General features: G+C 67.3%; 52 protein-coding genes (2 of these 52 only partly in view). 34 read left to right on the top strand and 18 right to left on the bottom strand.

Translation table 11 applies throughout. The annotated features are described in order from the left end of the window. On the top strand, window positions 1–219 hold the end of the coding sequence (locus tag AC5RVZ_RS25570; protein WP_494068435.1) for an ABC transporter substrate-binding protein. 1,056 nt of this gene lie to the left of the window's left edge; 219 of the gene's 1,275 nt are visible here — the last part of the coding sequence; its start codon lies beyond the left edge, outside the window; it ends in the stop codon at window positions 217–219. Window positions 220–311: 92 nt separating this feature from the next. On the opposite strand, the gene AC5RVZ_RS25565 is transcribed toward AC5RVZ_RS25570, so the two are convergent. Further along, a complete protein-coding gene (locus AC5RVZ_RS25565) occupies window positions 312–701 on the bottom strand; it encodes a hypothetical protein (protein ID WP_494068434.1) in 390 nt (129 codons plus the stop codon). A gap of 660 nt (window positions 702–1,361) precedes the next feature. Between AC5RVZ_RS25565 and AC5RVZ_RS25560 the strand changes: the two genes are divergently transcribed. Next, complete coding sequence (locus tag AC5RVZ_RS25560; protein ID WP_494068433.1) at window positions 1,362–2,138, top strand: VOC family protein; 777 nt, start codon at window positions 1,362–1,364, stop codon at window positions 2,136–2,138. A 57-nt stretch (window positions 2,139–2,195) separates the two neighbouring features. Here AC5RVZ_RS25560 and AC5RVZ_RS25555 read toward each other — a convergent pair whose 3' ends face one another. Both AC5RVZ_RS25555 and AC5RVZ_RS25550 read right to left on the bottom strand, forming a co-directional pair. Then, window positions 2,196–3,914 (bottom strand): amidase, encoded by a 1,719-nt coding sequence (locus AC5RVZ_RS25555; RefSeq protein ID WP_494068432.1) that lies wholly within the window; start codon window positions 3,912–3,914, stop codon window positions 2,196–2,198. Next, complete coding sequence (locus AC5RVZ_RS25550) at window positions 3,911–4,957, bottom strand: agmatine deiminase family protein (protein ID WP_494068431.1); 1,047 nt, start codon at window positions 4,955–4,957, stop codon at window positions 3,911–3,913. Before AC5RVZ_RS25550 ends, AC5RVZ_RS25555 begins: the two co-directional genes overlap by 4 nt. Before the next feature lie 98 nt (window positions 4,958–5,055). Between AC5RVZ_RS25550 and AC5RVZ_RS25545 the strand changes: the two genes are divergently transcribed. Beyond that, on the top strand, window positions 5,056–5,700 hold the full coding sequence (locus AC5RVZ_RS25545) for a TetR/AcrR family transcriptional regulator (protein WP_494068430.1): 645 nt from the start codon (window positions 5,056–5,058) through the stop codon (window positions 5,698–5,700). Window positions 5,701–5,786: 86 nt separating this feature from the next. Here AC5RVZ_RS25545 and AC5RVZ_RS25540 read toward each other — a convergent pair whose 3' ends face one another. Further along, window positions 5,787–6,191: a VOC family protein gene (locus AC5RVZ_RS25540; RefSeq protein ID WP_494068429.1), complete on the bottom strand. Its 405-nt coding sequence runs from the start codon at window positions 6,189–6,191 to the stop codon at window positions 5,787–5,789. Window positions 6,192–6,200: 9 nt separating this feature from the next. Further along, the gene (locus AC5RVZ_RS25535; protein WP_494068428.1) at window positions 6,201–6,641 is read right to left on the bottom strand and encodes a helix-turn-helix transcriptional regulator; all 441 of its coding nucleotides are present in this window, start codon (window positions 6,639–6,641) and stop codon (window positions 6,201–6,203) included. Window positions 6,642–6,938: 297 nt separating this feature from the next. On the opposite strand from AC5RVZ_RS25535, the gene AC5RVZ_RS25530 reads away from it, so the two are divergent. Together AC5RVZ_RS25530 and AC5RVZ_RS25525 are read left to right on the top strand one after the other, a co-directional pair. After that, window positions 6,939–8,135 (top strand): M14 family zinc carboxypeptidase, encoded by a 1,197-nt coding sequence (locus AC5RVZ_RS25530; protein ID WP_494068427.1) that lies wholly within the window; start codon window positions 6,939–6,941, stop codon window positions 8,133–8,135. Between the two features lie 251 nt (window positions 8,136–8,386). Beyond that, entirely contained in the window at window positions 8,387–9,043 is a 657-nt protein-coding gene (locus AC5RVZ_RS25525) for a TMEM175 family protein (RefSeq protein ID WP_494068426.1), read from the top strand. Window positions 9,044–9,189: 146 nt separating this feature from the next. On the opposite strand, the gene AC5RVZ_RS25520 is transcribed toward AC5RVZ_RS25525, so the two are convergent. Next, complete coding sequence (locus AC5RVZ_RS25520; protein ID WP_494068425.1) at window positions 9,190–10,863, bottom strand: ribonuclease J; 1,674 nt, start codon at window positions 10,861–10,863, stop codon at window positions 9,190–9,192. Window positions 10,864–11,248: 385 nt separating this feature from the next. Here AC5RVZ_RS25520 and AC5RVZ_RS25515 point away from each other — a divergent pair, with 385 nt between their 5' ends. From AC5RVZ_RS25515 to AC5RVZ_RS25485, 7 genes are all read left to right on the top strand, one after another. Beyond that, window positions 11,249–12,439: an MFS transporter gene (locus tag AC5RVZ_RS25515; RefSeq protein WP_494068424.1), complete on the top strand. Its 1,191-nt coding sequence runs from the start codon at window positions 11,249–11,251 to the stop codon at window positions 12,437–12,439. 336 nt (window positions 12,440–12,775) lie between these two features. After that, complete coding sequence (locus AC5RVZ_RS25510; protein WP_494068423.1) at window positions 12,776–13,591, top strand: matrixin family metalloprotease; 816 nt, start codon at window positions 12,776–12,778, stop codon at window positions 13,589–13,591. A gap of 84 nt (window positions 13,592–13,675) precedes the next feature. After that, on the top strand, window positions 13,676–14,893 hold the full coding sequence (locus AC5RVZ_RS25505) for an MFS transporter (protein ID WP_494068422.1): 1,218 nt from the start codon (window positions 13,676–13,678) through the stop codon (window positions 14,891–14,893). Window positions 14,894–15,030: 137 nt separating this feature from the next. Beyond that, window positions 15,031–15,315: a DUF1540 domain-containing protein gene (locus tag AC5RVZ_RS25500; RefSeq protein WP_493977268.1), complete on the top strand. Its 285-nt coding sequence runs from the start codon at window positions 15,031–15,033 to the stop codon at window positions 15,313–15,315. A 289-nt stretch (window positions 15,316–15,604) separates the two neighbouring features. After that, entirely contained in the window at window positions 15,605–16,387 is a 783-nt protein-coding gene (locus AC5RVZ_RS25495; RefSeq protein ID WP_494068421.1) for a glucose 1-dehydrogenase, read from the top strand. Between the two features lie 309 nt (window positions 16,388–16,696). Continuing rightward, window positions 16,697–18,595: an FAD-binding monooxygenase gene (locus AC5RVZ_RS25490; RefSeq protein ID WP_494068420.1), complete on the top strand. Its 1,899-nt coding sequence runs from the start codon at window positions 16,697–16,699 to the stop codon at window positions 18,593–18,595. Between the two features lie 124 nt (window positions 18,596–18,719). Then, window positions 18,720–19,292 carry a CueP family metal-binding protein gene (locus tag AC5RVZ_RS25485; protein WP_494068419.1) on the top strand — a complete coding sequence of 191 codons (573 nt, stop codon included), beginning with the start codon at window positions 18,720–18,722 and terminating at the stop codon, window positions 19,290–19,292. A 65-nt stretch (window positions 19,293–19,357) separates the two neighbouring features. On the opposite strand, the gene AC5RVZ_RS25480 is transcribed toward AC5RVZ_RS25485, so the two are convergent. Further along, a complete protein-coding gene (locus AC5RVZ_RS25480) occupies window positions 19,358–20,263 on the bottom strand; it encodes a LysR family transcriptional regulator (RefSeq protein ID WP_494068418.1) in 906 nt (301 codons plus the stop codon). A gap of 117 nt (window positions 20,264–20,380) precedes the next feature. Here AC5RVZ_RS25480 and AC5RVZ_RS25475 point away from each other — a divergent pair, with 117 nt between their 5' ends. The 4 genes from AC5RVZ_RS25475 to AC5RVZ_RS25460 all read left to right on the top strand — a co-directional run bounded on the left by AC5RVZ_RS25475 (window position 20,381) and on the right by AC5RVZ_RS25460 (window position 24,976). Continuing rightward, window positions 20,381–22,051 (top strand): amidohydrolase, encoded by a 1,671-nt coding sequence (locus tag AC5RVZ_RS25475; protein WP_494068417.1) that lies wholly within the window; start codon window positions 20,381–20,383, stop codon window positions 22,049–22,051. A 79-nt stretch (window positions 22,052–22,130) separates the two neighbouring features. Continuing rightward, the gene (locus AC5RVZ_RS25470) at window positions 22,131–23,108 is read left to right on the top strand and encodes an ABC transporter substrate-binding protein (RefSeq protein WP_494068416.1); all 978 of its coding nucleotides are present in this window, start codon (window positions 22,131–22,133) and stop codon (window positions 23,106–23,108) included. Between the two features lie 9 nt (window positions 23,109–23,117). Further along, window positions 23,118–24,104: an amino acid ABC transporter permease gene (locus tag AC5RVZ_RS25465; protein WP_494068415.1), complete on the top strand. Its 987-nt coding sequence runs from the start codon at window positions 23,118–23,120 to the stop codon at window positions 24,102–24,104. After that, a complete protein-coding gene (locus AC5RVZ_RS25460; RefSeq protein WP_494068414.1) occupies window positions 24,101–24,976 on the top strand; it encodes an amino acid ABC transporter ATP-binding protein in 876 nt (291 codons plus the stop codon). Before AC5RVZ_RS25465 ends, AC5RVZ_RS25460 begins: the two co-directional genes overlap by 4 nt. Window positions 24,977–25,074: 98 nt before the next feature. On the opposite strand, the gene AC5RVZ_RS25455 is transcribed toward AC5RVZ_RS25460, so the two are convergent. Then, window positions 25,075–25,746 carry a DNA alkylation repair protein gene (locus AC5RVZ_RS25455; RefSeq protein WP_494068413.1) on the bottom strand — a complete coding sequence of 224 codons (672 nt, stop codon included), beginning with the start codon at window positions 25,744–25,746 and terminating at the stop codon, window positions 25,075–25,077. Between the two features lie 437 nt (window positions 25,747–26,183). Here AC5RVZ_RS25455 and AC5RVZ_RS25450 point away from each other — a divergent pair, with 437 nt between their 5' ends. The 3 genes from AC5RVZ_RS25450 (at window position 26,184) to AC5RVZ_RS25440 (ending at window position 28,280) form a co-directional block, all read left to right on the top strand. Beyond that, window positions 26,184–26,318: a hypothetical protein gene (locus AC5RVZ_RS25450; protein WP_493988910.1), complete on the top strand. Its 135-nt coding sequence runs from the start codon at window positions 26,184–26,186 to the stop codon at window positions 26,316–26,318. Between the two features lie 5 nt (window positions 26,319–26,323). Then, the gene (locus AC5RVZ_RS25445; protein ID WP_494068412.1) at window positions 26,324–27,469 is read left to right on the top strand and encodes a N(5)-(carboxyethyl)ornithine synthase; all 1,146 of its coding nucleotides are present in this window, start codon (window positions 26,324–26,326) and stop codon (window positions 27,467–27,469) included. Between the two features lie 169 nt (window positions 27,470–27,638). After that, the gene (locus AC5RVZ_RS25440; RefSeq protein ID WP_494068411.1) at window positions 27,639–28,280 is read left to right on the top strand and encodes an NAD(P)-dependent oxidoreductase; all 642 of its coding nucleotides are present in this window, start codon (window positions 27,639–27,641) and stop codon (window positions 28,278–28,280) included. A gap of 133 nt (window positions 28,281–28,413) precedes the next feature. Here AC5RVZ_RS25440 and AC5RVZ_RS25435 read toward each other — a convergent pair whose 3' ends face one another. Next, complete coding sequence (locus AC5RVZ_RS25435) at window positions 28,414–29,313, bottom strand: nuclease-related domain-containing protein (RefSeq protein WP_494068410.1); 900 nt, start codon at window positions 29,311–29,313, stop codon at window positions 28,414–28,416. A gap of 293 nt (window positions 29,314–29,606) precedes the next feature. On the opposite strand from AC5RVZ_RS25435, the gene AC5RVZ_RS25430 reads away from it, so the two are divergent. From AC5RVZ_RS25430 to AC5RVZ_RS25405, 6 genes are all read left to right on the top strand, one after another. After that, window positions 29,607–29,939, top strand: a complete 333-nt coding sequence (locus AC5RVZ_RS25430) for a hypothetical protein (RefSeq protein ID WP_494068409.1) — start codon at window positions 29,607–29,609, stop codon at window positions 29,937–29,939. Then, window positions 29,936–31,918: an alpha/beta hydrolase gene (locus tag AC5RVZ_RS25425; RefSeq protein ID WP_494068408.1), complete on the top strand. Its 1,983-nt coding sequence runs from the start codon at window positions 29,936–29,938 to the stop codon at window positions 31,916–31,918. Before AC5RVZ_RS25430 ends, AC5RVZ_RS25425 begins: the two co-directional genes overlap by 4 nt. A gap of 131 nt (window positions 31,919–32,049) precedes the next feature. Further along, window positions 32,050–32,553 (top strand): hypothetical protein, encoded by a 504-nt coding sequence (locus AC5RVZ_RS25420; protein ID WP_494068407.1) that lies wholly within the window; start codon window positions 32,050–32,052, stop codon window positions 32,551–32,553. Between the two features lie 229 nt (window positions 32,554–32,782). Next, the gene (gene betT, locus AC5RVZ_RS25415; protein WP_494068406.1) at window positions 32,783–35,011 is read left to right on the top strand and encodes a choline BCCT transporter BetT; all 2,229 of its coding nucleotides are present in this window, start codon (window positions 32,783–32,785) and stop codon (window positions 35,009–35,011) included. Then, entirely contained in the window at window positions 35,008–36,504 is a 1,497-nt protein-coding gene (locus tag AC5RVZ_RS25410) for an aldehyde dehydrogenase family protein (RefSeq protein WP_494068405.1), read from the top strand. Before betT ends, AC5RVZ_RS25410 begins: the two co-directional genes overlap by 4 nt. Next, window positions 36,504–38,144, top strand: coding sequence for a GMC family oxidoreductase (locus AC5RVZ_RS25405; RefSeq protein ID WP_494068404.1), 1,641 nt, complete (start codon window positions 36,504–36,506; stop codon window positions 38,142–38,144). Before AC5RVZ_RS25410 ends, AC5RVZ_RS25405 begins: the two co-directional genes overlap by 1 nt. 112 nt (window positions 38,145–38,256) lie before the next feature. On the opposite strand, the gene AC5RVZ_RS25400 is transcribed toward AC5RVZ_RS25405, so the two are convergent. Beyond that, window positions 38,257–39,141 (bottom strand): DNA-formamidopyrimidine glycosylase family protein, encoded by an 885-nt coding sequence (locus AC5RVZ_RS25400; RefSeq protein ID WP_494068403.1) that lies wholly within the window; start codon window positions 39,139–39,141, stop codon window positions 38,257–38,259. Window positions 39,142–39,167: 26 nt separating this feature from the next. Beyond that, window positions 39,168–39,770 (bottom strand): TetR/AcrR family transcriptional regulator, encoded by a 603-nt coding sequence (locus tag AC5RVZ_RS25395; protein WP_494068402.1) that lies wholly within the window; start codon window positions 39,768–39,770, stop codon window positions 39,168–39,170. A gap of 57 nt (window positions 39,771–39,827) precedes the next feature. Between AC5RVZ_RS25395 and AC5RVZ_RS25390 the strand changes: the two genes are divergently transcribed. After that, on the top strand, window positions 39,828–41,012 hold the full coding sequence (locus tag AC5RVZ_RS25390) for an MFS transporter (protein WP_494068401.1): 1,185 nt from the start codon (window positions 39,828–39,830) through the stop codon (window positions 41,010–41,012). A 127-nt stretch (window positions 41,013–41,139) separates the two neighbouring features. Here the strand turns inward: AC5RVZ_RS25390 and AC5RVZ_RS25385 are convergent, their stop codons facing one another. Then, on the bottom strand, window positions 41,140–41,433 hold the full coding sequence (locus tag AC5RVZ_RS25385) for an antibiotic biosynthesis monooxygenase family protein (RefSeq protein WP_494068400.1): 294 nt from the start codon (window positions 41,431–41,433) through the stop codon (window positions 41,140–41,142). A 245-nt stretch (window positions 41,434–41,678) separates the two neighbouring features. Here AC5RVZ_RS25385 and mdlC point away from each other — a divergent pair, with 245 nt between their 5' ends. Continuing rightward, complete coding sequence (gene mdlC / locus AC5RVZ_RS25380; protein ID WP_494068399.1) at window positions 41,679–43,289, top strand: benzoylformate decarboxylase; 1,611 nt, start codon at window positions 41,679–41,681, stop codon at window positions 43,287–43,289. A 30-nt stretch (window positions 43,290–43,319) separates the two neighbouring features. Here mdlC and AC5RVZ_RS25375 read toward each other — a convergent pair whose 3' ends face one another. Further along, on the bottom strand, window positions 43,320–43,649 hold the full coding sequence (locus AC5RVZ_RS25375; RefSeq protein WP_494068398.1) for a cupin domain-containing protein: 330 nt from the start codon (window positions 43,647–43,649) through the stop codon (window positions 43,320–43,322). A gap of 325 nt (window positions 43,650–43,974) precedes the next feature. Between AC5RVZ_RS25375 and AC5RVZ_RS25370 the strand changes: the two genes are divergently transcribed. The 7 genes from AC5RVZ_RS25370 to AC5RVZ_RS25340 all read left to right on the top strand — a co-directional run bounded on the left by AC5RVZ_RS25370 (window position 43,975) and on the right by AC5RVZ_RS25340 (window position 52,574). Then, window positions 43,975–45,999, top strand: a complete 2,025-nt coding sequence (locus AC5RVZ_RS25370) for a transglycosylase domain-containing protein (RefSeq protein WP_494068397.1) — start codon at window positions 43,975–43,977, stop codon at window positions 45,997–45,999. A 240-nt stretch (window positions 46,000–46,239) separates the two neighbouring features. After that, window positions 46,240–47,307, top strand: coding sequence for a LacI family DNA-binding transcriptional regulator (locus AC5RVZ_RS25365; protein ID WP_494068396.1), 1,068 nt, complete (start codon window positions 46,240–46,242; stop codon window positions 47,305–47,307). Beyond that, window positions 47,271–48,704 carry an MFS transporter gene (locus AC5RVZ_RS25360; RefSeq protein WP_494068395.1) on the top strand — a complete coding sequence of 478 codons (1,434 nt, stop codon included), beginning with the start codon at window positions 47,271–47,273 and terminating at the stop codon, window positions 48,702–48,704. The genes AC5RVZ_RS25365 and AC5RVZ_RS25360 overlap by 37 nt, the downstream gene beginning before the upstream one ends. Before the next feature lie 89 nt (window positions 48,705–48,793). Beyond that, window positions 48,794–49,558: an SDR family oxidoreductase gene (locus AC5RVZ_RS25355; RefSeq protein WP_494068394.1), complete on the top strand. Its 765-nt coding sequence runs from the start codon at window positions 48,794–48,796 to the stop codon at window positions 49,556–49,558. Window positions 49,559–49,585: 27 nt separating this feature from the next. Then, on the top strand, window positions 49,586–50,518 hold the full coding sequence (gene kce / locus AC5RVZ_RS25350; protein ID WP_494068393.1) for a 3,5-dioxohexanoate:acetyl-CoA acetone transferase: 933 nt from the start codon (window positions 49,586–49,588) through the stop codon (window positions 50,516–50,518). A gap of 8 nt (window positions 50,519–50,526) precedes the next feature. Further along, window positions 50,527–51,519: a glycerate kinase gene (locus AC5RVZ_RS25345; RefSeq protein WP_494068392.1), complete on the top strand. Its 993-nt coding sequence runs from the start codon at window positions 50,527–50,529 to the stop codon at window positions 51,517–51,519. Window positions 51,520–52,058: 539 nt separating this feature from the next. After that, window positions 52,059–52,574 carry a hypothetical protein gene (locus tag AC5RVZ_RS25340; protein ID WP_494068391.1) on the top strand — a complete coding sequence of 172 codons (516 nt, stop codon included), beginning with the start codon at window positions 52,059–52,061 and terminating at the stop codon, window positions 52,572–52,574. Between the two features lie 302 nt (window positions 52,575–52,876). On the opposite strand, the gene AC5RVZ_RS25335 is transcribed toward AC5RVZ_RS25340, so the two are convergent. The 5 genes in view from AC5RVZ_RS25335 to AC5RVZ_RS25315 are tightly spaced (at most 43 nt apart) and all read right to left on the bottom strand, a layout consistent with a single transcriptional unit that may run on beyond the window. Beyond that, the gene (locus tag AC5RVZ_RS25335) at window positions 52,877–54,235 is read right to left on the bottom strand and encodes an NAD-dependent succinate-semialdehyde dehydrogenase (protein WP_494068390.1); all 1,359 of its coding nucleotides are present in this window, start codon (window positions 54,233–54,235) and stop codon (window positions 52,877–52,879) included. 43 nt (window positions 54,236–54,278) lie between these two features. After that, window positions 54,279–55,442 (bottom strand): fumarylacetoacetate hydrolase family protein, encoded by a 1,164-nt coding sequence (locus AC5RVZ_RS25330; RefSeq protein WP_494068389.1) that lies wholly within the window; start codon window positions 55,440–55,442, stop codon window positions 54,279–54,281. 30 nt (window positions 55,443–55,472) lie between these two features. Beyond that, window positions 55,473–55,916, bottom strand: coding sequence for a VOC family protein (locus AC5RVZ_RS25325; RefSeq protein WP_494068388.1), 444 nt, complete (start codon window positions 55,914–55,916; stop codon window positions 55,473–55,475). Next, window positions 55,916–56,365, bottom strand: coding sequence for a cytidine/deoxycytidylate deaminase family protein (locus tag AC5RVZ_RS25320; protein ID WP_494068387.1), 450 nt, complete (start codon window positions 56,363–56,365; stop codon window positions 55,916–55,918). The genes AC5RVZ_RS25325 and AC5RVZ_RS25320 overlap by 1 nt, the downstream gene beginning before the upstream one ends. Window positions 56,366–56,368: 3 nt before the next feature. Next, window positions 56,369–56,670, bottom strand: the 3' portion of a protein-coding gene (locus AC5RVZ_RS25315) for an ABC transporter permease (protein ID WP_494068386.1). The gene runs 619 nt beyond the window's last position; only the last 302 of its 921 coding nucleotides appear in the window; the start codon falls outside the window, past its right edge; its stop codon occupies window positions 56,369–56,371.

Here is a 56,670-nt window from a genome sequence, read left to right as displayed (position 1 = left end):
GCCACCGCGGCCACCCTCGAGGAGGCGTTCAAGAACATGGCCGAGCCGACCCACGAGGCGCTGATGGAAGCGGTCCGCAACGTCAAGGACTTTGAGCCGCCGCTGCTGCTCGACGGCCTGAGCGTGGACACCACCACCACCATGGCCCCGATCTCCGAGGTGCAGGTCCAGGAACATACGGGCGAGGGGTACGTGCCGGCGGAGTCCTACGCGCCGTAACCCAAATCCGGTGCGCCGGGACAGCACCGGCCGTCTCCGGCGGCCGGCGCTATCCGCTGAACAGGACACGCCACGGACAGGGCGTTTCCCGTTCAACGATGGCGCGGCGTACATGCGATATGCATAAATTCGGTTTGCCTAACCAAACTAATTTGGGGTAGGCTTGTGGTGTCCCACCCGGCGTGGAAGAACCGGGCGCTGAACGTATTTTGGTATGCATCCAACACGTTCTTGGACGAACGCTTGAATTTGTCGAAAAGGAGTATTGATTGGCGGTTAGCTTCTCTCAGAATCAGTTTGGACCCCTTGATGAAGCGCTGATGCGAACACGGTCGGAGAAGCGGTTCAGAACGCCCTTCGAAGCCGCGTTCCTGGCGCAACTGTCGCCGGGCGATGCACCAGGCACAGTCTTTGGGCAGTACAACAAGGGGCCAAGCGGCGAGGAAGTTGGTCAAGAATTCAACGGTGTCGAGCTGGCGCATCCCGGGCGTTTCTTGCGGCAGCCTCGGGCGAGGACTGCGTCGCATTAAGCAGTGCTTTTGCCGACGGATGGATCACCCGGGCAGCCAAGCCCGCTGGGAGTTCGACCGCTTGGCCCTGCCTGCCTGAGCGCCACCGGCAAACCCAGCGATGTGCCCGGTACCCCCAGGTGTGACCCGTCCACGCCGAGCAGTCGACAGGGCACCGCGGGTACGGAGCGTGACTCCCTTCTGTGACCAGACCGAGTCAGGAGAGGATGCTTATGAACGGAACGGATGCGGTGGCTACTTCCATCCCCGAGGACCCCGTGGGGCAACTGAACTACGCGATGCAACTGGTCGGCCAAACGCTCGTGGGAACCCTCATCGCGGTTGGTACAGTCCACCTCTTGAGTGCACTTCTCGTGCTGACAGTCGCCGGAAGGGGGCGACCCTTCATCCGGATAGGTCTCACAGCCGCGGCGCTACTGATCCCTGTACTGGGCCCTGTGGCGGCAGTGATGGTCCTGTGGGACAGGATGGGCGGCAGCCCCCACCGGCGCCGACCGCAATATATCCGAAACGCTAAGAGCGCCTAGGCCGCTAAATTCGTTGCCGCCGCAGTCGGCCCCCGAGTAGGCTCGCGCTTGTCTCCACCACGCACCCTTTGAACAGGAGCCAGCCATGCCCAAACCCACCCTCGCCCCCGGCGCACCCTGCTGGGTGGACCTGATGACCTCCGATCCGGAGAGAGCCGAGCAGTTCTACACCGAGCTGTTCGGCTGGAGCTACGAGACCGGCGACCAGGAGAAGTACGGCGGCTACATCATGGCCTTCAAGGACGGCCATGCCGTTGCGGGCATCATGCAGAGCCAGCAGGCGGGAACCCCGGACACGTGGACCACCTACCTGCGCGTGGACGACATCGACACCACCACCAGCATTGCCGCGGCCCACGGCGGCCAGGTCTACGTTGAACCGATGGAGGTTCCCGAACAGGGCAAGATGGGCATGCTCGCCGACCCCGGAGGGGCCGCCGTCGGCCTCTGGGAGTTCGCCGGGCATACCGGCTACGAGCTGGCCGCCGAGCCTGGCTCCCCCGCCTGGCACGAACTCTTCACCCGCGACTACCCCGCCACCGTGAAGTTCTACCAGGACGTCTTCGGCTGGGACACCGACGTCATGAGCGACACCGACGAGTTCCGCTACACCACGCTCGGCTCCGGCGACACCGCGGCGGCCGGCATCATGGACGCCGGGGCCTGGCTGCCCGAGGGCGTCCCGGCGCACTGGCGCATCTACTTCGCCGTCGAGAATGCCGACGCGGCCGTTGAAAAGGCCGCGGCCCTGGGCGGGAGCGTGGTCCAGCCCGCCGAAGACACGTCCTTCGGCCGCGTCGCCACCCTGACCGACCCGACCGGCGCCATGTTCCTCGTGGTCCAGGAACTGCCGCACGCATAGCCCTCGGGATGGCGGCCCGCCCATCACGTGCGGTCCGCTCAGGAGCCGGTCCGGCCGTTAGCCCAGCCGCGGGGTCCGGGGCGGCTCCGTGCGGCGGGCGCCGGTCGCCTCGAAGGCGGCCGCCACGGCCAGCAGGGCGTTGTCGTCGTAGGCCCGCCCCGCGAAGGTGAGTCCCACGGGCATGCCGATGTCCGCCGTCGTGCCCATGGGCACGGTGACGGTGGGAATGCCCAGGTGGCGCGGGACGAGGTTCCCGTTGGCCACCCAGACGCCGTTGCGCCAGCCGAGGTCTGCCGAGGCCTGGTTGACGTCCATGTCCGCGGGGCCGATGTCCGCCACCGCCGGGAAGACGACGGCGTCCAGCGCGTGGTGGTCCAGCCAGGCCTCCAGGTCCACCCGGCGGGTTTCCTCGAGCCCCCGCAGCCCCTCCTCCAGATGGGGGATCTCGGTGAACGAGGCCACGCCGTGTTCCCGCACGTGCGCCGGGTAGGCGGCGATGTCGTCGAAATCGTCGAAGGGGTCCGGCAGGGCTCCGGGCGGGTGCGGGAAAATCTTTGCCCCGTCCACGTCGGCCAGGGTCCGAAGCGCCGGGTCCCCGTTGGCGGCGAGGAAGTCATCCCACGCCCGCGCCGAGAGATCCATGATTTCCCGCCGCAGGTACTCCGGGCTGACCAGGCCGCGGGTGCCGATTTTCGGGGTACCGTGCCGGTCGCCCTCGTAGTTGGAGACGACCGGGAAATCCACGGGAACCACCTCCGCGCCCGCGGCCTCGAGGTCGCGGCGGGCAGCTTCCCACAGCTCGATGACGGAGGCCCGGGTCTCGATCCGCTGCCCGGTGGCACCGCCGATGCCGGGGTCTTCGCCGGTGCCGGCATCGGGGTCGGCGTTGATGTACATGCGGGGCACGCCGAACCGTTTTCCCTGCAGCGCGTCGCGTGCCTGCTGCAGTCCGCGGGGAGCCAGCGCCGGGTAGGAGGCGGGCCGGATTGACGAGGCGGCTGGGAGGGGCACCCAGGGCTGCAGGCGCCAGAAGTCGCCGCGGGTTTCGGGGTCGTCCGCCACGACCACGTCCAGCACTTCCAGCAGGTCGGCCATGGTCCGAGTGTGCGGCACCACCACGTCCATGGTGGGAACCAGCGGCCAGTTGCCCCGCACCGAGATGATGCCGCGCGACGGGGTGTAGGCACACAACGCGTTGTTCGATGCGGGCGCCCTGCCGCTGGACCAGGTTTCCTCGCCGAGCCCGAAGGCGGCGAAGCTTGCCGCCGTAGCGGTTCCGGAGCCGTTGGATGAGCCGGAGCCGAAGGCGGCCGTCAGGAAGTCGGCGTTGTAGGGGCTTTCGGCGCGCCCGTAGAGACCGCGCTGCATGCCCCCGTTGGCCATCGGCGGCATGTTGGTGAGTCCCAAGAGCACCGCCCCTGCCGCGCGCAGCCGTTCGATGGCGAAGGCGTCGCGCCGGGCCACCAAGTGCTCGAAGGCGGGCGAGCCCGCGGCGGCGGTGAGGCCTTCGGCCAGGTAGCTGTCCTTCGCCGTGTAGGGGATGCCGTCCAGCGGTCCCACGGCTTCGCCGCGGGAACGCCGCCGGTCGGATGCGCGGGCGTCCGCGAGCGCCTCGGGATTCATGACGACGACGGCGTTCAGCCGGATGCCGCCGTGGTCGTAGGCGGCGATGCGGTCCAGATAGGCCTGCGTGAGTTCCTCGCTGGTCGCCTGCCCCGTGTGCAGCGCCTCGCGCAGCTGGGCAATCGAGGCCTCCACCACGTCGATCCGGCTCATGCCGCCGCCTTCGCGCCGGGCTTGGGTTGCTGCTGCGTGATGCAGTGGATCCCGCCGCCGCGGGCCAGTATCGGCCGCGCGTCCACCGTGACCAGGCGGCGGCCGGGGTAGGCCTCGGCAAGGATTTCGGCCGCCAGCGCATCGGCGCGTTCCTCGCCGTAGCCGCAGGCGATCACGCCGCCGTTGACCACCAGGTGGTTGACGTAGCTCCAGTCGACGAACCCCTCGTCGTCCTCGAGGGTGTCCGGGGCGGGCAGCTCGATGATGTCGAATGGCTTGCCCGCCGCGTCGACCTGGGTCTCGAAAAAGGACCGCAGGGACCGGCTGACCTCGAAGTCGGGGTGTGCCGGGTTGTTTTGCATGTGCAGCAGGATCCGTCCGGGCGAGGGCAGGGCGGCCACCATGTCTATGTGCCCGCGCGTGCCCAGGTCCTCGTAGTCACGGGTCAGTCCCCGGGGCACCCACACCGTATGCGTGGCGCCCAGCGTGCGGGCCAGTTCCGCCTCCACCCGCCCCTTGTCCGCATACGGATTTCGATCGGGGTCGAGCTGCACGGTCTCGGTCACCAGCACGGTGCCCTCGCCGTCGACGTGGATGGCGCCGCCTTCGTTCACCAGCAGGGACGTGACGAGTTCGGCGTCGGCCTGCGCGGCGACGAAGGTTCCGATGCCCCGGCTCTTCTCCCACTCGGCCCAGGCCGGCGCGCCCCAGCCGTTGAAGGTCCAGTCCACCGCTCCGAGGACGTCCGGCCGCTCGTCGTCGATCACGAAGGTCGGCCCGATGTCGCGCATCCAGAACTCATCCAGCGGCGCCTCGATCCGGTCGATGCCGCTGTCCAGCATGCGGCCGGCGCGCTCCCGCTCCGTCGGGTCCACCACCATGGCGACCGGTTCGAACTCCGCGACGGCATGCGCCACCGCGGCCCAGGCGCCGTACACTTCCTCGGCCGACGCCGCGTCCGCGCCCAGCGTCAGCCCGGCCCGCGGGAACGCCATCCAGGTGCGCTCGTGGGAATCGGTTTCCGCCGGCATTCTCCAAGCCACACAGGCCTCCGTCTCGTGAGGAACAGCAAGGGCCGTCCGGCCTGCCTTGTTGATCGCGTGATCAATAATGCAGCGAAATTACTCTAGACTGATCTGTGATGTCAAGCACACCCAAACGCACCCCGCGCAAGGCGCCCGCCGAGCGCGGCGCGGAAATCGCCGAAGCGGCCCGGGCGATCGGGCTCGAGCAGGGCCTTTCCGCGATCACGCTGCGCAACGTGGCGGGCAGGGCCGGCGTGGCCCCGGGCCTGGTGGCGCACTACCACCCCACCATCGATGTCCTGGTGGCCGGCGCCTTTACGTCCATCGTCGCCGCGGAAATCGATGAGGTGTCGGCCATGGTGGCGGCCAGGCCCACGCCGCAGCAGGGCCTTGGGCTGCTGCTCGACACGCTCCTGGACGACCGCCGGCTGGATGTGACGGCGGTGTGGGTGGAAGCGTGGTCCCTGGGCCGCCGGAACGAGGCGCTGGCGGTCAGCGTGCGCGCCCAGATGGATGCGTGGCAGGCGGTGATCCGGGAGTTGCTTGAGGCGGGCGTCGCCGCCGGCGAGTTCACCACGCCGGACGCGGAAACCGTGGCCTGGCAGGTTCTGGGCATGATCGACGGGCTGAATGCCCAGGGGCTGGTGCGCTGGAACGGGGTCAGCGACCGGCACACCCACCTCGCCCGCGCAGTGGAAGTGATGGTCGGAGCGGCGCCGTCGTCGCTGTTGCCCCACCCGGCGCCCGCCGCGGACAAGTGACGCGCGGACGCATGCCAAGGTGCGGGACGACGGCGGAGGCTCGCCTTGGCAGGTGAGCGGCCGCCGTCGTTATTTTGGGATTCGATTCACTTGTTTTGGTTGATGCGGATCATGTTGCCCGAGGGGTCCCGGACGGCGCAGTCGCGCGGTCCCCACGGCTGGTCCATGGGCTCCTGCAGGACCTCGGCCCCGATGGACACCAGCCGTTCGAAGGCGGCGTCCAGGTCATCCGTGCGGAACACGAGCATGGGCAGTACGCCCTTGACCAGCAGCTCCTGCAGCTGGTCGCCGTCGGCCTGCGAGCGCCCGGCGTGGGGTGCGGACAACACCAGCTCCAGTTCGGGTTGGTCGGGACTGCCCATGGTAATCCAGTGGAAGCCGTCGTTGGCGACGTCGTTGCGGACCTCAAGCCCGAGGCCGTCGCGGTAGAACGGGATGGATTCCGCAGGATCGTTGACCGTGATGTTGCAGTACTGAAGTGAAATAGTCATGCGGCCAAGCTACGCCCGGGCCGGCGCGGCCGCTTCTTCGATCCTGCTCGATCTCGGGTCCACGGGCCGGGTGAGCAGCTTCGCGATGCACGGCGGCATGGCCTCCGCCGCCGGATGCTCCCGGGCCCGATAGGCGCTGGGGGTTTCGCCCACCAGCTGGCTGAACCGCGTGCTGAACGATCCCAGCGACGTACAGCCCACCTCCATGCACGCGTCCGTGACGCTCGCGCCTGCGCGGAGCAGCGCCATCGCGCGCTCAATCCGGCGGGTCATCAGGTAGTTGTAGGGCGTCTCCCCGTACGCGGCCTTGAAGCGGCGCGAAAAATGTGCCGGCGACATCAGCGCCTTCGCCGCCATCGTCGGCACATCGAGCGGCCGGGCAAAGTCCCGGTCGATCAGGTCCCGCGCACGGCGCAAATGCGCCAGGTTGGCCAGCTCCTCAGGAGTCACACGTTGAGGTTAGCCCCTGCCCGCATCGGCGGGTAGCCGTGCCGGCGGCGGCCGGCGGCCGCCGCGTGCTTTCCCGACCCCCGGATGGCAGCTATGGCGGGCCGTTGGCCGTTTGACGTCGCGGCCGGCAATTACCGGGTGACAGTCCGCGATCCGCCCCTCCACTCTGGCGCAATCCCGGGACCCCCGGCTAGCGTCTCGTTACCGGCAGTTCCCTCGAGCTGCCGATTCCGCCAGCGCAGCCGCAGTAGCCGGCTGCGCTGGCGCATGAATCGCTCAACCTGTGGAGGACATGCAGTGAAGCACCAGCCCAAGAGCAGCATCAACGTCAGTTCGGCCAAGCCCCGGCGCTACCGCAGCCTGGCCGCTGCGGCGGCCCTCGCCGTCGTCATTCCGTTCAGCGCCGCAACCCCTGTTCTTGCGGATGCCAACTTCCCCTCTCCCGAGGGCAACACCAGTACCGCCAGCATTCTGACCTACGACGACCTGGTGAAGGAGCTGCAGAAGCTGGAAAAGAACAGCCGCTTCGGTGTGGACGCCTTCACGCTCGAGGAGGCCGGCACGCAGGTCAACAAGTCCGAGCAGGGCCGCGACCTCTGGGTGGCCACCGTCGGCACCGGCGCCGAGCACGTGTGGATCCAGGGCCGCATCCACGGCAACGAACCTTACGGCACCGAGTCGATCCTGGCGCTGCTGAAGGACCTGGGCACCAACGGTTCGACGGACTATCAGCTGCTGCGCGAGAAGTTCACCTTCCACTTCATCCCGATGTACAACCCGGACGGGTCAGAGGCCAACATCCGCCACACCGTGCTCTGGGACCAGGCCGCCGATCTGCCGGAGTTCGGCGCCAACGGGCGGGAACAGCGGATAGACCTGAACCGGGACTGGACGCCCAACGGATTCGTGGCCGACGAGTCGCTGGCCTTCTACGAGTACTGGACCGACGTGAAGCCGGCCTATGCCGTGGACATCCACCACCAGGGCCTGAAGAAGGAATGGGGCACCGGCGACGATGTCACGCTGTCGCTGGGCATCTCGCTCGCCCCGGGCGGCCCGACCCTGCCCGGAATCGAAGGCGGGGCCTACGACGAGCTGACCCGCCAGATGCACGTGCACGTCTATGACGAACTGTCCAAGTACGGATCCATCAACATGGACCGTTACCAGGTGGGCAACGGCCTGGAAATCGACATCAAGGGCGGCGTGGTGTCGGCGATGATGCTGGGGCTGGACTACCAGGGGATGAACCCGGAGGGGCACTCCAACCCGGTGGTCTTCTTCGAAACCTCCGGCAACACCTCAGACGGCAGCCTGGGCCAGAAGGCCCGCGGCAAGAGCGTCAGGCAGAACGTGCTCGCCATGAAGGAACTGCTGCTGGGCCTGGCCACCGGCGAAGTCCAGCAGGAGGACGCCGACCGCTGGAAGGAGATCCCGCATCAGCCGGTCACCGGCTACAACACCGACTACGCCGGGACCATCCCCGTCCCGTAGCCGGCCTCGCCAGCAGTGGCGCAGCGTTTCCGGCGCTGCGCCACTGCGCCACCAACGACGGCGGTGCGCACGCCAGCGGGCCGCGTTCCCGCCCCAGGGGGTGCGCCGCCGTCGCAACGCCCATTGCCATGCGTCCACGGTTGCGCCACGCTGATCCCGTGGCACAACCCCGGGACGGCGAACCGCCCGCACACGGCGCGCCTCCCAAAGATTCCGCGGAACGTTCCGAGCAGCCGGAGCGAAACTCCGCCATGTTGGCCCGGGAGTCCAGCGAATTTGACCGAGGCATCGGCTTTTACGACGTCATTTACGGATTCGCCATCACGCTGCTGATCACCAACCTGGATGCTCCGTCGGCGGAGGCGTGGCAAGACCTCCGGTCGCTGGCACGCTCCGGCCTGGTGCATCAGCTTGCCGGTTTCGCCCTGAGCTTCGTGGTGATCGCCGTGTTCTGGCGGATGAACCTCCGCCTGATTAAACGGCTCGCGGCTCTTGATTCCGCAACGACGACGGCGAACCTGGTGGCTGCCTCATTCGTCATCCTGATTCCGTTCACCACGCAGGGCATCAGCGACCCCGAGACATCGTCCTTGGCACTCTCGACCGTGCTGTACGCTGCCAACCTTGCCCTGGCTGCCCTGGCACAGCTGGCCATGTTCGAGATCGCCCGCAGGAACCGTCTCGAGATCGAGCCGATGAACCGCAGGCAGCATCGGGCGTTCGTGCTCGATTCCCTCGTCCCGCCGCTGGTTTTCGCCGTGTCGATTCCGGTGGCCTTCGCCGCGGGCGGGACGGCGGGAAAGCTCACCTGGGCCTCGCTCATTGTGCTGGGGCCGCTTTCGGGCAGGCTCGCCGCGCGGGGAAGCCGGCGGCCGACGGCTGGTTCACGGCTGAGGGTGCGCCGGTGACCATGAATTCCTACACGGTGCAGCGGAACCCGCCGCCCCTCGGCCAGTGAGCGGGAGGCAGGAGCGCTCCTTAAAAGGTGGAGGGACGGACGGGCTTGCGCCCGTGTCCGTCCCTCTCGGCTTCTTCGCTGTGGCGAACGGGCCGGTTACGCCTCCACGATGATGACCGTGACCACGGGCTTGCGCCGCAGCGCGCGGTCGGACCAGCGGATCAGGGCCTGGGCGATCGCCTTCTCGGCGTCCGGGCCGGTCTTGTCGCCGCGCAGTTGCATCAGCGTCTTCTCGACGATGCCGGTGGCCTTCTCCAGCTGCTCGATCGCCGGGGCGAAGCCGACCGGGAAGAACTCCGGCTCTTCCTCCAGCCGCCCGGTGTCCGGGTTGACGATCAGCAGCGCGGTGACGGCGCCATCTTCGGCCAGCCGCAGCCGGTCCTGCAGGGAGGCTTCGGTGGCCGCGCCGGCCACCATGTTCTCCACGTAGACGTAGTCGGCGGCGATCTGGCCGGAAACCCGTGCCACGCCGTCCTTCAGGTCCACCACTATGCCGTCTTCGCCGATCAGCGCGCGCTTCGGGTCCACGCCGGTGCGGACGGCCAGTTCGGCGTTGGCCTTCAGGTGGCGGTGCTCGCCGTGGACGGGGAGCACGTTCTTCGGCCGGACCAGGTTGTAGCAGTAGACCAGCTCGCCGGCGGAGGCGTGGCCGGAGACGTGGACCTTCGCGTTGCCCTTGTGCACCACGTTGGCGCCGCGCTTGGTGAGGTCGTTGATCAACCGGTAAATGGAGGATTCGTTGCCCGGCACCAGCGAGGAGGCCAGCAGTACGGTGTCGCCCTCGGTCAGGTCGATCATGTGGTCGCCGCCGGCCATGCGGGCCAGCGCCGCCATCGGCTCGCCCTGGGAGCCGGTGCAGATCAGCACGGCCTTGGTGGGCGGCAGCTTCTCCAGTTCCTTGAAGTCCACCAGCACCCCGCGCGGGATGTTCAGGTAGCCGAGCTCGCGCGCCGTCGTCATGTTGCGCACCATGGACCGGCCCACGAAGGCGACCTTGCGGCCGTACTTGTGTGCCACGTCGATGACCTGCTGGATGCGGTGCACGTGGCTGGCGAAACTGGAGACGATCACGCGGCGCGGGGCGGTGCGCATGACCGTATCGATGGCCGGCACCAGATCGGCCTCGGCGGCGAGGAAACCGGGAACTTCGGCGTTGGTGGAATCCGGCAGGAACAGGTCCACGCCTTCGTCGCCCAGCCGCGCGAACCCGGCCAGGTCGGTGATCCGGCGGTCCAGCGGGAACTGGTCCATCTTGAAGTCGCCGGTTGCCAGCACCAGCCCGGCCCCGGTGCGGATGGCTACGGCCAGTCCGTCCGGAATGGAGTGGTTGACGGCCAGGAACTCCAGGTCGAACGGACCGAACTTCTTCCGGTCGCCCTCCTTGACCTGCACCATCTTGGCGTTCAGGCGGTGTTCCTGCAGCTTGGTCTTCACGAAGGCCAGCGTCAGCTTCGCGGAGATCACGGGGATGTCGGCGCGTTCCTTCAGCAGGTACGGCACGCCGCCAATGTGGTCCTCGTGCCCGTGGGTGAGGACAATGCCGACGACGTCGTTGAGGCGTTCGCGGATGTAGGAGAAGTCGGGCAGGATCAGGTCCACGCCCGGGTGCTGCTCCTCGGGGAACAAGACGCCGCAGTCCACGATCAGCAGCTTGCCGCCGAACTCGAACACCGTCATGTTCCGGCCGATTTCGCCCAGTCCGCCCAAGGGGACTATGCGCAAGGCGTCCTTGGCGAGTTTCGGAGGAGTCTGCAACGGCTTGGTGTTCATGGATTCCGATCTATGGTGCGGTGTGTTGCCGGGCATCAACGCCCGAAGCCGGAGTTGCCGGCACTGAAGTCTTAGGTGGCCGATGCGCCCGAAGCGCTTCGACGGCGTTCCGCGCAGCGGGTGCGGACGGAAAGCATACTTCTCCCGACTTTACCACCGGGCAGAAGGAATCCCGCCCCGGCCCGGGCCCGCCCGCGAATAATGACGGCGCCGGCGCCCTCCGGGTAAGTCATCAACGGAGGCGAGGATCGCTTCGGCTAGGGTGGCTGGGAGGATTTCCCCCTGCCCCCAGCACGACCCGAAGGAGCCAGCCACGGTCCGCGCATTCGCCTCCCGGCCGGCCTTGCCGTGGGTGATTCTGGGCATCGCCATCCTGGCTCTAAGCTTGCGTGCACCGATCATCGCGCCCACCGCCGTCGTCGGGGACATCCGGGCCGACACCGGCCTGTCGGCCGCGGGGGCGGGTCTGCTCACGGGCCTGCCGGTGCTGCTCTTCGCGCTGGTCACTCCCCTGGCGACACATACGATCCGGCGCTGGGGCCCGGAAGCCACCGTGGTGCTGTGCCTGGCCGGCGTCCTGGCCGGAACCGTCATCCGCTCCCTGGGCCCGGTATCGGCGGTGCTTGCAGGCACGGCAATCATCGGCGCGGCACTTACGCTAGGCAACATCGTGGCTCCGGTGCTGATCCGCCGCGACGTGCCCTGGAACCGCGTTTCCGCTGTCACCGGCGTCTACTCGGCCACGATGAACGTCGGGTCCATGGCGACCCTGCTGGGCACCGCACCGCTCGCCGCGCTCGTCGGATGGCGGTGGGCGCTGGCGGCCTGGGGTGTGTTGGCCGTCCTCGGCCTCGCCTATTGGCTGCCGACGGCGCGACGACGGCGCGCGGCGTTGGCACCCGGGCCGGTCGGCGCGTCCGGTGAACCGCCCGCCAACACCGCCGCGGCCAGACCCGCTGGCAACGATCGTTCCGGGACGGCGGCGGTGCCGCGCCCGGAAACCGGCGGCGGGCGCCGCAACAGGTGGATCATCGGGTTGCTGACCTTGGCCTTCTGCGGCCAGTCGGCCGCCTACTACGGAACCACCACCTGGCTGCCCCTGCTGCTGTCCGAAGTCCGGAGCATGTCCATTACCGCCTCCGGAGCCACGGCCTCTCTCTTCCAGGTGGCCGCCATTGTCGGCGCTTTCGGGGTGCCGCTCGTGGCAGCACGAACCCGGCTCTGGGTGCCGACGGCAGGCATCGCCATCTTGTGGATGACACTCCCCCTCGGCCTGCTCCTGGCACCCGACGCCTACATTCTCTGGTCCATCACGGGCGGGATCGCCCAGGGCGGCGGGTTCACGGCCATCTTTTCGATCATTCCGCGCGTGGCCCGCAGCGACAACGAGGCGGCCTCCGCCTCTGCCCGGATCCAGACGGGCGGATACCTTGCCGCGACCTGCGCTCCGCCGGTGGCCGGATGGCTGAACACGGTAACCGGCGGCTGGACCGCTCCGCTGCTGCTTGTCCTCGCGTGCACGGTGGCTTTCGCCGCGGGCGGCCTGCTGGCCGTGCGGGCGTCCGAGCGGCAGTAGGCCGCGGAATTATTTCTGGCCTGCCCCGCCAACAGGTGTCAAGACGCTGGTGAACCCCTCTGATGAATCGTATAATTCTGCTGCTGTCGTCGTTCGGCGATGCCGAATTGGGGTAGTTGGGGGAAGCAGATGCAGCACCGGGCAGAGGGACTGGCGAGGGACCCATCCCCCGGCGCGAAAACCCCGTTGAAGCAGCCGGATGTTAAGCGGTCACCCAGCGGGCGAATCCCGCAGTGGGCGTTGGACGAGGCACTGGGAACCCCGTCCCCGCCCCGGCCCGCCGAGGGGCGCGCTGCCGGCAGGCCGTCGCTTGCGGCAAAGTCCCGCCCGCGTTCCGTGCAGCGGGGTACCTCCCCGCGCGGCGCCAGCCGCCTGTCGACCGGGCTGGCCCTCGCCTTCGTCATCGCCCTGTGCTTCGCCCCGGGCGTGTTCAGCCGGCACGTCATGCCGGCGGTCGCCCCCTACCTTCCCGGCGCAGACATCCCGCCCCGCGGCGTCGAGGCCTCCGCCAGCCCCCTGGGCCAGCCGCCCGCCGTCGCGGAGTCGGATGCCTACGAGTTGTACGCAACACCGCCGGAGTCCTCGCAGCCCTTCCTTGCCTATGACCCCTGCCGCCCCATCCACTACGTGGTCCGCCCGGACAATGCGCCGCCGGGGTCCGACACGCTCATCCAAGAAGCCATCGCCGAGGTCTCCGCGGCCAGCGGACTGCAGTTTATTTACGACGGCCCCACTGACGAGGCGTTCGCCGAGGAAGGCCGCGAACGCTTCCAACCGGAGCGGTACGGCAAGCGGTGGGCGCCGGTGCTGATCACGTGGTCGGATCCCGACGAAGTGTCCCGACTGGACGGAGATATAGCCGGCCTTGGCGGCAGCTCCTCGGTCGGCGCTCGGGGAACCCCGCACGTCCTCGTGGCCGGCCAGGTCACCTTGGATGCGCCGGCGCTCCGGAACGTCCTCACGTATCCCGACGGGCGGGAGCTTGTGCGCGCCGTCATCATCCACGAGCTCGGCCATGTGCTGGGGCTGGCGCACGTGGATGATCCGGAGCAACTGATGTATGCCGGGGCGAACGACGTGACGTCATTGGCCGACGGCGACCGGGCGGGCCTGGCGCTGCTGGGCACCGGGCCGTGCGTGCCGGAAGTATAGGCCGGCGGCATAATCAGGACTGCTGGTCTATCCGGAACGCTGGGACAACGAGGACCGGCCCAGGCAGGCTAGGAGGCCGTCCGCATGCAGGAGAAGCTGTGGAGCAGGAACTTCGTGCTGGCCATCGGCGCGAATCTGTTCATCTACATCGTGTTCTACCTGCTGATGACGTCCATGGCGCTCTACGCGGCCCAGCGGTTCCTGGCATCCGACGCCGGGGCCGGCTTTGCGTCCAGCGCCTTCATTCTGGGGGCGCTCTTCTCGCGGTTCTTTGCCGGGCCCCTCATCGACAACGCGGGCCGGCGGCGGATGCTGCTGATCAGCCTGGCCGCCTTCGTCGCGGCTTCCCTCTTGTACATTCCGGCGGACTCCCTCGCCTCGTTGGTGGCCCTGCGGCTGGCCCACGGTGTGGCTTTCGGCCTCGCCAACACCGCCGTCACGGCCGGTGCGCAGGCGCTGATTCCGCCCGCCCGCCGCAGTGAAGGCACCGGCTACTTCGCCGTTTCCACCACGCTGGCAACAGCCCTCGGGCCGCTGCTGGCGGTGGTGCTGGTTGTTGACGGTAGTTACGAGGGCGCGTTCCTCTTCTGCGCGGCCTGTTCCGTCGCGGCTTTGGCGGTGACCCTGATCCTGAGACTGCCGGAAGCGCCACCGGCGCCGGCCGCCGTCGTCAATCAGCGCGGTCCGGGCGGCGAGCCGGAAAGGGAGCGCCGGACGCCCGCCGTCCTGCTCGGAAAGGTGTTCGCGCCGGAGGTCCTGCCGATCACCACGGTGCTGCTGGTGAGCGGGCTGGCTTTTTCCGGCATCCTCTCGTTCCTGACCTCGTATGCGGAGGCGGCGGGCGCGGCCGATGCGGCGGCGCTGTTCTTCATGGTGTTTGCCGCCGCGGTGCTGGTGTCGCGGCTGACCGCCGGCAGGGTCCAGGACCGCCGCGGCGACAACGTGGTGCTGTATCCCGCGCTGGCGCTGTTCGCCGCCGGCCTGGCGCTGCTGTCGCTCGGGCCGGACACCTGGATAGTCGTCGTGTCCGCGGTGTTGAGCGGCCTCGGGTTCGGGACCCTGCTGCCCGGAACGCAGGCCATTACCGTCCGGCTGGTTGCGGAACGGAGGTTCGGCACCGCCCTGGCCACCTACTACCTGATGCTGGACATCGGCACCGGCTTCGGCCCGGTGCTGCTGGGCCTGCTGGTGCCGCTGACCGGCTTCGAAGGAATGTACGGCTGGCTTGGCCTGCTCATGCTCGCCTGCATCCTGCTGTACTACCTGGTGCACGGCAGGACGGCCAGCCGGGCGGCCGCCTGAGCCGAGGCCGGCGCCGGCGGGCGTGCCGGAATTACCTCACAGTCTTATGCCTTTTTGATCGGCCGCAACGCGCCTACCGTAGTGAGTGAGGCCGTGCAACCCGGGGCGGCCCCAGGATGGAAGGAAGTGCCATGACCGTGACTTCACACGTCAGCGAATGCGCAGTGACCAACTGTTCCTTCAACGATCACAGCGAATGCAACGCCGCCGCAATCACCGTGGCGGGCGGCGAGAACCACGCCGAATGCGCCACGTTCATTGATACGGGCGTGCACGGCGGACTCCCCAAGGTGCTGGCCAGCGTCGGCGCCTGCCAGCGGAGCGAGTGCACCCACAACGACCACCTGATGTGCCAGGCACCCGAAGTGCACGTGGGTCCCGGCGCGGACAACGCGGACTGCCTCACGTACGAACACCGGTAACGAGGGCCTCGCGCGGGTTTCGTAATAACCCAGGCCGCGCTCCCATCGGCCCTCGCCTGCGGAACCACCTGCCGCGCCGGCATACCACGGCCATGGCCCGTGCCCGCGCACTCGTCGTCCGCCGCCCGGAGCCCGCCGCCCTGATCCGACCATGCCCCGGGCCTACCCGTTGGCGCGCCGCGGTCGCCGACATCACACCCATTTCCGGAATGCAACCGGTTTTTATGCGTTTGCATAGATGTGGGCACCTGTACGAGCGCCCACTCCATTCAGGAAGAGGGAAAGTATCATGCAGAGATTCTCTGGCAAGTCGATCATCATCACTGGCGCAGGTTCGGGCCTGGGCCGGTCGGCAGCACTGCAGATCGCCAAGGAACAGGGCAACCTGACCCTGGTCGACCTCAACGAGGCCGGCCTGAAGGATGCGGTCGAGGAAATCCGCCAGGTCGCTCCGGACGCCGACGTCCTGACCGTCACCGCGAACGTGGCAGACGAGTCCGCCGTCGAGAATTATGTGGCCCAGGCCGTCGAGCGCTTCGGCAGGATCGACGGCTTCTTCAACAATGCCGGCATCGAAGGCAAACAGAATCCCACCGAGGACTTCGGTTCCGACGAATTCTCCAAGGTCGTGTCCATCAACCTTAACGGCGTCTTCTACGGCCTCAAGCACGTCCTGAAGGTCATGAAGCAACAGGGCTCCGGCGCCGTCGTGAACACCGCATCCGTCGGCGGCATCCGCGGCGTCGGCAACCAGTCCGGCTACGCAGCCTCCAAGCACGGTGTGGTCGGCCTGACCCGCAACTCCGGCATCGAATACGGCCAGTACGGCATCCAGGTCAACGCCATCGCGCCCGGCGCCATCATGACCCCGATGGTCGAAGGCTCGCTCAAGCAGATGGACCCGGAGAACTGGGAAGAGGTCGGCAGGGGCTTCGTCGAGCCCAACCCGATGAAGCGCTTCGGCAAGCCCGAAGAGGTCGGCCAGCTGGTCGCCTTCCTGCTGTCCGGCGACGCCGGCTTCATCAACGCCGCCGTCATCCCGATCGACGGCGGCCAGTCCTACAAGTACTGATATCTCCAGGTGGGGAGCCGAGCGGCACCGCGCGGCACCCCGCCGGAGGGCGATCACCCGGGAGGACGACGGCGGCGCGCGAGCACCGCCGTCGTCCTCCCGCTTGAGGATGCAAGCGCCCGTGCGGGCCACGGCCGAACCCGGGAGCCCGTGTCCGCCCGGACTACTGCGGGTTACCCGGTTTACTTGTTAGCTGCGTCATGTTTGCCGTACAGTATCTGCAACCGAACGGTTATTCAGTTATAGAACCCGGTGTTCAAATATAGAACACCGGCGACGGCCGCAGATGCAATAGAAGTGAGGACACCCGTGCAGTTTCACCACCACGGTTACGTATCCGGAGACCCGCGCGTCAAGCCGGCAGCCGGCGTAGGCATCGACCGCCCCGAGGAGCTTCCCGACGAGGTCGACGTGCTCATCGTGGGCTCGGGTCCGGCGGGCATGCTCGCGGCCGCGCAGCTGGCCCAGTTCCCGAACATCACCACGCGGCTGGTGGAACGCCGGGACGGACGGCTGGTCCTCGGCCAGGCCGACGGCATCCAGGCCCGGAGCGTGGAAACCTTCCAGGCCTTCGGCTTTGCCGAGCGCATCACCGCCGAGGCCTTCTGGCTCACCGAGATGAACTTCTGGCGCCCGGGCACCGAGAACCCCAAGCACATCGTCCGCGGCGGCCGCGCGGTCGACGACGAGATGGGCATCAGCGAGTTCCCGCACCTGATCGTCAACCAGGCGCGCGTGCTGGACTACTTCGCCGAGGTCGCGGCCAACTCGCCCACCCGCCTGACGCCGGACTACGGCTGGGAATTCAAGACCCTCGAGGTTGCCGACGAGGGCGACTACCCGGTGAAGGTGACGCTGATCCGCAGCGCCGGCCCGGACGCCGGCTCCGAGCGCATCGTGAACGCCAAGTACGTGGTGGGTTGCGACGGCGCCCGCAGCAAGGTCCGCGCCGCGATCGGCAGCACCCTCGCCGGCGACAGCGCCAACCACGCCTGGGGCGTCATGGACGTGCTGGCCCAGACCGACTTCCCGGACATCCGCACCAAGTGCGCCATCCAGTCGCACGACGGCGGCTCCATCCTGCTCATCCCGCGCGAGGGCGGCTACCTGTTCCGCATGTACGTGGACCTCGGCGTAGTGCCCGACGACGACAACGGCAAGATCCGCCAGACCTCGATCGAGCAGATCATCGCCAAGGCCAACGAGATCATGACCCCGTACACGGTGGACGTGCGCAGCGTCGCCTGGCACAGCGTGTACGAGGTGGGTCACCGCCTCACCGACCGGTTCGACGACCTGCTGCCCGAGGACGTCGGCACCCGCACGCCGCGCGTCTTCATCACCGGCGACGCCTGCCACACGCACAGCGCCAAGGCCGGCCAGGGCATGAACGTCTCCATGCAGGACGGTTTCAACATCGCCTGGAAGCTGGGCCACGTGTTGGAGGGCCGCAGCCCGGAGAGCCTGCTCTCCACCTACTCCGCCGAGCGCCAGGTGGTGGCGAAGGACCTCATCGACTTCGACAAGGAATGGTCGACGATGATGGCCAAGAAGCCCGAGGAGTTCGCCGATCCCACGGAGCTCGAGGACTTCTACGTCCGCACCGCCGAATTCCCGGCCGGCTTCATGACCGAGTACGCCCAGTCGATCCTGACCGGCGCGCGCAGCCACCAGGACCTGGCCACCGGCTTCCCCGTCGGCAAGCGCTTCAAGTCCGCCAAGGTCTCCCGCGTCTGCGACACCAACCCGCTGCACCTGGGCCACCTGGCCGAGGCCGACGGGCGGTGGCGCATCTACGTCTTCGCCGACCAGGCGCAGGCCGGCGAGTCCACGGCCGTGGCCAACCTGTCCGAGTGGCTGGTGACCGCACCGGATTCCCCGCTCGCCGCCCGGCCGGAGGGCGCCGACCTCGACGCCTGGTTCGACGTGAAGGTGATCTACCAGCAGCATCACGAGGAGGTGGACATCAACGCCGTGCCCGCCGTATTCAAGCCCCAGGTGGGCCCGTTCCAGCTGACCAACCTCGAGAAGGTCTTCGGCACCGCCAAGGACGAGGACATCTTCGACGCCCGCGGCATCTCCCGCGACGGCGCCATCGTGGTGGTCCGGCCGGACCAGTACGTGGCGAACGTGCTGCCGCTGTCCGCGACCGCTGAGCTGGCCGAGTTCTTCGCGCCCCTGCTGAAGGCCCGCGAGCCGCAGCACTGATCCACCCTAAAATGGAAGAACGACGACGGCGCTTGAGTGCCGTCGTCGTTCTTTTCTTGAGAACAGATCACCACCGTTGGCCCCGCGCTGCCCGTCTCCCGGGCGCGGGAATGAGGAGATGGATATGAAACGGCCCGTTGTCGCCGCCGCGGCGCTTGGCCTGATGCTGACTGCCTGTGCCCCGGCCCCCGGGGCCACCCCCGCAGGGGTGACCACGGACGCCGAATTCCTCGCCGGCTTCGGGCTTGAGGAGATGGACGCGGTTGGCATCATCGACCACCTCGACCGGTTGGACACTGCCGAACGGCCCACCGACCTGATGGCATCTGTCCGGCAGGGCGATTTACTGCTCACCGACGGCCAGAACGAGGTCACACTGGACCTGCCCGAGGACCGCTCCTACATCTCGGTCGCCCCGTATCTCACGCAGACCCACGACTGCTTCTACCACAGCCTGACGACCTGCCTTGGCGAGCTGGGCAACGAGGACATGAGCGTCAAGATCGTCGACGCCACCACCGGCAAGACGCTGGTGGATGAGCGGAGGGAAACCTTCAGCAACGGGTTCGCAGGGTTCTGGGTTCCCGGCGACATCCAGGGCACCATCGAAGTAACGTACGACGGGCACTCCGGCTCGGCGGACTTTTCCACGACCGACGACAGCGCCACCTGCATCACGGATCTCCGGCTGACCTAAGGACGCCGGGAGCTTGCCCTTGAGCACCCACCGGGTCCGCGGGCGTGTTCCCCGGTCCCCAAGTCTCAACCCTCCGGCCGCAACAAGTTCTCGCAGCACCCCACTAGTTCCTCGACGAGGTCCGCGGGTGCGTCCTCAGCCGACAATGCCATGAGCCTCCGGGAAAGCTGCAGCTCGGGCACCTGCACGGCCGTCACGCCGGTTGGCCGTGCACCCATCGCCAGTTGGGGCACCATAGCTGCCCCATGGCCGGCCGCGACCAGCCGCAGCGTCGCGTGGAAGTCGTCGCTGGAAGCCACGATCCGCGGGTGCAGGCCAGCGTTGGCCAGCACTGCGTCCACTACATTCGCGTCGCTGGAACCGCGCAGGTGGATGATCCAGGGCATGGCGCCCAGCGTGTTGACGTCCATCCGCTGGCCCTCCCGGTACCCCGCCGCGGCGGGAACAACGACGCGGAACGGGTCCTCCCCCAGCCAATGCCGCGTCACGCCCTGGGGCAGGACCAGCCCGGATTCCCCCACTTGGTACACGAGAGCCGCATCCAGCTCCCCACCGGCGCGCACGCCGGCCACGACGGCACTCGGTTCCCCGATGGAGATTTTCAACTGAGCACCCAGCTCCCGCCACTGCGCTGATTCCAGAACATCCCCCAGGATGAACGTCGCAGCCGAGGGGAATGCCCCGATGCGAAGCTCGCGCACGGTATCTCCGCTGGCGGCCGCCCCCGCGGCCAACAACCCGTCGACGTCGCGCAACAGCTTCACCGCATGTTGACCCACCGCATGCGCCGCCTGCGTGGGCTGCACGCTGCGTGCGCTGCGCACGAACAACCGCGTACCCATGTCCTTCTCCAGTGCGGACATCTGCTGGGACACCGCCGAGGCCGTATATCCGAGCCGGTTGCCGGCCGCTGTGAAGGAACCGAGCCGCAGCACTTCCACCAGGGTGCGCAGGTGGGTCAGGTTGAGCATTAGCGTTCCTTGAACTGAGTTAGTCGAATCACCACTGTGTTGTACGTCATAGTTTGCTACACCGTCGCTTAGAGTGTTGCGAACGGGACGCAGAAGTTCCGCAAGACACGCTTGGGCATGCCGCATTCCGCGCTAGCATGCCGCAAAGGATTAGGAATGCTTGAGCAACGCCTGTACGTCAATGCCACGTTCTACACCCAGTGGTCCGGGCTTCCGCGGGCCACCGCGCTGCTGGCCCGCGGCGAACGCATCCTCGCCGTGGGCACACCCGAAGAACTGCGCGCCCACGCCACCGGAACATTGGAAACCATCGATCTCGGTGGCGCCACAGTGGTTCCCGGCCTGACCGACTCCCATATTCACACCGCGAACTTCGCCCGCGAAATTGCGGCCTTAGACCTTCGCGGCGCCACCAGCCTCGAGGACGCCCTGGACAGGGTTCGGCACTACGCAGACGCGCTGCCGGAAGGGGCGTGGGTCTTCGGCGGACGCTGGGATTTTAACGCCTGGGACGTGCCGGTACAACCGGACCGCAAGGCGCTTGATGCGGCGACGGGAGGCCGGCCCGCCGCATTGCCGAGCATCGACGGGCACACGGTTTGGGCAAACACCTCGGCGTTGGCGGCCGTCGGCATTGATGCCGCAACGCCAAATCCCGTGGGTGGTGAAATCGTCCGCGACGGCGACGGCCATCCAACCGGCATCCTGCGCGAGACAGCCCATGCCGCGCTGAGCGACATCATGCACAGTGCCGAGGCCGGGGACTTGGAGGCTCAGCTCGCCGAGGCCCAGCACCGCCTGCTAGCCGTCGGACTCACTGGCATCCACGACTTCGACGGCGAGGACTGCCTGCAGGCCTACCAGTCTCTGCGCGAGAACGGCAACCTTCATTTGCGCGTACACAAGGCGATCCCGCGGGTCGCCTTGGATCAGGCGATCGACGAAGGCCGGGCCACGGGCAACGGCGACGCCTGGCTGCGCACCGGCCCGGTGAAGCTCTTTTCCGACGGCGCCTTGGGTTCCCACAGCTGTCACATGAACCAACCATTTCCCGGCGAGGACGGAAACACCGGCATCGAGGTCATCCCTTACCTGGACCTGCTCTCGCTCGTTCGCCGGGCGGCCGGCGCCGGCATCGCGGTCGCAACTCACGCCATCGGGGACCGCGCCAACCAGTTGGTGCTGGATGCCTATCAGGACCTGGTGCGCAACCCGCTCGACGCCTCTTCCGGCATTTCGGGCCGCACCGAACGAGCAGCCAGCCGATTGCGGCACCGCATCGAACACACGCAGCATTTGCGCCCCGCGGACGTGCAACGCGTGGCACGCCTCGGCATCGTGCCCTCCATGCAGCCCACACACTGCACTTCCGATATCCCGCTGGCCTCCACCCTGCTCGCTGGCCGCGAATTGGCCTCTTACGCTTGGCGCTCGCTCATCGACGCCGGCGCACTTCCCGCTTTCGGCTCCGACGCGCCCGTGGAACTACCCGACCCTCTACACGGGATTCATGCCGCCGCGACCCGGCAGAACGGTGACAACGAGCCCGCCGGCGGTTGGCAGCCAGGCGAGCGGGTGAGCGTGGACGAGGCGATCGCCGGCTTCACCACCGGCGCCGCGTACGCCTCCGGGGAAGAGGAGACCAAGGGCCGGCTGCGCCCCGGGATGCTCGCTGACTTCACCGCCCTCGGGGCCAACCCCTACGCCGTCGACCCCGACGAGCTGCGCGACATCCCGGTCATGGCCACCGCCGTCGGGGGATCCCTCCGGTACCGGAGGGACCGGTAACCGACCCCTCCCCCACACCCTGCCGGCCACACACGTCCCGCCCACCATCCGCTCCACCCACCCGCACCAAGGAGACCGTATGAACACCACCCGAGTCCGCACCCTCCGCTCCGGCTTCCTGGCATCCGCCGCGTTGCTGGCTCTGCTGGCCACCACCGCCTGCGGCGGGCAGTCGCTTTCCTCTACCGACGGCGATGCGTCCGGCGACGACGGCACATCCTTCAGCCCCGCGCCGGCACCCGATGAGGACCTGGCCAAGTCCGTCATCGACGGCATTACGCCCAACGCCGATTTGACCGCCGCCCTGCCCGAGTCGATCAAGGCCGAGGGCATCAAAATGACCACCTCCGAGGGCTACCCGCCCATGGAACTGCTCGCCGAGGACGGCAAGACGCTCATCGGAGTAGACCCATCCCTCGGCAGGGCGATCGCGAACAAGCTCGGCGTAAAAATCACCATCAACAACGAGGACTTCAACGCGCAGATCCCGGGCATCACCACCGGGCGCTACGACATCATCATGTCCTCCATGACCGACAACGAAGAGCGGCGCAAGACCGTCACATTCGTGGACTATGTCCAGGCCGGCAACGGCTGGGTCGTCAAGAAGGGCAATCCCGCCGGCATGGGTGACCCGTCGACGGCGTGCGGCAAGACGGTGGCCGTCGTGGACAACGGCTCCTCGCTCGCCCTCGCGGAGGGCTTCGACAAGGACTGCAAGGCCGCCGGGAAAGACGGACTGGAGATCCTGAAGTTCTCCGGCGACCAGGACGCCATCCTGCAGGTGCGCAACGACCGCGCCGACGCGGGGATCAACGACTACCCCGTCGCCGCCTACCGCGCGCAGACCTCCGAGGGCGTCCTGGAAGCCGTGGCCATCGAAGGCGATGAAAGCGTCTGGGGCATCGCGATGAAGCAGGATAACAAGGAACTGATCGACGCGATGCAAAAGGCCCTGCAGGAGCTGATTGACGACGGCAGCTATGGGAAGATCCTCGCCGCCTGGAACGTCCAGCAGATGGCGATCGACACTGCCACAATCAACGACGGAAAATAGGGGGCGCAGATGAGCCAAGCGCTCCGACGCAGCAATCGGCCCAGGCAGCTGAGTGGGCCCGACGGCACCCCCGTAACCGTGGTCCCGCTCCGCCACCCCGAGCGGTGGATTTTGGGGGCGCTGGCCGTGGTGGTCTTCGCCTGGCTGGCCTTCACGCTGGCCACCAACCCCAACATCCGCTGGGGCAAGGTCGCCGAGTACCTCTTCTTCCCCAAGATTATCGACGGGATCTGGGTCACCCTGATGATCTCCGTGCTCGCCACGGTGCTCGGTCTGGTCCTCGGCGTCATGCTGGCGGTCATGAAGCTCTCGCACAACCCGGTGCTGAACTGGCTATCCACGCTGTACATCTGGTTCTTCCGCGGCACCCCCGTGCTGGTGCAGCTGATCTTCTGGTACAACCTGGCCTTCCTGTTCCCTTCGCTGATCATCCAGATCCCGTTCACCAACATCGGCTACATGTGGAACACCAATGACGTGATGACCGGGTTCAACGCGGCGTTGCTCGGGCTAGGGCTGAACCTTGCGGCGTACTTCGCTGAAACGGTGCGCGCCGGCATCCAAGCCGTCGACGCCGGCCAAAGCGAGGCCGCGTACGCGCTAGGCATGACCCCCGGCAAACGGATGCGCAAGATCGTGCTGCCGCAGGCGCTGCGCATCATCATCCCGCCCACCGGCAACGAGTTCATCTCCATGCTCAAGACCACGTCGCTGGTCTACGTAGTCGCGGGCAACGACCTGATGACCAACGCCAGCCAGATTTACAAGCAAAACAACCTGATCATGGAACTGCTGATCGTTGCGTCGCTCTGGTACATGGTCATGACCGCGATCGCAACCTTCTTCCAGTCCAAGCTCGAGGCCCGTTTCGGAGCCGACGCCGTGCGCTTGGTCCGCAGGCCGGGCTTCCTGCTCAAGACTGTCACGGCCAAGAGAACGACGGCGGAACCGCGCGCGGCGGATGATGTCGCCACGGCCGGAAAGGATCTCCCATGACTACCGAACCCAATAGCCTTTCCGCCTCCCCTGCACCCCGCGCCGGCGAACCTGTCTCCGCGTCATCCCCCGCGACGGCCGCCGGCGGTACCGCCTCCACGGCGCGGGCGCACAAGCTGCACGTGGAATCGCACGGCGTCACCAAGTCCTTCGGCGCCCACCAGGTGCTCACCGGCGTGGACTTCACCGTCGCCGCCGGCGAGGTCAACTGCATCGTCGGGCCCTCCGGCTCGGGCAAGTCCACCTTCCTGCGCTGCCTGAATGCGCTGGAGGCGTATGACGACGGCACGCTGCTGGTCCACGGGCGGCACGTCGGGTACGAGTACCGGAATGGACGCTACTACGAGTGGACCCCCAAGCAGTTCGCCGCGTTCCGCTCGCGCATAGGAATGGTCTTCCAGCGTTTCAACCTCTTCGGACACCTGACTGCCGAGGAAAACGTCGCCTGCGCGCTGACCGAGGTCCGAGGCGTCTCCAAGTCCGCCGCCCGCACCCGGGCATTGGCTGAACTGGCAAAGGTGGGCCTGGCCGACCATTCACAGAAACGCCCGCACCAGCTTTCCGGCGGACAGCAACAGCGCGTGGCGATTGCGCGCGCTCTGGCCATGGACCCCGAAATCATGCTCTTCGACGAACCCACTTCCGCACTGGATCCGGAGTTGGTCGAGGAAGTCCTTGAGGCGATGAAGGCACTCGCCCGTGCAGGCATGACCATGGTGGTGGTCACCCACGAGATGGGTTTCGCACGTGAGGTTGCCGATATCGTTCATTTCTTCGACGCCGGGACCATCGTCGAATCCGGGGCGCCGGCTGATGTGCTCGCCAACCCGCAGATGGAGAGGACGAAGGCGTTCTTGGCGAAGGTGCTGTAGGCGACGGCGGCTGACCCTTGAGTCGCCGTAGCCGCCTAAGACCCGCTGAGGGGGCGACTCCGGTGCGGGTTTTCCCCAACGGCGCCGCTAACGAGCGCTCAGGCTTTCGCCCGCCTGTTGACCATCTCGTTGATCCAAATAGGTGCATACGGGGACGTGCAGTTCGGCGGCGTCGGGTAGTCCTTGAGCACCCCGAGGCGTTCGCCAATGTCGATCGCGCGGGCGCGGTGCTCGGCGTGCTCGATGCCGATCTGGGCGAGGGTGTGGTTCATCGCCCACTGCAGGCGGTTCGGCGCGTCCTTCATCTCCGCCTCGACGGTGTCCAGGAGTCCCTCGAGGTCCAGGCCCTCGGGCTTTTTCGCCACCCGTTCCGTGGTCAGCGCCCACCCCGCGCTGGCCACCACCGGCTCCGCGTCGCCGGTCCAAGCCACGCGGAGCTCCTCGGCGTGCGGACTCTTCTTGACCACGTAGTTCACCAGCCAGTCGTGCACCTTGGGGGCGCGAGCCTCGCGCAGCATGGCGTCCAGTTCGTCGCGTCCAAAATCCTTCGGCCGGCAGACCAGCAGGGCCAGCAGCCGGGCCGCCGTGTTGCCCGTGGCCCACAGCCCGCGCGCCAAATCCTGCTGGGTTTTCAACCGCTTGGCGACCGCGCGCAGCTTGCCAAGGTTCACGCCGTGGTCGTCGCCGCGCTTCTCATTCGCTTCGCGCACCTTCGGGTCCTCAAGCGCGGCCAGCTCGGCCATCACCTCGGTTATCGTCGTCTCGGACATCCACCCTCCCGGTTACTCACGTCTGAGATCCAGCGTAGTGGTGTTTCAATCGCGGGCGCTCAGGTGCTCCAAGGCCCAGGGGGCCGGGTGTTCCACGCCTCGCCGGGCTCTGATGCTTTAGGCCCCTGTGCCCTGGTGATCCAAGCCTCACGGCCCTCGCCAGGTCCTAATTCAAAGGCACCGGCGTCGAAAACGGCCTATATCCGACAGGACGACGACTTTATCGGCCCGTTTCGGCGTTTTCGGCCGCTGTCGATGGGACCAGGATGCAGGGCTGCCCTCCGACGGCGCATATTCCCGCTGACGTGCGACAACGTGCACCACCGAGGGCCATCAAAGCGCCCGCCTGACGCGGAATGGCGTATGGTCAAGGGTACGGAACAAAATCTTTGTTCCCGTTAGAGCGCAGCAATCTTGCTGGCGCCAAGGAGGCACTCATGGCCGACAAATCTCCCCGACAGACCGCTTCAAAGAAATCGGGCAAGTCCATCAAGGAAAAGCGCAGCGACAAGAAGGCCAAGGCCGCCGGCGCCGCAGCCTCGGAGACCCTGACCTCCATCAAGAAGCGCTGAGGCTTTTGACTCTGCTCTCGCTCGGAGTCCTGGCAACGACGCGCAAGCCCGATGAGCGCAGGCTGGCACTTTATCCTGCGCACATCGAGCGCCTCGACGCCGACCTCCGCGAGCGGATCATCCTCGAACGGGGCTACGGCGAGCGCTTCGGCGTTTCCGACGCGCACCTGGAACAACTGGTGGGACGGATCGCGCCGCGCGAAGAACTCATCGCAGCAGCGGACGTGGTGGTGCTGCCAAAGCCGCAGCCGGAAGACCTTGCCGAACTCCGTGACGGCCAGATCCTCTGGGGCTGGCCGCACTGCGTACAGGATCGTGCCATCACCCAGCTGGCCATCGACAAGCGGCTGACGCTGATCGCCTTCGAAGCCATGAACCATTGGGCCGCGGACGGCAGATTCGCCCTTCACGTCTTCCATAAGAACAACGAGATGGCCGGCTACTGTTCGGTGCTGCATGCGCTGGAACTGGCAGGGTCCACCGGCGACTACGGCCGCCCGCTCACTGCCGTCGTCATTGGTTTCGGCGCCACCGCACGCGGCGCGGTCACCGCGCTGAACGCGCACGGCATCCACGACGTCCAGGTCCTGACCAACCGCGCGGCGGCCGCCGTCGGCTCCCCGATCCACTCCGCACGGATTACCCAGTTCGACCAGGACGCCACCGCCCCGCATCTCAGCCACGTCATCACCGACGACGACGGACGGGTGCCGCTGGCTCCGTTCCTCGCGGAGCGGGACATCGTGGTCAATTGCACGCTGCAGGACCCCAACAACCCGCTGATCTACCTCGACGAGGCGGACCTGGACGGCTTCCGGCCGGGCAGCCTGATCGTCGATGTCTCCTGCGACGAAGGCATGGGCTTCAGCTGGGCGAAGATGACGACCTTCGCCGAACCCACCTTCCAGGTCGGCGACCACGTGAGCTACTACGCCGTGGACCACACGCCGTCGTACCTGTGGAATTCCGCGACCTGGGAGATCAGCACCGCCCTGATTCCATTCCTGCGCACCGTGATGAGCGGACCCGGCAGCTGGCTCGAGGACGACACCATCAGCCGGGCCATCGAAATCCGCGACGGCGTCATCGCCAACCCGGCGGTTCTCGCCTTCCAGAACCGCTCGGAAGAGTACCCGCACCTGCCCGCTTAACGACGACGACGGCGGGCCGCGGATCGGCGGTCCGTCGCTCCGGCGGCGCTCGCGCTAGGCGGTTCTCGCACCTCGGCGGCACACCGCGCGGAATAAGTTGATGCTTCAATCGATTGCACCAAGCAGAGGCCAAGCCTTTTGAAAGACAGCACGCCAACGTAAGGACAGCATGAAGATCGGAATCATCGGAGCCACGGGCAACGCCGGACGCGCCCTCTTCCACGAGTCGGCCAAACGCGGCCACCAGACAACAGCCATCGTCCGGAGCGCCGCCAAGGCCGCGGACGTCCTGGGCACGGACGCCGCAGTGCTGGAACGCGACGCCTTCTCCCTCGACGCCGACGACCTCGCCGCCTTCGACGTCGTCGTCAATGCCTTCGGCACTGCTCCGCACGAGGCCTACCGGCACGTTGATCTGGCCCGCTCGCTGGTTGAGCTCGCCGGGGAAAGCACTCCCCGCCTGGTCTTCATCCTTGGCGCCGGCAGCCTGACTACCGGCGACGACGACCACCTGTTCGTCGAGGACATCCGCAACATCCCCGGCGCCGAGGCGTGGATCTCCATCCCGGAGAACCAGCTGAAGGAACTCGAATACCTGCGCGGTGTCAAGGACGTCGACTGGGTCGGGGTGTCCCCCTCGGCGCTGTTCACGCCCGGCGACGCCACCGCCCCGGTGCTGGGTAGCGACAGGCTCCTCTATGCCGGCGACGGCGAATCACACACCACGACCGGCACGATGGCCGTGGCCATCCTGGACGAGATCGAAAAGCCCGCGCACCGGCAGACCCGCTTCACGGTCAGCGACAACTAAACCTCTCCAGCCACAACACGACGGCCGCCGCAGCTGGTCCTGCCCGGGCATCCTGTCCGGTCGCAGGCAGCGCGGCGGCCGTCGTTCGCCGTCTCGACAGGCGCCTGTCCACGCGCCCCCCGCCGGTGGAAGATCAGCGCCGGTGTCCGCGGCCGGTCCGGCGGGTACCGGCACCGGCCGGTGCTTTCTTCTGCATGGCCAGCAGCTTCGCCAGCGCGTAGCGGTTGACGGTTCCCGCCTTCTGCCCCTGCAGCAGCCAGTGGCCGATGCCGTCGACGCCGGCCTGCACCCCCGTGATGGGGATGCCGGTGGGAGAAATCTGGTGCTCCGGCGTGAACGTGATCGGCCCCGGCGCGTTCGGATGGGCAATGACGTGGCAGGCGACCTCGGCCGCAACCCTGGCCGTGCGCGGGTCGGTCTGCACAACGTCCATGTGAATAATCCGCCGCCTGAACCCGCGCGGATGGACGGAGGCCAGCGTCTCCCGGTCGATCCACTGGTATTGCCCGGGTTTCCAGAACTTCGAGTCGATATAGACCACCCGGTCCCCGTTGATGACGGCGTGGTCGATGTCCGCCACGTGGCTGCCCGGGAACCGCAGCCCGTGGAAGATCCTGGTCCCGGGGATGGCCAGCAGAGTCTCCAGCGCCTGCGCCGTCCACCGCTCGCCTTCCGCGCCCTTCGCGATGTCCTCGCGCCGGAACCGGGACCAACCGCCCGATAGGGCCGCGCCGCCCTGGCCGAAGACCAGTTGCCGGGCGACCTTTTTCGACGCCGCAACGCCCCAGTGCCTGCCAATCGCGCCAAGGCCCAGGAAACAGGCTGCCGCCAGGACGACGGCGACCGGCCACTGAGGGGGAGCATCGCCTAAGGCGGCGCCGGCCAGCATCGAGATGAGCACCAATGACTGTCCGAAACCGATCAGTAATAGGACGACGACGACCAGAACGCGAAGGCCGTTGTAGCCGCGGCCGATGCGCTCCGCGGGCGCGGGCTGGTTCCGCCACGACAGCCGGCCCGGATCGAATTCCATGAACGGCGAATACAGGGTTTCGGGTCCAGCCGGCCGGCTGGCGGCCCCCCACTGTTCCGGACGTTCCATGCAACCTCCCCCGTTCACGTTCAGCAAGGAGCCCCAGTATGTCCCCGCCCCGCGCCGGGGGCCAGAGGTGTCATGCCGTGGAGCCGCCGCGAGTGCCAAATCGATAAACCATGGGGAGTCGTCCCCATTCAGTTCCGCATTCCCGCATGGGACAGTGTGAGCAAACGGTTAAACGGGAGGGCGGGCGGATGGGCAGCTGGCGGATCAATCCGAGGCAGCTCCACATGGTTTTGGTGGACGTGGCCGCGGACGGCCAGTCGCTGGACAAGGCGGCAGGCGACACGGCGGCGGCAGGCGACGAGGCGTCGTCGTCGTTCGGCAGCGCCACGGAAGTGGCCGACGCGTTCGCGGGGTTCTGGTCGCCGCGCCGGGACGTGGGCCACCGGATTGCCGGCCTCGTGTACAATAAGTCCCGGGTGGTCGCCGAAACCGCCGAGCTCTTCATCGACGCGGACGGGCGGATGTCCGGCGCCGCCGCCGCTTTCGCCGAGTCTTTGAACGCCGGCCGCTCGGCCGTCCTCACCCCGCGCGGCTTCGGGCCGGTGCCGGAGCCGTGACGGTGCGGCTGGGCAGCGTCCCGGAGATCAACGTCCCCTGGGACCAGCTCGGCGATGCGGTCCGGGAGATGTCCCTGCGCGCGGCGTCCGCCGCAAACTACCTGGTCGATGCCGGTGCCGCCTGGGCCGGGCTGAGCGTCGCATATCAGCAACCGGAGACCGAACTGGAGGTCCATTCCGCCCTGGACGAGCTGGACGGTCCCTTGCGGGAATGGACTGCGGCGCTGGCCGCTGCCCGGGAAGCCGTCACGGCCTTTGTCTCCTCGGGCCGGGCGCTGCAGGCGGAAGCCGAAGAACTCGCGGCGGCACGCCCCGGCCTGGCCCGGGAGCTGAACGGCGCGGAATCGCAGGAGGGGGATGAGGCGGACCAAGCGGAGCAGCGGGCGGAGGCCTTCAACGGACGCGTCCGCTCCCTGCGGGCGGACTGGCAGGCGCTGGCCGCGGAGACCGCCGCGGCCCTGCGGGCCATCGGCGGCGGAACCGTCGACTCGCTGCCGCCCACCCCGCTGCTGGCCGCCGCTGCTCCTCCGTCCTCCCCGCCGTGGGCCCGCTTCACCAGCGGGCTCGACGAGCGGTTCGGCCCGCTGACGCCGCAGTCGTACCTGCCGTCCCTGACCGGGCTCACCGACGAGGAACTGCGGGCCTGGGCGGCGGCCAACCCCGAGGGCGCCGCCCTGCTGGCCGCCAACAAGCTGCCTGTGTGGCGGATGCCCGGCTCGGCCGAGGCCGTCATGGCGGAGGCGATGGCCGGCGACGCCGCGCTGACCGAGGGCGGGATCGCGGGAATCCGCGAGGCTTGGCTCACCCTGGCGCCGACCGATCAGGAACGGCTGCTGCTGCTCTACCCCGCGGTGTTCGGAAGCCTGAACGGCATCCCCTTCGCCGGCCGGATCCGGGCCAACACCGTCACCGCCGCCGGCTACCGCGAAACCGTGGCGACCCGACAGGCACAGTTGGGCCCGCAGCCCGACCTCAGCGACTACCTCGCGGCCGCTGGCAATCAGCAGGGCCACCCGCGGATGGTCTACCAGCGGGCCTACCGGCAGTACACCGCCGACCTCGAAACGTGGCAGTCCGAACACGACCGGCTGGCAACGCTCAGGACGGGGCTGGACTACGCCGTCGGCCATCGCTCCCAGGTTGTCCTGGTCAGCCTGGACGGCGACGGCCGGATCGTCACCATGAACGGCACCCTGACGCCGGGCACCAGGACGGTCGCCGCCCTGGTCCCGGGCACCGGCGCGGACCTGGGCCAGCTGGAGGCCTACTCGCGCCGGCTCGACGCCGTGAACGGAGAACCGCCCGCCGGCACCGTCTCCTTCTACTGGCAGGGAACCGACCTGCCGGATGAGGTCCCCGACAACATCACCACCTCGTTCAACGAGCGGGGCGGACCCCTGCTGGCCGCCTTCGACCACGCCCTCGACCTGGAGACCCGGCCCGACGCCCGCACCACGTACATCGGCTACAGCGCCGGCGGCTCGCTGCTGGGCACCGCCGAACGCGAGGGCCTGGATTCCACCAACATCGTCTACGTCGCGCCGGCCGGCACCGGGCACAACGTGGGCAGCCCCGCGGACACCGCCAACCCCGACGCCCACCGCTACTGGCTGCAGACCCGAGACGACCCGATCAGCGCGGCCCAGATTCTCGGCGGCGGCTACCACGGAGCGTCGTTCTGGCGCGGCGGCAGCCCCACCGCCATGGACCCGGTCCGGCTCGAGACCGGCTTCCTGAAGCCGGAGGACCCGGGCTCGCTGATGGACGGGCACACGGACTACTTCTGGCCGGGCTCCACCTCGGCCACCAACATTCAGGGCGTCGTCGAAGGCACGAGCGTCAGCCCGTTCGTTCCGGACCGGATCCAACAGACCTACTCCCCCTACGGCCCGCTGATCACCAGTCCGCTCGAGCAGAATCCCGAGGACTACGCATATGGCAACCTTGAAACCGTGACGGTCGAAAGTCTGGAGAAATGAATATGCGGGCTCACTTTCCCTGGCACCGCCCGGCCCGCCCGCGCGGCGAAGAACGACGGCGGCGCCCCGGCTTCGCCGCCGCCCTCACCGCGACTGCCGCCCTTTCCGCCGTCATTCTAGGAGGCTGCGCCATGCCGCAGGAGAACCAGCCGCAGGAGATACAACCGACGTCGCAGGACTACGGCCGCCAGCTCGAGCAGCTGCTCCCCCAGGCGATCGCCGAGACGTCCGCCGCCGCCGACCTGAAAATCAACCTGCTGCGCGAACAAACCTGCCTGCGCCCGGAAGACGAGCGGCCGCAGACCCAGACCGCCTGGATCGCCCGGGCCACCGGCAAGGTCGCGGACGCGGACCAGGCCAACGCCGCCCTCGACGCCGCCGCCGGCTACCTCACCGCGCACGGCTGGGAGCAAAAGAACGAGGCGACCGCCGAAACCGGCGACGTACGCACCCTCTACTTCCGCAACGGCGATCTCGGCGCCACCGCCGCCCACCACGTTGCCGGCGGCGTGGGCGCCGTCGTCCTCTCCTTCACCAGCCCCTGCCTGGACCACCCCGAAGACCACCGCATGATCCGCTCCGAACAAGACCCGGAGTTCGGGATGAACAGCCAGTACTACGACGACGGCGCCTGACGCATCCCCTTCTGGTGGCGCCCCACTGACCGCCCGTAAACAGAACACGCGGGGCAATCGACGTGAACCTCGTCACTTCATGAGGTGATCCTCCTCACTTGGTTCATGTGCTATACGCGCGCATGCGGGTAAATTCCTGCTCTTGCTAGCGTCGAGAGTTGCCCTCACCCGGCCAAGACAACAGCGAGACCGCGACCAGCATTCCTACGATGTGAGGTACGAGACCGATATGAGTACGCCGCCCGAGACCGACGAGCCTAAGCTCGACGGCGAAGACAGTAAGCGCCCCGTCCCCGGAACGGCTCCGCCGGAGTCCCCCGCCGGCCCCACCGTCGAGCCACGGACGCGGGTGAACTGGACCGTCTTCATCGGCTCCGCGGCGGGCGTCCTCGGCATCGCGCTGTGGGCCATCCTGGACCGCGAGTCGGCCGATGCGGTGATCGGCACCGCCGTCGCCTGGGTGGGCGAGACCTTCGGCTGGTGGTACTCGCTGATCGTCGTCGCGGTCCTGGCGTTCGTCCTGTTCGTGGCCGTCTCCCGGGTGGGCAAGACCCGGCTCGGGCCCGACCACTCGCGCCCGACCTTCAACCTCTTCACCTGGACCGCGATGCTCTTCGCCGCGGGCATCGGTATCGACCTGATGTTCTTCTCGGTCGCGGAGCCGGTGACGCAGTACCTGGCACCGCCGACGGGCGACGGCTCCACCGTGGAGGCCGCCCGGCAGGCCGTGGTCTGGACCCTGTTCCACTACGGCATCCTCGGCTGGGGCCTCTACGCCCTGATGGGGCTGGCGCTGGGCTACTTCGCGTTCCGGCACAACCTGCCGCTGAGCATCCGCTCGGCGCTCTACCCGATCCTCGGCAAGCGGATCCACGGCCCGGTGGGCCACGCCGTCGATATTGCGGCCATGCTCGGCACCATCTTCGGCATTGCCACCAGCCTGGGCATCGGCGTCGCCCAGCTCAACTACGGCCTGAGCTTCCAGTTCGGCATTCCCGAGAACACGGTGGTGCAGATCGCCCTCATCGCCGTCGCGGTGCTGATGGCAACCATCTCGGTGCTGACCGGGATCGAGAAGGGCATCCGCCGGCTGTCCGAGCTCAACGTCGTCCTGGCCATCTCCCTGATGGTCTTTATCCTGATCACCGGCTCCACCCGGTTCCTGCTGGACGGGATCGTGACCAACATCGGCGACACGCTCTCCCGCTTCCCGTCCATGGCGCTGGACACCTTCGCCTACGACCGGCCCGACGAGTGGCTGAACGGCTGGACGCTGTTCTTCTGGGCCTGGTGGATCGCCTGGGCGCCGTTCGTGGGCCTCTTCCTGGCGCGCATCTCGCGCGGACGCACGCTGCGCGAGTTCGTCGTCGGGGTGCTGGTGGTGCCGTTTGCCTTCATCCTGCTGTGGATCTCGATCTTCGGCAACAGCGCCCTCGAGATCGTGATGGGCGGCAACGCCGCGTTCGGCGAGGTGGCCATGAGCCAGCCGGAACGGGCCTTCTACGGGCTGCTGGAGCAGTACCCCATGGCCCCGCTCAGCGCCGCGATCGCCACCTTCACCGGGCTGCTGTTCTACGTCACCAGCGCCGACTCGGGTGCCCTGGTGATGAGCAACTTCACCTCCTACCTCAAGGACGCCGATTCCGACGGCCCCAAGTGGCTGCGCGTCTTCTGGTCCGTCGCCACCGGCCTGCTGACCCTGGCCATGCTGCTGGTGGGCGGGGTGCCCACGCTGCAGAGCGCCACCGTCATCATGGGCCTGCCGTTCTCGGTGGTGCTGGTCTTCATCATGCTCGGCCTCTACAAGGCGCTGCGGCTGGAGAAAGCCTTGGCCGACAGCTACCAGGCCGGCCTGCACTCCGTGCTGAACTCACGCACCAACGTGCCGCACGGGGCGGACGGCCGCCGCGGTTGGCGCCAGCGCCTGGCCCGGGCCATGAACTACCCGGGCCGCCGGCAGGCCCAGCGCTTCGTGGCCGAGGTCGCCATGCCCGCGCTCAACGACGTCCGCACCGACCTCGCCGCCCGCGGGCTGGAGGCCACGCTGAAGACCAGCACCGTCGACGCCTTCGGGATCGACACCGCCGACCTCTGCGTGGAGCTCGACGGCGAACGCACCTTCAAGTACCAGATCTATCCGGTGCAGAACGACGTCCCGTCCTATGCGCGCTCGTCCGCCGCCGGCGGCAAGTACTACCGGATCGAGGTGTTCTCGCTCGAGGGCAGCCACGGCTACGACCTCATGGGGTACAGCAAGGACGAGGTCATCGCCGACGTGCTGGACCACTACGAGGTGCACCTCGAGTTCCTGCACCAGCACCGCGCGACGCTGCCCTACAGCACCGCCGCCGAAAACGTCCCGCCCAAGGCGGACTGGGAAACCGATTACGACACCGTCGACGAACCCGTCGCCGCCGTCCCAGAACCCGTCGCTGCACTTTCGAAGGAGACACCATGACCACCACAGCCTCCACCCTGTTTATCAACGGCGCCTGGGAGCCGGCCGCCGACGGCGCGGTGCGCGAGATCCGCAATCCGGCCGACGGCCGGGTCGTCGCCACCGTGTCCGAGGCCGGCCGGGCCGACACCGAACGGGCCATTGCCGCCGCCCGCGCCGCCTTCGACTCCGGCGTCTGGGCCGCCGTCCCGGCGCCCGAGCGGGGCGACTTCCTGCTCAAGGTGGCCGCCGGCCTCCGCGAGCGCCGCGAGGAGTTCGCCCGCGCCGAATCGCTGGACACCGGCAAGCGGATCGTCGAAAGCCGCATGGACATGGACGACATCGCCGCCTCCTTCGAGTACTTCGGCAAGATCGCCTCGCAGGAGGCGGGCCGCGTGGTCGACGCCGGGGACCCCGCCGTCGTTAGCCGGATTGTCTACGAGCCGGTGGGCGTCTGCGGCATGATCACGCCCTGGAACTACCCGCTGCTGCAGGCCGCGTGGAAGATCGCGCCCGCGCTGGCCGCCGGCTGCACCTTCGTGCTCAAGCCCGCCGAGCTCACCCCGTCCACGGCCATCTTGACCATGGAACTGCTCAAGGACCTGGGCCTGCCCGACGGCGTCGCGAACCTGGTCACCGGCCCCGGCGCGGAGGCTGGCGCACCGCTCTCCGAACACCCCGACGTCGACCTTGTCTCCTTCACCGGCGGCCTGGTGACCGGCAAGGTAGTGGCGGCGGCCGCCGCCGGCACCGTGAAGAAGGTGGCGCTGGAACTCGGCGGCAAGAACCCGAACGTGGTGTTCGCCGACGCCGACTTCGACGCCGCCGTCGACAACGCGCTGAACGCGGCCTTCGTCCACTCCGGGCAGGTCTGCTCCGCCGGCGCCCGCCTGCTGGTCGAGGAGTCGATCGCCGAGCGCTTCGTGGACGAACTCGTCCGCCGCGCCGAGGGCATCCGCCTGGGCGGCCCGTTCGACGAGGCCGCGGAAACCGGGCCGCTGATTTCGGCGGCACACCGGGAGAAGGTGGACGCCTACGTGAAGCGCGGCGTGGAGGAGGGCGCGCGGCTGCGCTGCGGCGGCGCCGCCCCCGAGGGCCCCGAGTACGACGACGGTTTCTACTACCTGCCCACCGTCCTGGACCGCGTGGAGCGGGGGATGTCCGTGGTCGTGGACGAAGCCTTCGGCCCGGTGGTGACCGTGGAGACGTTCCGTGACGAGGAGGAGGCAGTGGCCACCGCCAACGACACGATCTACGGCCTGGCCGGAGCCGTCTGGACCCAGGACGCCGGCAAGGCCCAGCGCGTGGCCGGCCGACTGCGCCACGGCACAATCTGGATCAACGACTTCCACCCCTACCTCCCGCAGGCCGAATGGGGCGGCTTCGGCCAGTCCGGCGTCGGCCGCGAGCTCGGCCCCACCGGCTTGGCCGAGTACCAGGAAGCTAAGCACATCTACCAGAACACCAGCCCGCAGGTGACCGGCTGGTTCGCTGACCACGGCAAGGAGAACTGATGCACATCGACAACGTCGAGAACCTCGTCGACCGGGACTTCGACTACATCGTCGTCGGCGGGGGATCCGCCGGCGCCGCCGTCGCCGCCCGCCTGAGCGAAGACCCCGCGGTGTCCGTGGCGCTGGTGGAGGCCGGCCCGGACGACCGCGGCGTGCCCGAGGTCCTGCAGCTGGACCGCTGGATGGAGCTGCTCGAATCCGGCTACGACTGGGACTACCCGATCGAGCCGCAGGAGAACGGCAACTCCTTCATGCGCCACTCGCGCGCGAAGGTCATGGGCGGCTGCTCCAGCCACAACTCCTGCATCGCCTTCTGGGCCCCGCGGGAGGACCTGGACGAGTGGGAGTCCAAGCACGGCGTCACCGGCTGGAACGCCGAGGCCGCCTACCCGCTGTACCAGCGGCTGGAGACCAACGAGGACGCCGGCCCGGACGCCCCGCATCACGGCGACTCCGGCCCCGTGCACGTCATGAACGTCCCGCCAGTGGACCCGACCGGCGTCGCACTGCTGGATGCCTGCGAACAGGCCGGCATCCCGCGGGCCAGGTTCAACGACGGAACCACCGTGGTCAACGGCGCCAACTTCTTCCAGATCAACCGCCGGGCGGACGGCACCCGCTCCTCCAGCTCGGTGTCCTACATCCACCCGATCATCGAGCGGGAGAACTTCACCCTGCTGACCGGGCTGCGCGCCCGCCAGCTGGTGTTCGACGCGGACAAGCGCTGCACCGGCGTGGACATCGTGGACAACGCCTTCGGCCGCACGCACACGCTGTCCGCACGGCGCGAGGTGGTGCTGTCCACCGGCGCCATCGATTCGCCGAAGCTGCTGATGCTCTCCGGCATCGGGCCGGCCGCCCACCTCGCCGAGCACGGCATCGACGTGGTGGTCGACTCCCCCGGCGTCGGCGAGCACCTGCAGGACCACCCCGAGGGCGTGGTCCAGTTCGAGGCGAAGCAGCCGATGGTCAACGAATCCACCCAGTGGTGGGAGATCGGCATCTTCACGCCCACCGAGGAGGGCCTGGACCGCCCGGACCTGATGATGCACTACGGCTCGGTGCCGTTCGACATGAACACCCTGCGGCACGGCTACCCCACCACGGAGAACGGCTTCAGCCTGACCCCGAACGTCACGCATGCCCGCTCCCGCGGCACCGTCCGGCTGCGCAGCCGCGACTTCCGTGACAAGCCCATGGTCGATCCCCGGTACTTCACCGACCCCGAGGGCCACGACATGCGCGTGATGGTCGCCGGCATCCGCAAGGCCCGCGAGATCGCCGCGCAGCCGGCGATGGCGGAGTGGGCCGGCCGGGAGCTGTCGCCGGGCGTCGAGGCGCAGACGGACGAAGAGCTGCAGGACTACATCCGCAAGACGCACAACACCGTCTACCACCCGGTCGGCACCGTGCGCATGGGGCCGGACGACGACGCCATGTCGCCGCTGGACTCCGAGCTGCGGGTCAAGGGCGTCACCGGCCTGCGCGTCGCCGACGCGTCGGTCATGCCCGAGCACGTGACCGTCAACCCGAACCTGACCGTGATGATGATCGGCGAACGCTGCGCGGACCTCATCCGCGGCAGCCGGACGGCGGAAACAACGACGGCGGCGGCCGGCGCCGGCGCGGCGCACGCCTGATCGGTGGTTCGGCGACTGCCTTCCCCCTGAGGAGATAGTCGGCGCCGGCGGTCGCCAAGACGCCAGCGGGTGGCGGAAGCAAACACTGCTTCCGCCACCCGCTGCTTTCAGCTCACTTCAAAAATTTGGACATCCGCCGGTCCGCCAGCAGCTTCCCGCCCGTCTGGCAGCTGGGACAGTACTGCAGCGAGGAATCGGCGAACGACACTTCCCGGACCGTGTCCCCGCACACCGGGCAGGGCTCCCCGGTTCGGGCGTGCACGCGCATGGCCTTGCGCTTGGAATCCTTCAGCTCACTGGCCGGTCGGCCGGAGGCGTGGGCGATCGCCGACTCGAGCACCTGGTGCATCGCCCAAAACAAGCGCTCCACGTCCTCGGCGTCCAGCTTCGAGGCGTTGGCGAACGGCGAGAGCTTCGCCGCGTGCAGGATCTCGTCGCTGTAGGCGTTCCCGATGCCCGCGATCGCCGACTGGTCCCGCAGCAGTCCCTTGATCTGTCCCGAGTGGGAGGCGAGCATCCGCGCGAACGCCGCGTGGTCGACGTCGAGCGCGTCGGGTCCGAGGCGGGCGATGCCCGGGACATCCATCGGGTCCTTGACCACGTAGGCGGCCAGTGATTTCTTGGTGCCGGCTTCGGTCAGGTCGAACCCGGGCTGACCGGCGCCGTCGGCGGCGGCGAACCGCACGCGCAGCGCAATGGGGCCCTTGCCCGGCCGCAGGGGTTCGCGCTTCAGCGCATCCGACCAGCGGAGCCACCCGGCCTTGGCCAGATGCATCACCAGGTGCGTCTGCCCCGCGGTGATGACGATGAACTTCCCGCGGCGCGAGACCGCGGACACCGGCTCGGCGCCCATCAGCTCCGGCGGCACGTCAGCCGTTTTCAACACGGAGAAGGACAGCACCTCCACCTTGGCCACCTGGGCCGGCGGGGCGTCGGGCGGGATGAGCTTCAGCCGCAGGAAGTCGACGAGTCCCTGCACTTCCGGCATCTCGGGCATGCCCTAACGATAACGGAAGCTTGCCCCTATGACCGGGCGGGTTGCTCCTGGCCTAACCCCGACTCGATGATCATGCGCGCGACGTTGCGCGCATGCCTCACCGGAGCGGCCGGAGCTCCCCGCAGCAGGCTGCCCAGGACGCCGTTGTAAAGCAACAGCAGCGCTGAAGCCAGCGCGTCAGGGTCGGGGGAGCCCGCTTCCTGCGCCAGCCGCGCCAGCCGCTCGGTAACCATCTGCGTGTCCTGGCGGATCAGTGCGAAGACCGGGTCGGCCTCACCGTCCTTGGGTGTTGGCCGTTCCGAGGCGGTGGCCAGGAAACTGCACCACTGGGTCGGGTTTGCTGCCGCACGGAAGGACTCGACGGCGTCAAAAACCGCGAGTAGCCGTTCCTCCGCGGACGCAGCGGCCGCTACGGCGTCGTCCCAGTGTTGGCTCCAGGCCTCGAGCCGGCGGGAGAGCACTTCGCGCAGGAGGTTGTCCTTGGAACCGAAGTGCTTGTACAGGGTCACGATCGCCACCCCGGCCGATGCGGCAACGCGATCCACCCCCGTGACGGCGATGCCTTCTTGGAAGAAGTGCATCTCGGCGGCATTCATGATGCGGTCGCGGGTAGTCAGGAGGTCAGGCATGGGGCTAGTGTAACGCTCGTTATGGCGTAACGGGCGTTATGGGTGGAGGTGCCCGGCATGGGCAGGACCGCGGCGGGTCGCCGAGCAGGCTCCGGCCTCAGCGTGGCGCTGGCCGGAATGCTGTTGATCGCGGCCACCTACGGCATGGCACGGTTCGGGGTCGGCCTCTTCGCCCCGCTCTTGGCCGCGCAGCGGCCGGAACTTACCGGGGTACTGGGATGGGCTGCGGGCGCGCAGTTCACCTCCTATTCGGTGGCTGCCGTGGCGGCCGCCCGCTTCGTCGACCGCGCGCCTCGGGCCGGTCTCATCCTCGCCGGAGGCACTGCTGCCCTCGGCTGCCTGGGAGTGGCCGTTGCCTCATCCCCGGGCACGTTCGTGGCGGCTGTGTTCGTCGGCGGCATGGGCGGGGGCTTCGCCTCACCGGCATTGGTGCCGGTTATTGACGCGCTCGTGGCACGCCGCACCAGTGCGACGGCACAGTCCCTGGTGAACTCCGGAACCGCTGTCGGCGTCGTGGGAGCCGGCATAGTCGCCTCAGTGGTCACTTCGATTCGCTGGGCATGGGTGCTCATGGCGCTGTTGTGCGCGGCGACGGCGATCGCGGCGTGGTATCCCGTCCGGGCACGGGCGGATCTTGGCGCCTCTGCCCGCCCGGCCTCCGCGCCAGCCTCGATCCCCGAACGTCGTGGCCCGTGGCATCTTCTCATCGTCCCCGCCGGGGCCGCGGTCATTGCGGGCGCCGGCTCGGCCTTGATCTGGACGTTTGGACCATCGCTGGTTACGGATGCCGGTTCCGTGGCTGCCGCTCGGGTCGGATGGCTGTGGATCGCCTTGGGCCTGGGCGGGGTCCTCGGCATACTCACCGGGGCCCTGGTCCGGCGCATGGGAATGCAGGCAGCGTGGTCCTTTTTCGCCATTGTCCTGGCCATCGCCACTGCAGGGGTGTCGGTATCAGCAGCCACCGGCAGCGCTTGGGTGGCCTATGCCGGCATGGCCGTATTCGGTGCCGGCTACATGAGCCTGTCCGGCGTGCTCATCCTCTGGGCGCGCAGCGTGTGGCCCGGCGGTGCCGGAGCGGGGACTTCGTGGCTCTTCATCGCGCTGGCCATTGGACAGGCGCTGGGCTCCGCCGGTTTTGGGCTGGCTTACGGGGCCTTGCCGCCCGGTGTGCTGGCGTCCCTGGCCGCGGGCCTCCTCGTCCTCGGCGGTCTCACCGGTTTGTTCCGGTTGCGCCACCGCTAGGAGATCCTCTCCCGGAAGGAGCTCCCAGCGGACACCGGGTGGGTTCCGAAGCTCCAATCGGGCAGCCTGGGTTTCACCCCACCGCAAGTCCGGCCCCAAGCCGTGACTCTGTTGCCAGTCGGGGTTGTCAGTCGGCGAGCTCGACGACCTCAAACTCGAGCAGCTCCGACCCACTGGCCACCGGGGTCTTCGAGCCGTGATCCCGTGGAGCGCGGTTGTCGCGCCAGTTCTCGAAGTCCTCACGCGTGGCCCACTGGGTGTACACGAAGTAGCGGTCTTCACCGGCGACCGGACGCAGCAACTGGAAGCCTTCGAACCCCGGTGCAGAGTCGACGGCGTGCTTGCGTGCGGAGAAGCGCGCCTCCAATTCGGTGCCCGAGCCTTCGGGGACCTTGAGCGCGTTGATGACGACGATGGACACGATGCTGCTCCTTTCGGGTCCGAACCGCCCGGACCATCATGGGTCCACGCTATCGCGTCCGGGCCGTCGCGTTGCCGCGCGTCCCTACGTTACCGGCGCTGCCGAATGGCAGGCTTTCGGAAAGCCGGCGACTGTTGGATTTAGTGATTCGCTGCACATAGGCTGCGTCCAAGGGCACGACGTCGGGCCGGCGGAGCCGTCCACGGTACCGACCGCAGGGTTCGCGACGTTGGAGGAGCAGACGAGTGACGGGCAAGAAGAAGACGGTTCTCGAGGCGACGCTGGAAATGTTCCGCGCACACGGGATGACCACGATTTTCGGCAATCCCGGGTCGAACGAGCTTCCGTTCCTCGCCGGCCTGGGCGGGGACTTCGACTTCGTCCTCGGATTGCACGAGCAGGTGGTCGTGGGCATGGCCGAGGGCTATGCCCGTGCCACGGGCCGGCCGGCACTGTTGAACCTGCATGCCGCCTCTGGGTCGGGCAACGCCATGGGCGCGCTGACCAACGCCCACTGCGGGCACATCCCGATGGTCATCCTCGCCGGCCAGCAGGTCCGCCGCACCGTCGGCCAGGAAGTGATGCTCGCCAGCGCCGACGCCGCGGCCCTGCCGGCACCGCTGGTCAAGTACTCGCACGAGCCGCTGGCCGCCGCCGACGTGCCGCGCACCCTGTCCCAGGCCGTGTTCGAAACCTGCGCCCAGCCCCGCGGACCGGTCTACGTCTCGGTTCCCCTCGATGACTGGGCCGAGCCCGCCCTCGACGACGACGCCCTGCTCACCGACCGCTCGGTCGCCACCGCCGGCGGCCTCACCGAGGACCTGGCCCGGGAACTGATCGCCGCGATCGACGGCGCCAAGAACCCGGCCCTGGTCGTCGGCCCGCAGGTAGACGCCGCCGCCGTCGAGGATCCCAGCGTGTTCGACGCCGTCGTGGCCCTGGCGGAGAAGGCCGATGCCTCCGTCTACGTCGCGCCCTCTCCCTCGCGGGGCCCGTTTCCGACCACCCACCCGAACTTCGAGGGCGTCATTGTCCCGAACATCCAGTCCGTGCGCGACCGGCTCGCCGGCCACGACGTCGTGCTCGTCCTCGGCGCCGCCCTCTTCCGGTACCACCGCTGGGAACCCAGCAATTATCTCGAAGAAGGAACCCGCGTCATCCACCTCACCCAGGACCCGCGCGAGGCCACCCGGGCACCATTCGGCCGGTCCGTCGTCGCCGACGTGGCAGGGGCGGTCAAGACCCTGGCCCAGGGCGTGAAGGACCGCGGCCGGCGGCGCGGCGAACCGGGCACCCGGGAGCTGCCGGCGGCCAAGACCTCCCCGGACGGCATGACCGGCACCGAAATCCTCGAAGTCCTCAACACCCACGTCAACGACACCGTCGCCTACGTCAACGAGACCACCACGCTGGACCTGGACTACCTCGAACGCATCGCCATCGACCGCCCGGGCATGTACCACTTCCCGGCGTCGGGCGGGCTGGGCTTCGGCCTGCCCGCGGCCGTGGGCATGTCGCTGGGCGCCCCGGAGAAAACCATCGTCGCGACCGTGGGTGACGGCTCCGCCAACTACGGCATCACCGCCCTCTACACCGCCGCCCGCCGGCAGACCCGGACCGTGTTCGTCATCGTCAACAACTCCGGCTACGGCGCCCTCGCCGGCTTCGCCCAACGCATGGGCGTGCCCGACGTCCCCGGACTCAAGCTCGGCGGCATCGATTTCGTCTCCATCGTCGAGGGCTACGGCGTCCCCGCCGAACGCACCACCACCCGCGAAGAATTCGAGGCCGCCTACCAAAAGGCGCTTGCCGCCAACGGCCCGATCCTCATCGACGCACAGGTGGCCACCGGCTGACCCGCCGTCGGCCGGGCTACCGCCAACCGCCTACTTGAGCTCGATCTCGACGAACACAAAGTCGTCGTCGGACTCGTTGACAACGTTGTGTTCGCTGCCCGCCTTGCGCGTGTAGGAAACGCCGGCCGTCAGCTGGCTGGCCGACGCCCCCTCGCTGGTCTCCAGGGCCAGGGTACCGGTGCTCATGGGGACCACGACATAGTCCACGGGATGCACATGCCAACCGGTTTCCGCGCCGGGAGGAAACCGCCACTCCGTGACGGTCACCCGGTCGTTGTCGATCTGCACGGTGGCCACCGCGGCTGGGCGCCCGCCCGCGGTCTGTTGGTCCACGAAACCGGCCTGCACGTCGCGTTGCATGTTTCTCCTTCGGTCAGGAAATGGCTGTTCGTGGCCACCCTATCCGGCGCCTCGCCCATCCTGCAGCAGCTCTCCACGCTGGCGCCCCTCCCCTGGTCAAAACAGGGTAGGCCGGCCTCTACCGAAGGGGGTTTTGAGCTTCTACGATTTTCTCTACTGCTCCACTGCGGGGAAGGAGGGGTGTGGGATCCATCGTCAGGAAATGCTCCCCAACGCCCCGCCTGGAGGCTGCGCGCGGATGCATCCGTCACTTGGATTTCCCGCATAACGCATCATGTGGCCCTTTCGACGAAACAGGTTTCAACAGGTCGACTTCGACGAACTGATGGCGTCTGCCCGTCGTCCGAAGAAGAAGCTCCGGCGTCGGCGCCTCGACCTGTGGCTGGTGAGCGTTGCCGTCGCGGCCTTGGGGGCCGGGGCGATCGTCGCACCCGCGGCGGTGGGCGTGTCCGCCGTCGGCAATTCGGTCCTGGACATGTGGCAAGAGCTGCCGACCGATCTGCCGGTGGAGCGGCCGCTGCCGCAGCACACCGTCCTGCTGGACAAGGACGGCAAGGAATTCGCCCGGCTCTACAGCGAGAACCGGATCGACGTCGAGCTGGACCGGGTGTCGGAGGCCTTTGAGGAGACCCTGATCAACACGGAGGATGCCCGCTTCTACGAGCACCGCGGAGTCGATCCCCTCGGCATCACCCGCGCGCTGATCAACAACGTCACCAGCGAAAACGTCCAGGGAGCATCCACCATTACCCAGCAACTGGTTCAGAACATCCTGGTTAACCATGCCCGCAATGAAGAGGAAGACAAGGTCGCCGTCGGCGATACCTATAACGCCAAGCTCCGCGAGATGAAGTATGCCGTCGCTCTGGAAAAGCAGCTGTCCAAGGACGAGATCCTCACGCGCTACCTGAACGCCGTCTATTTCGGCAACCGGGCCTACGGCGTGGAGGCCGCCGCCCGTGTGTACTTCAGCACGACGGCGGCGAAGCTCGACCACGCGCAGTCCGCCCTGTTGGTCGGCCTGCTCAAGGCGCCGGTCACCTACGACCCGTTCACCCAGCCGGACGCGGCCAGCGCGCGGCGGAACACCGTGCTCCAGGTGCTGGAAAAGGAGGGCGTCCTGTCGGCCCGCGAGGCACAGACCGTCCGCGAGGCCCCTCTGGGTGTGAAGCGCGGCTCCATGCCGTCCAGCTGCGGCGGCTCCAAGTATCCGTTCTACTGCGAGGTGGTCCGCGAAGAATTCCTGGGCAACCCGGCCTTCGGCAAGACGGCCGACGCCCGGCAGGAGCGTTTCTACCTGGGCGGGCTGACACTGACGACGGCGCTGGACCGCAAGGCCGCCGACGCGGCCCAGAAGGCAGTCAAGCGCGCGCTCGGCAACGACAACCGCGCGGCCCTGGGGACCGCGATCGTCCGGCCGGGCAAGGGGCACGTGGTCGCCATCGCGCAGAACCGTGCCTGGGGCGAGGGTGATGGCAAGACACAGGTTGTCTACGCCAAGCACGCCTTCCAAGTCGGTTCGGCCATGAAGCCGATCGTGCTCGCCGCCGCACTTGAGCAGGGCATCCCGACCTCCCAAAAGTTCAAGGCGGACGGCCCCTACCGCTCAAAGAAACTGGACAATCCGAAGGGCGGCTACATCAACTACGACAACGAGGACTACGGAGTCATCAATGCGTACCAGGCGATCCGTGCCTCGGTGAACGTCTACTTCATCAAGCTCGTCGAGCGCGTCGGGGTCGTCAAGGCCGCTGAAATGGCCAATACGCTGGGCATCACCTCCATCGACCCCGAGAAGCTTGGCGGCAGGGAAGGTTCCATTGCCCTGGGCGCCTACGAAGTCAACCCGCTGGAAATGGCCAACGCCTACGCCGCCTTCATGGGCGACGGCACGGTGTGTCGCCCCGTCACGGTCATCAAGGCAGTCCGCACCGGCACCGAAGAAAAGCTGCCGGTCCCAGACCCCGGCTGCCACCGCGCCATCGATCCGAAAGTCGCGGACACCGTCGCGGACGTACTCAAGGAACCCTTTAACCCGAGGGGAACCCTGGGACCGCGCCTCGAACTCGACGGCAACCGGGAAGCCGGCGCCAAGACCGGAACCACCAATGACTTCGCGGCCAACTGGATTGTCGGCGGCACTCCCCAGCTCACCGCCGCCGTCTGGCTCGGCGATCCCCGCGGCGGCGCAGAATACCCGCTCACGCGCCTCACGGCGTACGGCAACACCTACACCGACCTGACCGGCTCCGAAGTCGCCGCCCCGGTCTGGAAGGAAACCATGGACGGCGCGCTCAAGGGCGAGAAGAAGGTCCCGCTGCCGGAAGCCCACCGCTCGATGACGAGGTAGCCGCTGCTGCTGGCCACCGATGCTCGCGAAGCCACGACGACGGCGCGGCAGCGGGCGCTCATCGGCGCGGTCATCGCTTTGCACGGCGGAGTCTTTCTGCCGCGCTCCTCGTAACGCTAGCGGACACATTCCGCCAACCCGCCGCAAGCTTATTTACTTAACGTTGCTTAAGGCTTCGCCGTGCTCTGTAATGGTCATCACAGCTTCGATCGTGACGAAGACGACAGAGAGGAGGCGTCCATGAGCGGTGCATCCCTTGCGACTGCGGTCCGCCCCCATCGCGTCTCGGCGGCCGAGGTAGCTCGCGCCTGCGGTGTCTCCGCGGCAACCGTCAGTTATGTCATGAATGGCAAGGGCGGGGTCTCGCAGGAGACAAGGCGGCACATCATCAACGTCGCCAACGAGCTCGGTTTCCGTCCCGGTAACGACGCCAAGAAACACCGGGATGCCCCGTACCTGAACCGGGTCGTCGGGCTGATCCTGCCCAACATCGTGAACCACATGTACACGGGGTGGGCGGAAGGGATCATCTCGGCAACCGCCCAAGAAGGATTCGAAGTATTCGTAGCCACCACGCAGGACAAACCGGACACCTTGGCGCAGGTAGCTTCGGCCTTGGCTGCACGCAACGTGGACGGCGTCATCACGGCCGCAACGCTGCGGGAGGATTCACGCGCGCTGCGCACGCTCCGGCAGCGCCGCATCCCCTATATCTATCTGTCGCGCCGATCCGACCACCTTCCGGGCGACTTCGTCGGCATCGACGATTTCGCGGCCGCCTCCCAACTCATGCAGCACATCCTGGACCACGGGTATCGAGAAATCGCTACGGTGATCGGCCCGCGTTTTTCCACCGCTTCGCTGGCCCGCGAACAAGCATTTGTCGCCACCGCCGCAGACCATGGAGTCGCGATCACCGGCGAGCGCAAAATCAGCACCCGCCTCAACCGCGACGGCGGCAGGGTCGCTGCCGAAAAGCTCTTGGCCTCCCCGACCCCGCCCCGCGCCATCGTCTGCGGGTCTGACGAGATCGCCATCGGTGTGATGGAGCATGCCCTCGCCCGCGGTGTGCGGATCCCCGAGGACATTGCGGTAGTAGGCAGTGACGGGCTCCCGCACAGCAGGTCGGCCCTGATCGGCTTGACCACGATCGTACAGCCGGTACAAGAAATGGCAGAGAAGTCCTTCGAGCTGCTGCTGGCCCAGATCACGAATCCAGGCGACGCCTTCACCCACACATTCTGCAGACACCACCTGCATATCGGGCGCACTTGCGGCTGCCAGCCGACAGCCCCACCGAAGCCCTAATCCTCATAGCCCAGACCAACCAGCCGGCCAGGCCCGGCTATACAACCACGCCCTTCGACAGGAAAGACACGACTATGTCCACTACTTCGCAGGCTACGGCAAAGAGGCCGCCCGCCGTCATCAACAAGATCATCTTCAGACGCGTCATGCCCCTGCTGATCGCCGCCTACGTGATGGCGTTTTTGGACCGCACGAACATCGGCATGGCCAAGGACCGCCTCGAGATCGACCTCGGCATCTCCGCCACGGCCTACGGCATTGGCGCCGGCCTCTTCTTCCTGACCTACGCCTTGTCCGAGGTTCCCTCCAACCTGATCATGCACAGGGTAGGGGCCCGCTTCTGGATCATGCGCATCATGATTACCTGGGGCCTGATCTCGGCGGGCATGGCTTTTGTGCAGGGAGAATGGTCCTTCTACCTGCTCCGCATGCTGCTGGGGGTGGCCGAAGCCGGACTCTTCCCGGGTGTAATTTACTTCTTGACTCAGTGGTTCACAGTTAAGGACCGAGCCAAAGCCAACGGCATGTTCCTGCTCGGCGTCTCCATTGCCAACATCGTCGGCGCTCCGCTCGGCGGCCTGCTGCTGACCATGGACGGTATCGGCGGACTGCACGGCTGGCAGTGGATGTTCATTATCGAGGGCCTGCCCGCCTGTGCCCTGGCATTCGTGGTCTGGAAGTTCCTGCCCGACAAGCCGACCGACGCCAAGTTCCTGACCCGTGCCGAGGCCGAAGACCTTGAGTCACGCATCGCTGCCGAGGAAGAAGCCGGCGCCCGGGCGGCCGGCAACTCAAAATTGCGCCATGTGCTGAAGGACAAGCAGATCCTGCTGGTCGTCGCCATCTACTTCACGCACCAGATCGCGGTTTACGCCCTGAGCTTCTTCCTGCCGTCGATCATCGGCAGCTACGGTGCACTGAACAGCATCCAGATCGGTTTGCTCACATCTATCCCGTGGATTTTCTCCGCCGCCGGTGCCTTGCTGCTGCCTCGCCTGGCCACCAACGCCTCCCGGTCGCGACTAATCGCCACCTGCACCATGGTGGGCATCGTCGCCGGCTTCACGCTCGGAGCGATCAGCGGACCCGTCCTGGGCCTGATCGGGTTCTGCCTGGCCGCGTTCAATTTCTTCGCCCTGCAGCCGATCCTGTTCACCTACCCCGCCACCCGGCTCTCGGGTGCGGCGCTGGCCGGCGGTATCGCGTTCGTCAACACGGTGGGGCTGTTCGGCGGATTCCTTGGCCCGTACGTCATGGGCTTTATGGAGGAAACCACCGGCAACACCCTCTCCGGACTCTGGTTCATCGTCGGCATGTGCCTCATCGGTGCGCTCCTGACCCGCCTGCTCAAGCGCGGCGCCGAGGATCACTCCAAGGCAGCCATCAGCGGCCACTGACTTAAGGTGACGCGTACGACGGCGGTGCCGCACCGCCGTCGTACTGTCCCCTATGCACTCCCCCACCTGCACTACCCAAGGAGCACTCAATGGATTTCACCGGACGCAAGGTCCTGGTCACCGCCGGAGCGGCCGGCATCGGCCGTGCCATCGCCACCCGCTTCCGTGACCTCGGCGCAGACGTCATGGTCACGGACATCAACCCGGAGGCGGTGGATGCGGCCAAACAGGACGGCTTCGCCGTGGCGCTCAGCGACGTCTCGGACGAGTCGCAGGTCCAGACGCTGATGCAGGAAGTCCGCACCAAGCTTGGCGGGCTGGACGTCCTGGTCAACAATGCCGGCATCGCCGGGCCCACCGGCCCCATCGAAACCCTGGACTCGCAGGCGTGGAAGACCACCTTCGACGTGAACGTTCACGGCCAGTTCTACTGCATCAAGCATGCGCTGCCGCTGCTACGCGAGGCCAAGGACGCCGCCATCGTCAACCTCTCCTCGGCCGCCGGGCGGCTGGGCATGGCCGGACGAAGCCCCTACTCGGCCTCCAAGTGGGCCGTCGTCGGGCTGACCAAGACCCTGGCCATCGAGCTGGGGCCCGAGGGTATCCGCGCCAACGCGATCTGCCCGGGGGCAGTGAATGGCCCGCGCATCGACGCGGTGATCGAGGCAAAGGCCGCCATGCTGGGCCGTCCCCTCGAGGAAGTCTCAGACCTCTACCACAAGCAGTCTTCCCTGGAGCGGCTGGTGGAGGCGGAGGACATCGCCAACATGGCCGCGTTCCTGGCTAGCGATCTGGCCCGCAACGTCAACGGCCAGGCGATGGCCGTGGACGGCAACACCGAAAAGCTCTACTGATCCACCCGGTACCACCTAAGGAACATCATGGCCCGCAAGCGCAAAGTCATCATCACCTCCGCCGTCACCGGCGCCATTCACACCCCCAGCATGTCCCCGCACCTGCCGGTCACCCAGGATGAAATCGCCGAGGCAGCCATCGGCGCCGCCAAGGCGGGCGCCGCCATAGTGCACATGCACGCCCGCGATCCGAAGGACGGCCGTCCGTCGCAGGACCCGGAGCACTTCGAGCCCATCCTGGCCAAACTGAAGGCCAACACGGACGCGGTCATCAACATCACCACAGGGGGCTCCCCGCACATGAGCGTTGAGGAGCGCATGCGGCCGGTCGCGGCGTTCAAGCCGGAGCTCGCGTCGCTGAACATGGGCTCGATGAACTTTGGCCTCTACCCCATGCTGGACCGCTTCCAGGAGTTCGAGCACGAGTGGGAGCGCGAAGGGCTGGAGAAGTCCCGGGACCTGGTCTTCAAGAACACGTTCCAAGACATCGAGACCATCCTGAACATCGGCAACGGCAACGGCACCCGGTTCGAGTTCGAGTGCTACGACATCTCGCACCTGAACAATCTGGCCCACTTCCACAACCGGGGCCTGGCCCGCGGACCGCTGTTCGTCCAGTCCGTCTTCGGCCTGCTTGGCGGCATCGGCGCGCACCCGGAGGACCTGATGCACATGCGCCGCACGGGCGACCGGTTGCTGGGCGATGCCTACGAGTGGTCCATCCTGGGCGCCGGCAAGAACCAGATGCCGCTGGCCACTATCGGCGCGGCCATGGGGTCGCACGTCCGCGTGGGACTGGAGGACTCGCTCTGGATCGGCCCCGGCCAGCTCGCCGCCTCCAACGCCGAGCAGGTTAGCCGCATCCGCACCATCGTCGAAGCACTCAACTTCGAGGTCGCCACTCCGGACGAGGCGCGCGAGATGCTGGACCTCAAAGGCCGCGAGAACGTCGGGTTCTGAGCAACGGCATGAAGATCCTCATCGCGCCCGACAGCTTCAAGGGCACCTACACCGCCGCCGAGGTGGCCACCCACGTTGCCGCCGGTGTTCGGGAAGCCGGCGGCACCGCCGTCGAGCTTCCCGTGGCCGACGGCGGTGAGGGCACCTACGAAATCCTCCAAGATGCCACCGCGGCCACCTTGGTGGAGGCGGACAGCGTGGGCCCGTGGCGCGATCCGATCCGCGCGGCATACGCGCTGAGCGCTGACGGGACGGCCGTTATCGGACTCGCCGCCGCCAGCGGCATCACGCTTCCCTGCTCCGGCGAGCGCGACCCGCTGGCGGCGGACACCTACGGGACCGGCCTGCTCATGGTGGACGCGGTCCGCCGCGGAGCATCAACCATCCGGGTGGCTGCCGGCGGGAGCGCGACGACGGACGGCGGCGCCGGGGCGATTGCCGCCATCGAGGAACACGGCGGGTTAAAGGGCGCGGGGGTCCGTGTGCTCACCGACGTCACCACCGTCTTTGAGGATGCCGCGGTGGTGTTCGGACCGCAGAAGGGCGCCGACCCGCAGCAGGTCCGCGAACTGACCGAGCGGCTGCACCGCCAGGCCGCCGCGCTCCCCCGGGATCCTCGCGGCCTGCCGCGCACCGGAGCCGCCGGCGGTTTCAGCGGCGGGATGTGGGCCCAGTACGACGCGGAGTTGGTGCCAGGCCCAGAGTACATCCTGGACGCCGTCGGTTTTGACTGGCTGGCGGCCGAGGCGGACGCGATCGTCGTGGGCGAAGGGCGGCTGGATTCGCAGACCGGGCAGGGCAAGATCATCTCCGCCATCCTGGCCCGCAACCCGGGCAAGCCCGTCCACGCTGTGGTGGGCTCCGTCAGCGATGACTTGGGCCGCTACGCCGACAACTTCTCCACCATCATCGTCGCTACGGATGCGAAAGCCATGGCGGAGGCGGGCACCCGGATTGCCCGCGCCGCGCGCCAGATGGTTGCCGAGTCCGACAGTCGCTGACCGGCAAACCCCGGCCTCCGACTGGATATAGCTTTCGGCGCTTGGCCAGTCCCGTCCTCGTCCCGTCGCTTGTCTGACCGCTGGCGCGCAGCACCGGGCAGCGGTCACAGACCCGGCCTAAGAAGTAACTCAGGTTCACCAACGACGGGCGCCGGTCAGCCCACCCGGCGCCCCGCCGCAGCAACTCCTCCATGGCGTCCACCCCGGCAGGTGCTCCCCCGGCGGCGGCGTAGCCGACCGCGATTCGACTGCGCCGCGCGCTTGGGCTACTTCCGGGCTGGGCCGTTCCGCGGCCGCCGCTAAAAGGGTTCCGGCGAGAGAGCTAGTAACCCATCACGACGGCGCTGCCCGCCTCCTTCCTAGGGGCAGGTTTCAGTCACTTCAGATACGTCTCGTCCCACTAAAGACGCAGGTTTTGGGAAGCTGCGACAACGTTTCGGCAGGTTAGCCGCAAGGAGGGCCTTTGCGGCGGTCGGACTCGTTATTTTCGAAGGGTGGCGGGCACTGGGCCGGCCACCTCATCCGAACACGGAGTACACATGACTGCAATCCGCAAGATCGCCGCCGGCTTCCTCGCAGCCGCCCTCCTGGCCGGCGGAAGCGCCACCGCCGCGTCCGCCGCTAACCTTGAGCCCGTCACCGAACCGGTTATCACCGCACCCGTCAGCGCCGAGCCGGTCGTGACCGAGGCTGACGTCAAAGCCGCCAAGGCCGCCTTCAAGGCAGCGCAGAATAATGCCCGCACCACCGAACAGCAGGCCCGCGCCACCGCAGCCGCCGAGCTGAAGGCCGTGTCCAAGAAGGCGAAGCTCGCCAAGGGCAAGGCAGTGAAAGCCGCGCAGCTGCAAGTGAAGAACTTGCGCGCAGCCCAGACCGCTGCCCTGAAGGACCTCCGCGTCAAGAACCGCGTGCTCGTCAACGAAGCCCGCACTGCCTACCAGGCCGTTGCCGATGCCTACGAAGCACAGCTCGCCGCCGCACAGCCGGTTGTCGAAGACCCGATCGTCGAAGAGCCCGTCGTCGAAGAGCCCGTCGTCGAAGAGCCCGCCGCCTAACCTGCGGACAGTCATAAGGGGTGCCGTCCCGGTGGGACGGCACCCCTCATGTCTGTCCGCAGCCTACAGCGGGTGCCGGACCCGCTCGCTGGAAGCCGTCGGTTCGGCCGGGGAGAGTCGGGCCAGACTCGCTCGCCCGGTGAGCACCTAAACCGCCATGTCCGTCTCGGGGGCGGAAGGACGAGTGCGTGTCGGGATGGCCGAAAGTTGCATAGTCTCCTGCTCGTTGCAGGCGAAGCGGCCCCCTCGTTTGTAACACTCTGGGGACCGCTTCGCTCCATTTGCACTGTCGAGCTAAACCCTTAAAGTCGGACAACCTTCTTGTTCATGAACTCGTCCATGCCGAGCGGGCCGAGTTCGCGGCCGACGCCCGAACGTTTGATGCCGCCGAAGGGCAGGTCGGCCTGCGAACCGCCTGCCTGGTTGATGTAGACCATGCCGGCCTCGATCTGATCGCCAATTCTCCTGGCCCGTTCCGGGTCGGTGCTGAAGACGCCGGAGCCAAGCCCGAACTCCGTATCATTGGCCAATGCGATGGCTTCTTCCTCGCTGGAGGCGCGGAAGACAATCGCAGCAGGACCGAACACTTCCTCATGGTAGGCCGCCATCTCCGGGGTGACATCTGTGAGCACCGCCGGCTGTACGTAGGCACCCGGGCCTTCGATCCGGTAGCCACCTGTCCGCAGCGTCGCACCCTGTTCCACTGCCTGCTGGATTTGGCGTACCACTTCGTCCGCCGCTGCCACCGATGACAGCGGTGCCAACGTGGTCGACGGATCACTGGGGTCGCCCGGGGCGAAGGCAGCCATCTTTTCGGTGAGCTTTTCCACGAATTCGTCGTAAATATCGGCCATGACAATCATGCGCTTGGGCGCGTTGCAGGCCTGGCCCATGTTCCCCATCCGCGAAGCTACCGCGACGTCCACGGTCTCATCAAGATTGTCGGAATCGAGGATGACCATGGGATCCGAGCCACCCAGTTCAAGGACCACTTTTTTGAGGTTTCGCCCCGCCTCAGCCGCGACGGCGGACCCGGCGCGCTCGCTGCCCGTGAGGGAGACACCCTGGATGCGCTTGTCAGCCAACGCCGCAGCGATCTGCTGGTTGGTGGCGTAGACATTGATGTAGGCATCCTCGGGCACCCCTGCTTCGCGAAGCACGGACTCAATTGCGGCGGCGGACTTCGGGCAGTTGGAGGCGTGCTTGAGCAAGATGGTGTTGCCCAGCATCAGGTTCGGTGCCACGAAGCGCGCCACCTGGTAGTAGGGGTAGTTCCACGGCATGATGCCCAGGATCACCCCAACAGGGCGCTTTTGAATCACGGCGGTGCCGCCTTGGATCTCCAGCGGCTCGTCGGCCATCAAACGTTGGCCGTTCTGCGCGTAGTAGCTGAAGATTTCGAAGACGGTGCCGAGCTCGCCCTTGCTTTCTTCGATCCGCTTGCCCATCTCCTGGGTGATGATTGCGGCCAACTCGTCCGAGCGCTCCTTGAAGACCTCGGCAACCCGCTGGACGATCTTAGAGCGGGTTTCTACCGGGGTGTCCTTCCAGGACAGGTAGCCCCGATGCGCCCGGTCAATGGCTTCCACGATCTGCTCATCGGTGGCTGTGGGGAATTCCTCGATGACTGTGCCTGTGGCCGGGTTCGTAACTTTATACACGAAGTCTCGCTTTCGTTGTCGTGTTCGTGGGGAAGGTAAACGTTCAGATAAGAGAGCGCTGACGCAGGTTCTTGATAAGAGCCCAGATACCGAACTCCCAGCGGGGGGCTGTTTCCGAGTGCTGCACCTGGTTGATCAGCGCACCCAGTCGTGGATTCGAGATGCTGACGGTATCGCCAAGTTCATGGGTGAATCCCGCCCCCGGCGCTTTTCGGTCCTGGGTCGGCGAGAACAGGGTGCCGGTGAACAGCACGAAGCCGTCGGGATACTGGTGGTGGTCGCCGTATGCATGTCCGATCAGGCTGGCTGGATCACGGCTGATGTTCTTCATCGAGCTCTGCCCGTCGAGCGTGAATCCATCCGGTCCCTGCACCCGCAGGCTGATGTCAAGTTCCCGCACGTCGTCCATTCCGAACGAATCGTCGAAGAGCCGGATGAACGGTCCGATCGCGCAGGAGGCGTTGTTGTCCTTGGCTTCCGTGAGCAGGAGCGCACTGCGTCCTTCGAAGTCGCGGAGGTTGACGTCGTTGCCCAATGACGCACCCACTGCAGTGCCGTCGGAGCGCACGGCCAGCACGACTTCCGGTTCCGGGTTGTTCCACGTGGACCGGGACAGGACCCCAATCGGCTCGCCGGTGCCAACCGCCGAGAGGACCGGTGCCTTGGTAAAGATCTCCGGATCAGGTCCGATGCCGACTTCCAGGTACTGTGACCACAGCCCTTCCGCTTTGAGGATCTCCTTAACCCGCGCTGCTTCCTCTGAGCCTGGCTGCACGCTCGAAATGGCACCGCCGATGGCGTCGGCCAGCTGCTCGCGGATGGCCGCCGCCTGGCTGGCGTCCCCCTTGGCTCGTTCTTCGATGACGCGTTCCAGCATGCTCTCCACGAAAGTCACGCCGGCGGCCTTGATGACCTGCAGGTCGATCGGTGCAAGGAGTCGCGGCTTGGCGGCGTCGGCATCAACAGTGGCGGCGATGACATCGTCCAGTGCCCACCGGCGGCGGTTTCCCAGATCCTTCACAGCCAAGAGCAAGTCGGCCCGTTCTAAGAGGGACGAGACTGTCGGCTCTACGTCGGTGATGTCAACGACGTCCGTTCCGTCGACGACAACGACGCACGGCCCATTTGCTTCCGGGTCAAAGATTCGGCCGATGAGGGTGGCTTGCTCCGCGTCGAGCGGCAGGAGGTCGGATACAGAAATAGTCACGTTAGTTTCCAGTCGTTCGGTGTCGGATAGTCAGGAGGCGACGGCGGCGGTAGCAGAATCAACGGCGCCGGGCTCTCCGCCCTCATACCACGCGAAGAATTCCCAAAGCTCACCGCATGGCCCCGCCAAGTACAGGCACCGCGCGTTCCAGGGGTAGTCCTCAGGCTGGGAGTAGACCTCCACGCCACGCGCGGTCAGCTCCGCGTACATTGCATCGATTGCCGCGGGCGAATCGAGCTTTACAGCCAGCATTACCCCGTGCCCGGCGGGCTCGGTCATTTGGGACGGAACACCGGTTGTCTCGGTGATCTTGCTGGCCTCCCAGAGGGCTAGGATGACGCCCGGACCGGCGAAGTCAGCAAATCCCGGCATCCGGTGCTTGAGTGTGTAGCCGAGTTTCTCCGTGTAGAACGCAATTGAGGCGTCCAGATCGCGGGTGATCAGGCAGATGTCGGTAATCGTTGGCTTTTCCATTAGTTTCCTTCACTCGTCGGGTCGCCGACCGTCCAGTTGTTCTCATGCGGGAACATCCACGGCTCGGGCATTAGGGTCTTGGAGGGCACCTTGCGGACGGCCCCGCGCAAATCGATGATGACGTCGGCATCCGGGCAGTAGGTACCCATGAGTTCCCGGCAGACACCGCATGGATTGGTCACCACCACGCGGCCGGCGCTGTCCTTACAGACGGCAACCACTTGGGTGATGTCTGAATCGGCGGCCATCTGCGCATTGGCAATGGCCGACGACTCCGCACAGACATTCACGCGGCGGGAGCCGATGTGCAGACCCAGGTAGACGGCTCCGGTACGGGTTCGCACCGCGGCCGCCACTTGGTGTCGCTCGCCGTGATGGGCCCTCGTCAGCATGGCTTTGGCCTGTTCGAAGAGGTCGACATCGGCGGCCGTCAGGGATTCGTCGTTCATGCTTCAGTCCTCCAGTACCGGGGTTGCAATGCGTATGCCGCCGTCCTTAGCCGTGCGGGCCAAGATGATGAGGCCCACGAATGCGACAACATACGGGATCATCTGGGCGAATTGGGGTGGCATCACCGATGCGTTTACTTGTACTGCGACGGCAGACGAGAGACCGAAGCCCACCGACATGAGGGCGAGCAGCAGGACCTTGCCGCGGCAGAAGATGACGGCTGCCAATGCAACGAATCCAAGTCCGCTCGTCATGCCTTCGGTGAATAGGGTGAGCTGGCCCATGCTCAGCTGCACTCCCGCCA

The sequence above is a fragment of the Arthrobacter sp. Cza30 genome (assembly GCF_059090765.1).
The sequence above is the reverse complement of the archived record's forward strand: the minus strand, read 5'-3'. Positions and strand labels throughout refer to the sequence as shown.

Excerpts from the sequence above, each read along its gene's own strand:
- AC5RVZ_RS25555 (WP_494068432.1), bottom strand. The coding sequence starts at position 3,914 with ATGAGCCGGATCGACGTGGTGGAGGCCTCGATTGCCCAGCTGCGCGAG.
- kce (WP_494068393.1), top strand. The coding sequence starts at position 49,586 with ATGGCCCGCAAGCGCAAAGTCATCATCACCTCCGCCGTCACCGGCGCC.
- AC5RVZ_RS25435 (WP_494068410.1), bottom strand. The coding sequence starts at position 29,313 with ATGGAATTCGATCCGGGCCGGCTGTCGTGGCGGAACCAGCCCGCGCCC.
- AC5RVZ_RS25395 (WP_494068402.1), bottom strand. The coding sequence starts at position 39,770 with ATGCCTGACCTCCTGACTACCCGCGACCGCATCATGAATGCCGCCGAG.
- AC5RVZ_RS25455 (WP_494068413.1), bottom strand. The coding sequence starts at position 25,746 with ATGTCCGAGACGACGATAACCGAGGTGATGGCCGAGCTGGCCGCGCTT.
- AC5RVZ_RS25325 (WP_494068388.1), bottom strand. The coding sequence starts at position 55,916 with ATGGAAAAGCCAACGATTACCGACATCTGCCTGATCACCCGCGATCTG.
- AC5RVZ_RS25400 (WP_494068403.1), bottom strand. The coding sequence starts at position 39,141 with ATGCCCGAGATGCCGGAAGTGCAGGGACTCGTCGACTTCCTGCGGCTG.
- AC5RVZ_RS25405 (WP_494068404.1), top strand. The coding sequence starts at position 36,504 with ATGCACATCGACAACGTCGAGAACCTCGTCGACCGGGACTTCGACTAC.
- AC5RVZ_RS25365 (WP_494068396.1), top strand. The coding sequence starts at position 46,240 with ATGAGCGGTGCATCCCTTGCGACTGCGGTCCGCCCCCATCGCGTCTCG.
- AC5RVZ_RS25375 (WP_494068398.1), bottom strand. The coding sequence starts at position 43,649 with ATGCAACGCGACGTGCAGGCCGGTTTCGTGGACCAACAGACCGCGGGC.
- AC5RVZ_RS25480 (WP_494068418.1), bottom strand. The coding sequence starts at position 20,263 with ATGCTCAACCTGACCCACCTGCGCACCCTGGTGGAAGTGCTGCGGCTC.
- AC5RVZ_RS25520 (WP_494068425.1), bottom strand. The coding sequence starts at position 10,863 with ATGAACACCAAGCCGTTGCAGACTCCTCCGAAACTCGCCAAGGACGCC.
- AC5RVZ_RS25450 (WP_493988910.1), top strand. The coding sequence starts at position 26,184 with ATGGCCGACAAATCTCCCCGACAGACCGCTTCAAAGAAATCGGGCAAG.
- AC5RVZ_RS25370 (WP_494068397.1), top strand. The coding sequence starts at position 43,975 with ATGGCGTCTGCCCGTCGTCCGAAGAAGAAGCTCCGGCGTCGGCGCCTC.
- AC5RVZ_RS25465 (WP_494068415.1), top strand. The coding sequence starts at position 23,118 with ATGAGCCAAGCGCTCCGACGCAGCAATCGGCCCAGGCAGCTGAGTGGG.
- AC5RVZ_RS25390 (WP_494068401.1), top strand. The coding sequence starts at position 39,828 with ATGGGCAGGACCGCGGCGGGTCGCCGAGCAGGCTCCGGCCTCAGCGTG.
- AC5RVZ_RS25470 (WP_494068416.1), top strand. The coding sequence starts at position 22,131 with ATGAACACCACCCGAGTCCGCACCCTCCGCTCCGGCTTCCTGGCATCC.
- AC5RVZ_RS25495 (WP_494068421.1), top strand. The coding sequence starts at position 15,605 with ATGCAGAGATTCTCTGGCAAGTCGATCATCATCACTGGCGCAGGTTCG.
- AC5RVZ_RS25320 (WP_494068387.1), bottom strand. The coding sequence starts at position 56,365 with ATGAACGACGAATCCCTGACGGCCGCCGATGTCGACCTCTTCGAACAG.
- AC5RVZ_RS25475 (WP_494068417.1), top strand. The coding sequence starts at position 20,381 with ATGCCGCATTCCGCGCTAGCATGCCGCAAAGGATTAGGAATGCTTGAG.
- AC5RVZ_RS25355 (WP_494068394.1), top strand. The coding sequence starts at position 48,794 with ATGGATTTCACCGGACGCAAGGTCCTGGTCACCGCCGGAGCGGCCGGC.
- AC5RVZ_RS25345 (WP_494068392.1), top strand. The coding sequence starts at position 50,527 with ATGAAGATCCTCATCGCGCCCGACAGCTTCAAGGGCACCTACACCGCC.
- AC5RVZ_RS25485 (WP_494068419.1), top strand. The coding sequence starts at position 18,720 with ATGAAACGGCCCGTTGTCGCCGCCGCGGCGCTTGGCCTGATGCTGACT.
- AC5RVZ_RS25460 (WP_494068414.1), top strand. The coding sequence starts at position 24,101 with ATGACTACCGAACCCAATAGCCTTTCCGCCTCCCCTGCACCCCGCGCC.
- AC5RVZ_RS25410 (WP_494068405.1), top strand. The coding sequence starts at position 35,008 with ATGACCACCACAGCCTCCACCCTGTTTATCAACGGCGCCTGGGAGCCG.
- AC5RVZ_RS25340 (WP_494068391.1), top strand. The coding sequence starts at position 52,059 with ATGACTGCAATCCGCAAGATCGCCGCCGGCTTCCTCGCAGCCGCCCTC.
- AC5RVZ_RS25420 (WP_494068407.1), top strand. The coding sequence starts at position 32,050 with ATGCCGCAGGAGAACCAGCCGCAGGAGATACAACCGACGTCGCAGGAC.
- AC5RVZ_RS25540 (WP_494068429.1), bottom strand. The coding sequence starts at position 6,191 with ATGACTATTTCACTTCAGTACTGCAACATCACGGTCAACGATCCTGCG.
- AC5RVZ_RS25430 (WP_494068409.1), top strand. The coding sequence starts at position 29,607 with ATGGTTTTGGTGGACGTGGCCGCGGACGGCCAGTCGCTGGACAAGGCG.
- AC5RVZ_RS25505 (WP_494068422.1), top strand. The coding sequence starts at position 13,676 with ATGCAGGAGAAGCTGTGGAGCAGGAACTTCGTGCTGGCCATCGGCGCG.
- AC5RVZ_RS25545 (WP_494068430.1), top strand. The coding sequence starts at position 5,056 with ATGTCAAGCACACCCAAACGCACCCCGCGCAAGGCGCCCGCCGAGCGC.
- AC5RVZ_RS25525 (WP_494068426.1), top strand. The coding sequence starts at position 8,387 with ATGTTGGCCCGGGAGTCCAGCGAATTTGACCGAGGCATCGGCTTTTAC.
- betT (WP_494068406.1), top strand. The coding sequence starts at position 32,783 with ATGAGTACGCCGCCCGAGACCGACGAGCCTAAGCTCGACGGCGAAGAC.
- AC5RVZ_RS25560 (WP_494068433.1), top strand. The coding sequence starts at position 1,362 with ATGCCCAAACCCACCCTCGCCCCCGGCGCACCCTGCTGGGTGGACCTG.
- AC5RVZ_RS25440 (WP_494068411.1), top strand. The coding sequence starts at position 27,639 with ATGAAGATCGGAATCATCGGAGCCACGGGCAACGCCGGACGCGCCCTC.
- AC5RVZ_RS25565 (WP_494068434.1), bottom strand. The coding sequence starts at position 701 with ATGCGCCAGCTCGACACCGTTGAATTCTTGACCAACTTCCTCGCCGCT.